The 54,949-nt window shown below is 69.7% G+C and carries 56 protein-coding genes and 2 pseudogenes (1 of these 58 cut by a window edge); 29 read left to right on the plus strand and 29 right to left on the minus strand.

The genetic code is table 11. The features are described from left to right. Positions 1-598: pseudogene (locus ABZ297_RS11250) on the plus strand (5,10-methylene tetrahydromethanopterin reductase); the annotation flags it as partial. 272 nt (positions 599-870) lie between these two features. Next, positions 871-1,407, plus strand: coding sequence for a hypothetical protein (locus ABZ297_RS11255; RefSeq protein ID WP_355343031.1), 537 nt, complete (start codon positions 871-873; stop codon positions 1,405-1,407). A gap of 223 nt (positions 1,408-1,630) precedes the next feature. Here the strand turns inward: ABZ297_RS11255 and ABZ297_RS11260 are convergent, their stop codons facing one another. Beyond that, complete coding sequence (locus ABZ297_RS11260) at positions 1,631-2,539, minus strand: helix-turn-helix transcriptional regulator (RefSeq protein WP_355343034.1); 909 nt, start codon at positions 2,537-2,539, stop codon at positions 1,631-1,633. Positions 2,540-2,691: 152 nt separating this feature from the next. On the opposite strand from ABZ297_RS11260, the gene ABZ297_RS11265 reads away from it, so the two are divergent. The 3 genes from ABZ297_RS11265 to ABZ297_RS11275 all read left to right on the plus strand — a co-directional run bounded on the left by ABZ297_RS11265 (position 2,692) and on the right by ABZ297_RS11275 (position 4,694). Further along, entirely contained in the window at positions 2,692-3,123 is a 432-nt protein-coding gene (locus ABZ297_RS11265) for a hypothetical protein (protein WP_355343037.1), read from the plus strand. Between the two features lie 10 nt (positions 3,124-3,133). Beyond that, on the plus strand, positions 3,134-4,342 hold the full coding sequence (locus ABZ297_RS11270; protein ID WP_355343040.1) for a serine hydrolase domain-containing protein: 1,209 nt from the start codon (positions 3,134-3,136) through the stop codon (positions 4,340-4,342). Between the two features lie 214 nt (positions 4,343-4,556). Continuing rightward, on the plus strand, positions 4,557-4,694 hold the full coding sequence (locus ABZ297_RS11275) for a hypothetical protein (protein ID WP_355343043.1): 138 nt from the start codon (positions 4,557-4,559) through the stop codon (positions 4,692-4,694). A 50-nt stretch (positions 4,695-4,744) separates the two neighbouring features. On the opposite strand, the gene ABZ297_RS11280 is transcribed toward ABZ297_RS11275, so the two are convergent. Continuing rightward, positions 4,745-6,388: a helix-turn-helix domain-containing protein gene (locus ABZ297_RS11280; protein WP_355343046.1), complete on the minus strand. Its 1,644-nt coding sequence runs from the start codon at positions 6,386-6,388 to the stop codon at positions 4,745-4,747. 84 nt (positions 6,389-6,472) lie between these two features. Between ABZ297_RS11280 and ABZ297_RS11285 the strand changes: the two genes are divergently transcribed. Genes ABZ297_RS11285 through ABZ297_RS11295 form a run of 3 tightly spaced genes read left to right on the plus strand, consistent with a single transcriptional unit; the run spans position 6,473 to position 10,363 of the window. Then, positions 6,473-8,320, plus strand: a complete 1,848-nt coding sequence (locus ABZ297_RS11285; RefSeq protein ID WP_355343049.1) for a penicillin acylase family protein — start codon at positions 6,473-6,475, stop codon at positions 8,318-8,320. Then, entirely contained in the window at positions 8,317-9,519 is a 1,203-nt protein-coding gene (locus ABZ297_RS11290) for an MFS transporter (RefSeq protein WP_355343052.1), read from the plus strand. Before ABZ297_RS11285 ends, ABZ297_RS11290 begins: the two co-directional genes overlap by 4 nt. Next, positions 9,512-10,363: an alpha/beta hydrolase gene (locus ABZ297_RS11295; RefSeq protein ID WP_355343055.1), complete on the plus strand. Its 852-nt coding sequence runs from the start codon at positions 9,512-9,514 to the stop codon at positions 10,361-10,363. Before ABZ297_RS11290 ends, ABZ297_RS11295 begins: the two co-directional genes overlap by 8 nt. A 280-nt stretch (positions 10,364-10,643) precedes the next feature. On the opposite strand, the gene ABZ297_RS11300 is transcribed toward ABZ297_RS11295, so the two are convergent. Then, a complete protein-coding gene (locus ABZ297_RS11300) occupies positions 10,644-12,116 on the minus strand; it encodes an amidohydrolase family protein (protein ID WP_355343058.1) in 1,473 nt (490 codons plus the stop codon). After that, entirely contained in the window at positions 12,113-13,366 is a 1,254-nt protein-coding gene (locus tag ABZ297_RS11305; RefSeq protein ID WP_355343061.1) for an MFS transporter, read from the minus strand. Before ABZ297_RS11305 ends, ABZ297_RS11300 begins: the two co-directional genes overlap by 4 nt. Before the next feature lie 891 nt (positions 13,367-14,257). Between ABZ297_RS11305 and ABZ297_RS11310 the strand changes: the two genes are divergently transcribed. Next, positions 14,258-15,115 (plus strand): NAD(P)H-binding protein, encoded by an 858-nt coding sequence (locus ABZ297_RS11310; protein ID WP_355343064.1) that lies wholly within the window; start codon positions 14,258-14,260, stop codon positions 15,113-15,115. 139 nt (positions 15,116-15,254) lie between these two features. Here the strand turns inward: ABZ297_RS11310 and ABZ297_RS11315 are convergent. From ABZ297_RS11315 to ABZ297_RS11325, 3 genes and pseudogenes are all read right to left on the minus strand, one after another. Then, positions 15,255-15,599: pseudogene (locus ABZ297_RS11315) on the minus strand (ATP-binding protein); the annotation flags it as partial. Beyond that, complete coding sequence (locus ABZ297_RS11320) at positions 15,596-16,660, minus strand: hypothetical protein (protein WP_355343067.1); 1,065 nt, start codon at positions 16,658-16,660, stop codon at positions 15,596-15,598. The gene ABZ297_RS11320 and the pseudogene ABZ297_RS11315, both read right to left, overlap by 4 nt. Positions 16,661-16,736: 76 nt before the next feature. Next, positions 16,737-17,132, minus strand: a complete 396-nt coding sequence (locus tag ABZ297_RS11325) for a RidA family protein (RefSeq protein ID WP_355343310.1) — start codon at positions 17,130-17,132, stop codon at positions 16,737-16,739. Between the two features lie 133 nt (positions 17,133-17,265). Here ABZ297_RS11325 and ABZ297_RS11330 point away from each other — a divergent pair, with 133 nt between their 5' ends. Then, entirely contained in the window at positions 17,266-18,240 is a 975-nt protein-coding gene (locus tag ABZ297_RS11330; protein WP_355343070.1) for a WYL domain-containing protein, read from the plus strand. On the opposite strand, the gene ABZ297_RS11335 is transcribed toward ABZ297_RS11330, so the two are convergent. Genes ABZ297_RS11335 through ABZ297_RS11350 form a run of 4 tightly spaced genes read right to left on the minus strand, consistent with a single transcriptional unit; the run spans position 18,222 to position 19,923 of the window. After that, positions 18,222-18,617, minus strand: a complete 396-nt coding sequence (locus ABZ297_RS11335; RefSeq protein ID WP_355343313.1) for a recombinase family protein — start codon at positions 18,615-18,617, stop codon at positions 18,222-18,224. The two genes, ABZ297_RS11330 and ABZ297_RS11335, sit on opposite strands and share 19 nt — an antisense overlap. Before the next feature lie 52 nt (positions 18,618-18,669). Continuing rightward, complete coding sequence (locus ABZ297_RS11340; protein WP_355343073.1) at positions 18,670-19,230, minus strand: hypothetical protein; 561 nt, start codon at positions 19,228-19,230, stop codon at positions 18,670-18,672. Then, positions 19,187-19,681 (minus strand): hypothetical protein, encoded by a 495-nt coding sequence (locus ABZ297_RS11345; protein WP_355343076.1) that lies wholly within the window; start codon positions 19,679-19,681, stop codon positions 19,187-19,189. Before ABZ297_RS11345 ends, ABZ297_RS11340 begins: the two co-directional genes overlap by 44 nt. Continuing rightward, positions 19,678-19,923 carry a hypothetical protein gene (locus ABZ297_RS11350; protein WP_355343079.1) on the minus strand — a complete coding sequence of 82 codons (246 nt, stop codon included), beginning with the start codon at positions 19,921-19,923 and terminating at the stop codon, positions 19,678-19,680. Before ABZ297_RS11350 ends, ABZ297_RS11345 begins: the two co-directional genes overlap by 4 nt. 393 nt (positions 19,924-20,316) lie before the next feature. Here ABZ297_RS11350 and ABZ297_RS11355 point away from each other — a divergent pair, with 393 nt between their 5' ends. The 3 genes from ABZ297_RS11355 to ABZ297_RS11365 all read left to right on the plus strand — a co-directional run bounded on the left by ABZ297_RS11355 (position 20,317) and on the right by ABZ297_RS11365 (position 22,149). Continuing rightward, positions 20,317-21,177, plus strand: a complete 861-nt coding sequence (locus ABZ297_RS11355; protein WP_355343082.1) for an alpha/beta hydrolase — start codon at positions 20,317-20,319, stop codon at positions 21,175-21,177. A 200-nt stretch (positions 21,178-21,377) separates the two neighbouring features. Continuing rightward, entirely contained in the window at positions 21,378-21,665 is a 288-nt protein-coding gene (locus ABZ297_RS11360; RefSeq protein WP_355343085.1) for a methyltransferase domain-containing protein, read from the plus strand. A gap of 301 nt (positions 21,666-21,966) precedes the next feature. Next, entirely contained in the window at positions 21,967-22,149 is a 183-nt protein-coding gene (locus ABZ297_RS11365; RefSeq protein ID WP_355343088.1) for a hypothetical protein, read from the plus strand. On the opposite strand, the gene ABZ297_RS11370 is transcribed toward ABZ297_RS11365, so the two are convergent. From ABZ297_RS11370 to ABZ297_RS11380, 3 genes are all read right to left on the minus strand, one after another. Then, complete coding sequence (locus tag ABZ297_RS11370; protein WP_355343090.1) at positions 22,146-23,372, minus strand: lipase; 1,227 nt, start codon at positions 23,370-23,372, stop codon at positions 22,146-22,148. The two genes, ABZ297_RS11365 and ABZ297_RS11370, sit on opposite strands and share 4 nt — an antisense overlap. 124 nt (positions 23,373-23,496) lie before the next feature. Then, positions 23,497-24,135: a response regulator transcription factor gene (locus ABZ297_RS11375; RefSeq protein WP_355343093.1), complete on the minus strand. Its 639-nt coding sequence runs from the start codon at positions 24,133-24,135 to the stop codon at positions 23,497-23,499. A 43-nt stretch (positions 24,136-24,178) separates the two neighbouring features. After that, positions 24,179-25,324: a sensor histidine kinase gene (locus ABZ297_RS11380; protein WP_355343096.1), complete on the minus strand. Its 1,146-nt coding sequence runs from the start codon at positions 25,322-25,324 to the stop codon at positions 24,179-24,181. Between the two features lie 306 nt (positions 25,325-25,630). Between ABZ297_RS11380 and ABZ297_RS11385 the strand changes: the two genes are divergently transcribed. From ABZ297_RS11385 to ABZ297_RS11395, 3 genes are all read left to right on the plus strand, one after another. Next, a complete protein-coding gene (locus tag ABZ297_RS11385; RefSeq protein ID WP_355343099.1) occupies positions 25,631-26,191 on the plus strand; it encodes a cysteine hydrolase in 561 nt (186 codons plus the stop codon). A gap of 338 nt (positions 26,192-26,529) precedes the next feature. Further along, a complete protein-coding gene (locus ABZ297_RS11390; RefSeq protein ID WP_355343102.1) occupies positions 26,530-26,859 on the plus strand; it encodes a helix-turn-helix domain-containing protein in 330 nt (109 codons plus the stop codon). A 113-nt stretch (positions 26,860-26,972) separates the two neighbouring features. Beyond that, complete coding sequence (locus ABZ297_RS11395) at positions 26,973-27,131, plus strand: hypothetical protein (protein ID WP_355343105.1); 159 nt, start codon at positions 26,973-26,975, stop codon at positions 27,129-27,131. 117 nt (positions 27,132-27,248) lie between these two features. Here ABZ297_RS11395 and ABZ297_RS11400 read toward each other — a convergent pair whose 3' ends face one another. The 5 genes from ABZ297_RS11400 to ABZ297_RS11420 all read right to left on the minus strand — a co-directional run bounded on the left by ABZ297_RS11400 (position 27,249) and on the right by ABZ297_RS11420 (position 30,725). Then, positions 27,249-27,506, minus strand: a complete 258-nt coding sequence (locus tag ABZ297_RS11400) for a hypothetical protein (RefSeq protein WP_355343108.1) — start codon at positions 27,504-27,506, stop codon at positions 27,249-27,251. A 126-nt stretch (positions 27,507-27,632) separates the two neighbouring features. Next, positions 27,633-28,550: a hypothetical protein gene (locus ABZ297_RS11405; protein WP_355343111.1), complete on the minus strand. Its 918-nt coding sequence runs from the start codon at positions 28,548-28,550 to the stop codon at positions 27,633-27,635. Then, positions 28,547-29,482, minus strand: coding sequence for a protein-ADP-ribose hydrolase (locus ABZ297_RS11410; protein ID WP_355343114.1), 936 nt, complete (start codon positions 29,480-29,482; stop codon positions 28,547-28,549). Before ABZ297_RS11410 ends, ABZ297_RS11405 begins: the two co-directional genes overlap by 4 nt. Before the next feature lie 88 nt (positions 29,483-29,570). Beyond that, a complete protein-coding gene (locus ABZ297_RS11415) occupies positions 29,571-30,338 on the minus strand; it encodes a nuclear transport factor 2 family protein (RefSeq protein ID WP_355343117.1) in 768 nt (255 codons plus the stop codon). A gap of 165 nt (positions 30,339-30,503) precedes the next feature. Continuing rightward, positions 30,504-30,725: a hypothetical protein gene (locus ABZ297_RS11420; RefSeq protein ID WP_355343120.1), complete on the minus strand. Its 222-nt coding sequence runs from the start codon at positions 30,723-30,725 to the stop codon at positions 30,504-30,506. A 123-nt stretch (positions 30,726-30,848) separates the two neighbouring features. Between ABZ297_RS11420 and ABZ297_RS11425 the strand changes: the two genes are divergently transcribed. Further along, a complete protein-coding gene (locus ABZ297_RS11425; RefSeq protein WP_355343123.1) occupies positions 30,849-31,751 on the plus strand; it encodes a helix-turn-helix transcriptional regulator in 903 nt (300 codons plus the stop codon). Between the two features lie 81 nt (positions 31,752-31,832). Here the strand turns inward: ABZ297_RS11425 and ABZ297_RS11430 are convergent, their stop codons facing one another. After that, the gene (locus ABZ297_RS11430) at positions 31,833-32,954 is read right to left on the minus strand and encodes a Gfo/Idh/MocA family oxidoreductase (RefSeq protein WP_355343126.1); all 1,122 of its coding nucleotides are present in this window, start codon (positions 32,952-32,954) and stop codon (positions 31,833-31,835) included. Positions 32,955-33,046: 92 nt separating this feature from the next. On the opposite strand from ABZ297_RS11430, the gene ABZ297_RS11435 reads away from it, so the two are divergent. The 3 genes from ABZ297_RS11435 to ABZ297_RS11445 all read left to right on the plus strand — a co-directional run bounded on the left by ABZ297_RS11435 (position 33,047) and on the right by ABZ297_RS11445 (position 35,680). Beyond that, positions 33,047-33,682: a TetR/AcrR family transcriptional regulator gene (locus tag ABZ297_RS11435; RefSeq protein ID WP_355343129.1), complete on the plus strand. Its 636-nt coding sequence runs from the start codon at positions 33,047-33,049 to the stop codon at positions 33,680-33,682. 344 nt (positions 33,683-34,026) lie between these two features. Next, positions 34,027-34,911: a DUF2268 domain-containing putative Zn-dependent protease gene (locus ABZ297_RS11440; protein ID WP_355343132.1), complete on the plus strand. Its 885-nt coding sequence runs from the start codon at positions 34,027-34,029 to the stop codon at positions 34,909-34,911. Positions 34,912-34,921: 10 nt separating this feature from the next. Continuing rightward, a complete protein-coding gene (locus tag ABZ297_RS11445; protein ID WP_355343135.1) occupies positions 34,922-35,680 on the plus strand; it encodes a MerR family transcriptional regulator in 759 nt (252 codons plus the stop codon). 107 nt (positions 35,681-35,787) lie between these two features. On the opposite strand, the gene ABZ297_RS11450 is transcribed toward ABZ297_RS11445, so the two are convergent. Further along, positions 35,788-36,300, minus strand: coding sequence for a helix-turn-helix domain-containing protein (locus ABZ297_RS11450; protein WP_355343138.1), 513 nt, complete (start codon positions 36,298-36,300; stop codon positions 35,788-35,790). A 91-nt stretch (positions 36,301-36,391) separates the two neighbouring features. On the opposite strand from ABZ297_RS11450, the gene ABZ297_RS11455 reads away from it, so the two are divergent. Continuing rightward, on the plus strand, positions 36,392-36,889 hold the full coding sequence (locus ABZ297_RS11455) for a hypothetical protein (protein WP_355343141.1): 498 nt from the start codon (positions 36,392-36,394) through the stop codon (positions 36,887-36,889). A 9-nt stretch (positions 36,890-36,898) separates the two neighbouring features. On the opposite strand, the gene ABZ297_RS11460 is transcribed toward ABZ297_RS11455, so the two are convergent. Continuing rightward, positions 36,899-37,654, minus strand: a complete 756-nt coding sequence (locus ABZ297_RS11460; RefSeq protein ID WP_355343144.1) for a LysR family transcriptional regulator — start codon at positions 37,652-37,654, stop codon at positions 36,899-36,901. A gap of 133 nt (positions 37,655-37,787) precedes the next feature. Between ABZ297_RS11460 and ABZ297_RS11465 the strand changes: the two genes are divergently transcribed. After that, positions 37,788-38,009: a DUF1737 domain-containing protein gene (locus ABZ297_RS11465; RefSeq protein WP_355343147.1), complete on the plus strand. Its 222-nt coding sequence runs from the start codon at positions 37,788-37,790 to the stop codon at positions 38,007-38,009. Between the two features lie 24 nt (positions 38,010-38,033). Further along, complete coding sequence (locus ABZ297_RS11470) at positions 38,034-38,306, plus strand: DUF3303 family protein (RefSeq protein WP_355343150.1); 273 nt, start codon at positions 38,034-38,036, stop codon at positions 38,304-38,306. A gap of 564 nt (positions 38,307-38,870) precedes the next feature. Here ABZ297_RS11470 and ABZ297_RS11475 read toward each other — a convergent pair. Continuing rightward, positions 38,871-42,419 carry an alpha-N-acetylglucosaminidase TIM-barrel domain-containing protein gene (locus ABZ297_RS11475; protein WP_355343153.1) on the minus strand — a complete coding sequence of 1,183 codons (3,549 nt, stop codon included), beginning with the start codon at positions 42,417-42,419 and terminating at the stop codon, positions 38,871-38,873. 189 nt (positions 42,420-42,608) lie between these two features. Between ABZ297_RS11475 and ABZ297_RS11480 the strand changes: the two genes are divergently transcribed. From ABZ297_RS11480 to asnB, 5 genes are all read left to right on the plus strand, one after another. Further along, entirely contained in the window at positions 42,609-43,754 is a 1,146-nt protein-coding gene (locus tag ABZ297_RS11480; RefSeq protein WP_355343156.1) for an ROK family protein, read from the plus strand. A 239-nt stretch (positions 43,755-43,993) separates the two neighbouring features. Further along, positions 43,994-44,626: a TetR/AcrR family transcriptional regulator gene (locus tag ABZ297_RS11485; RefSeq protein WP_355343316.1), complete on the plus strand. Its 633-nt coding sequence runs from the start codon at positions 43,994-43,996 to the stop codon at positions 44,624-44,626. Positions 44,627-44,707: 81 nt separating this feature from the next. Then, on the plus strand, positions 44,708-45,919 hold the full coding sequence (locus ABZ297_RS11490) for a cytochrome P450 (RefSeq protein WP_355343159.1): 1,212 nt from the start codon (positions 44,708-44,710) through the stop codon (positions 45,917-45,919). A 7-nt stretch (positions 45,920-45,926) separates the two neighbouring features. After that, positions 45,927-46,061, plus strand: coding sequence for a hypothetical protein (locus ABZ297_RS11495; protein WP_355343162.1), 135 nt, complete (start codon positions 45,927-45,929; stop codon positions 46,059-46,061). 169 nt (positions 46,062-46,230) lie between these two features. Then, complete coding sequence (gene asnB, locus ABZ297_RS11500) at positions 46,231-48,072, plus strand: asparagine synthase (glutamine-hydrolyzing) (protein WP_355343165.1); 1,842 nt, start codon at positions 46,231-46,233, stop codon at positions 48,070-48,072. 90 nt (positions 48,073-48,162) lie between these two features. Here asnB and ABZ297_RS11505 read toward each other — a convergent pair whose 3' ends face one another. The 3 genes from ABZ297_RS11505 to ABZ297_RS11515 all read right to left on the minus strand — a co-directional run bounded on the left by ABZ297_RS11505 (position 48,163) and on the right by ABZ297_RS11515 (position 51,709). Next, complete coding sequence (locus tag ABZ297_RS11505) at positions 48,163-49,485, minus strand: hypothetical protein (RefSeq protein ID WP_355343168.1); 1,323 nt, start codon at positions 49,483-49,485, stop codon at positions 48,163-48,165. A gap of 40 nt (positions 49,486-49,525) precedes the next feature. Next, positions 49,526-50,773 (minus strand): MFS transporter, encoded by a 1,248-nt coding sequence (locus tag ABZ297_RS11510; protein WP_355343170.1) that lies wholly within the window; start codon positions 50,771-50,773, stop codon positions 49,526-49,528. Positions 50,774-50,854: 81 nt separating this feature from the next. After that, positions 50,855-51,709: an LLM class flavin-dependent oxidoreductase gene (locus ABZ297_RS11515; RefSeq protein WP_355343172.1), complete on the minus strand. Its 855-nt coding sequence runs from the start codon at positions 51,707-51,709 to the stop codon at positions 50,855-50,857. 140 nt (positions 51,710-51,849) lie between these two features. Here ABZ297_RS11515 and ABZ297_RS11520 point away from each other — a divergent pair, with 140 nt between their 5' ends. Beyond that, entirely contained in the window at positions 51,850-52,311 is a 462-nt protein-coding gene (locus tag ABZ297_RS11520) for a MarR family transcriptional regulator (protein ID WP_355343175.1), read from the plus strand. Positions 52,312-52,313: 2 nt separating this feature from the next. On the opposite strand, the gene ABZ297_RS11525 is transcribed toward ABZ297_RS11520, so the two are convergent. The 3 genes from ABZ297_RS11525 to ABZ297_RS11535 all read right to left on the minus strand — a co-directional run. After that, a complete protein-coding gene (locus tag ABZ297_RS11525) occupies positions 52,314-53,087 on the minus strand; it encodes a cyclase family protein (protein WP_355343178.1) in 774 nt (257 codons plus the stop codon). Further along, positions 53,084-54,019, minus strand: a complete 936-nt coding sequence (locus ABZ297_RS11530) for an aminotransferase class IV (protein ID WP_355343181.1) — start codon at positions 54,017-54,019, stop codon at positions 53,084-53,086. Before ABZ297_RS11530 ends, ABZ297_RS11525 begins: the two co-directional genes overlap by 4 nt. Positions 54,020-54,092: 73 nt before the next feature. Next, on the minus strand, positions 54,093-54,949 hold the 3' portion of the coding sequence (locus ABZ297_RS11535) for an FAD-dependent monooxygenase (RefSeq protein ID WP_355343184.1). Its footprint extends 778 nt past the window's final position; 857 of the gene's 1,635 nt are visible here — the last part of the coding sequence; the start codon falls outside the window, past its right edge; it ends in the stop codon at positions 54,093-54,095.

Below are 54,949 nucleotides of genomic sequence, written 5' to 3' on the forward strand. Positions count from 1 at the left end.
CGCGCTGCTCGGGCCGAAGGCCGCCGCCGTCGCCGGCCGCCGTGGCACCGGCCTGATCTCCTTCGGCCTGCTGGACCCCACCGCCTGGCACGCACTGCACGACGCCCGCCGCCAAGCCGCCCACGGCACACCCCGCGACCCCGGCTCCCGCACGGACTCCTACCTGGTCACCGCGCTGCACATACTCGACGAGGACGAGGACCCCCACGGCGACGCGGCCCGTGACGCGACCGGCCATATCGTCCTGTCGCTACTGGCCTTCGCCGCCGACACCGCAGGCTACGCGCGCGCCTTCGCCGAGCAACTCGGCCCCGAGGAACGCGAGGCGGTGCGGCGGCTTCTCGACCGGCGCGGCACCACCGCCACCGCATCCGACCGGCACACCAAGCTCTACCCCGACTACCTTGGACGCATCGCGCCGGAGGATCGGGACCTGATCCTGCCCTCGCTGATGAACACCCTGGCCCTGGTCGGCACCCGCGACGACCTCCGCGCCCGCATCGCCACCCTGGAACAGGCCGGTATCGACGAACTGCTCATCCAGCCGGTGATCGACCCACCCACCGAGATGGCCCAGTTCGCGAAACTCCTCACCTGAGCGGACCCGTCGGCCGCGCGCACGCGGTTCACCGACAACGAGACCTGAATCACTTCAGCCGAAACCGTTCGGATCAATATGACGGGCCGCAGGCCAGCACGTGTTCCTCCCGCCAACCTCATCCGGAAGGGACACAGGTCGTGAGGAGCTCCTCTTTGCGCGCGGCGAGGTAGTCGTCCGGCCGGCCCGCAACGCGGCCCTTTGCACGGGGAGGTCCCGGCACGGATGGTGGGGCCGATGCGCTTGGTCCTGACATCGGGCAAGATCACCCCATGCGCCTGACTCGCAACCCCCTCGCCCTGCTCTTCACCGGGGCCATCGGACTCGCCTCGCTCCTGACGTTCCTCGAGGCGAGCACTCCAGGCCTGTCGTACTGGGCATTGGCGCTGGCGCTGTACTGGCTGGTGCTCGCCATCGCCATGGCCTGGTTCGTACGGGTGTTGGACACTGGCGAGCGCCGGCGGGTGTGGAAGCCCTGGATGTTCGTCCCAGTCGCACTGGTGCTGGGCACCGTGCTGCTGGTCAAACTCGACGTGCCCCTTCACGCGCGCTTCGCCCTGTCGGAGCCGAGCTTGGAGCGCTACGCCCGGTCGGTGCGCGACGACTATGGCAGCCGTCGGTGGTGGGGCCTGTATTGGGTGGACGACGTGGAGAAGATCCCCGGGGGAGCGAGGTTCATGGTCACCTCGCTCACGCTGAATTGGAAGAGCTACGGCTTCGCCTACATCCCGGATCGGGCGCCGGACCCAGAAGAGGGAGTGTATGAACACTTCAAGGGCCCTTGGTACATCTGGACCGACGGACCCTGAACCCCCGATGGACGACCTCCCGGTTCCACGCCGCCGCGTGCCGCGCGCAGAGGGCTATCAGTACCTGAAGGCGCCGAACAGCCGGGAAACGATCAGTCAGGTTTCGGGAAGCGATCATCACCATGACCGACTCTGTGCAGGCCGCCCCCGTTCGTGAACGCCCCGACCAGTGGGGCGTCTGCTCGGAGCATGGGGCAACGCTCGCGGTCAGTCTCTCGAAGGATCAACTGCCCACTGAGGGAGCGCCCTGCCGCGAAGCCTGCCACTGTACGGCGGGGCTCTGCGTGCCGGTGAATGACGAGGAGCTCCAGCCCGGTGGGGCCCCCGCGTGATCCTCATCTGCCGTTCCCGAGGCCGCGTACAACGTGCCCTGGTCGGCGGGGCGGACGAGGAACGGGCCGCAGGTCTTGATCTCATCAGTGCCGTCGAAGTCGAGCAGGCAGTGGCGCAGCGTGAACCTGTTCCTGGTCAAGTGGTATTCGCGGGACCTGAGCAGATTCTCCTTGAGGTTCATCGGCCAGATCCACACGGTGACGCCGCCCTCGACCACGCCCAGCCCGACCGGCTTCGCCAGCGCCGAGATGACCAGCCCCTCGGGCTTCCGCTCGATACAGGGCAGGAAGAAGATCTCGGCCTGCTCGATATACGCCCAAGTGGGCCGGCACGACGCGGTCGCGGGTGTGGCGGGCGGCGCCGGCGGGTGGGGCGCGGGCGGCCGTGGCCACACGCCGCGCGGCCACACGCCCGACAACAGGAGTCCGGCCACCACCGACACGGCGATCAGGCCACCGATCGGCAGCAGCAGACGGACGCGCCACCTGGAATTGGTCTGCCCACGATTTCGTCCGCTCTGATCAATCGGGTCGACCGGCTTGACCGGATCGGCCGGCTCAGGACGATCGAGCGCGGCCTGAGCCACCTGGGCTCGCGCCAGGCGTGCCTTCCACTCCTCGACCTCGCCGTCGCAGGCGCGGACGTAGGCCACCAGTGCCTCCGCCGTGGGCAGGCGATGCCCGGAGTCGGCCTGCGACAGGACGTTCGCCGCGACGTGCACCTTTTCGGCCATCGCCCGATAGGGCGGATTGCCCGCTCGAGTACGTAACTCACGCAGCCCCAGCGCGAAGGCCGTCACCGGGGTGCCATCGTGAACGAGTGGCTTCTTGCGCCTGCCGCGCCGCGGGCCATCCGGCACCAGTCAACCTCCTGCTCGGCGTTTGATCGCAATGATCGTAAGGCCTGGTGGAGGTGCGTGATCAAACGCGTCGTCCCACATGATTCTGCCGCATGAACGTCTTCAAGATCGGCGGTATCGCCGTCGTCGCAGCGCTCGCCGTCGTCCCGGTGGTGCCCGCGTCGGCTCAGGCCTTGCCGGAGTGTTACGGCCAGCGGATCGTACGGGAGCAGATCCGAACCAACGGTGTGATCGGCACCTATCTGGATGTGTTCTACACGCCCTCCAACGCCACCATCTGCGCGTATGTCACCACCACCGAGCAGTCGCAGCACACCCAGAAGCGGATGCTTGTCGCTGTTCGCCAGTGCGCGGAGCGGGGATCCGGATGCTCCACCTGGTCGACCCTCAGGACCGACAACGAGCTGACGCGCTCGGCGAGGCTCGCCGTCAAGCGGACGAAGCCCTGCTTCCAGGGATTCGGCGCGACCCAGTGGGGCGACCACCAGTGGGGCCACATCACCACCTCGGCCATCTGCCCCTAAGGGACACACCATGATCACACGCCGCAACCTGCTCACGATCGGCGCGACCGCACTCGCCCTGGGAGCCCTGCCGGGCCGCGCCGAGGCGGTCACCGGGGTCGTGACCGACGAACTCGCCCCGCTCGACGCGATGATGCGGGCCTTTCTCGCCGAGCGCGACATCACCTGTGCGCAGCTCGCCGTCGCCAAGGCGGGCCGGCTGGTGCTGGCCCGCGGCTACGGCTCCTACGGCCCGGCGAACACGGCGGTCCAGCCGACGAGCCTGTTCCGGGTCGCGAGCCTGAGCAAGCACATCACCGCCGCCGCGATCATGCGGCTGGTCCAGGAGGGCAGGCTCCGGCTCTCCGACTCCGTGGCCGACCTGCTCGGCCTCTCGCTCGCCGCCGACCCCCGGCTGGTCACGGTCAGCGTGCGCCGCCTCCTGCAGCACCTCGGCGGCTGGGACAAGGCGGCCGCCGGACGCGACTACCTCTTCTCCGACCACGACATCGCCGCGGAACTCGGCGTGCCGCTCCCGATCGGGTTCGGGCACATTCTCCGCTACGCCACCAGCCGCCCGCTCGACCACGACCCCGGCACCCGCTACTCCTACAACAACTACAACTTCCTGCTGCTGGGCCGGATCATCGAGAAGATATCGGGCTTGGACTACGCGACGTACGTCAAGAGCAAGGTGATGGGCCCGCTGGGCGTGACCCGGCCGAGACTGACCTCCAACCCGGGCACCGGCGAGGTGCCCTACCTGTCCAAGTACACAGCCACGACCGTGCTCGACGACTCCGGAAGGGTCGTGCCGTACCCCTACGGCGGCACCAACTACGCCAACAGCGACGCCGCGGCAGGCTGGGCGGCCTCCGCCGTCGATCTCGTCCGGCTCACGCGGATCTTCGACGGCACCACCTCGGTGCTCACTCCGGGCTCGGTCTCCGCGTTGCTGGCCAAACCGGAGATCGGCGCAGTCGAAAGCGGCTCCTGGTACAGCGGCGGCTGGTCCGTGCGATCCGTGGGCAGCGCTCTCAACCTGTGGCATCGGGGCTCGATGCCCGGAGCCTTCGCCGTGCTAAGCAGGACCCACAACGGGATCGCGCTGTGCGCAACGTTCAACAGGCGTGAAGAATCCGGCTCGCCCGACTTCGATGCCTTCCACGACGAGCTCTACGACGCCGCTCAGGCGATCAAGACCTGGCCCACCAACGACCTATCCTCGCAGTACTTCTAACCAGGAGAGAGATCATCACGCATTCAATGACCTGCGACGGGCGAAGAAGGCGCGGCTGACCGACGTCCGCGGCAAAGGCCGTACGACACACCGTCTTTGTCGGCCGCGACGCCCGTCAGGCCCTCGCCGACTACCTCGAACGCAGCCGCTGGGGCTACTGCGATGGAGGGAGTGGACCGCCGAGCCGCCGCAGTCTTGGGGCCTCGTACCAGCGTTGCAGCGCCTCAAGCTCACCAGATCTGGGACGGAACCCCACGAGGTCTGGGAGAACGCGACCCACCTGCGCGACCTCACCGCCGAACTGGACACGATCGGAGTGGAGCGCCACTGGCCCGTCCCCACCGGCTACTGAGGAGGGCCGACCATAGCCCTCGAGGGGGACATCACGTGGTCACGTGAGGCTCACTCGCCGTCTTGCCGCAGTCGCGACCGCAGCCAGACGGTGAGTCGTGTGTCGGGGTCGTTGAGGTCGAGACCGCGGGCAGCCAGGCGGCGGATGCGGTAGCGGATCGTGTTGGGATGGACGCCGAGCCGCTCCGCGGCGGCCCGCACGTCGCCGTTGCACTCGATCCAGGCCGGCACCGAGTCGGGCAGCGGATCGCCCTCGTGCAGGAGGAGTCCCGGGTGGTCCTCCAGGACGGCCCGCAGTTCGGCGAGCGTGGCGGCGGCGCGCACGTCGTCGATGCCGGCGACGACGCCGCCCCGGGTGACGGTGATTCCCGGGAGCGGTGCCGTACCCGATGACCTGAGGACCGACAGCACCAGGTTGGCGTGGTGCAGGGAGCGGGGCAGTTCGTCCGGGGTGGCGCGGCCGCCGACGGCGGCGGCGAGCCGGCGGCGGGGGCCGAGCTGGCGGGTGAGGTCGGCGGCGAACTCCCGAGCGCCCGCGGCGGGCATCAGGCAGTAGACGACGCCGTCGCGCAGCAGGCAGGCGGCCGAACGGCGGAAAGCGTCGAGGTAGGTGGCGACCCGGTCGAGCAGTTGTTCGCCGCGATGAGGCTCGGCTGTCGTGGCGGACGGCTGGCCGGAGGCGTGGGTTCCGGCGGCGGGGGGCGGGGCGTCGGTGGGGTGGAGTGTGGCGGCGTCGAGGTCGGCCACGGCCACGACGGCCAGGCCCGAGTCCACGGCGAGGCCGAGCCGATGGCAGGCGGCGCGGGGGTCGCGCCCCTCCAGCGCCTGGGAGACGAGCGCGCCGTGCCGCTCCCGGTCGGCGCGGCGGGTGGTACGCAGGTGCAGCACGTGCGCCCCGGCCAGCCGGGCGAACTCCTCGATGAGGACGATCCGGTCGGCGGGCAACTGTTCGCGCCCCTCCAGCACCCAGAGCATGCCGAGCGGCTCGGGCCCGGCCCTGATGCCCGCGCCGATGCGCCAGATCTCGTGCCCCACCTCGTCGTACGGCGGGCCGGTCATGAACCGCAGCGCCCGCTCACCGGTCAGCAGCAGGTAGCGAGTCTCGTGGGGGGCGTTGGTGACCGGCACCGCCCGGCTGAGGATGACGTCGCGCTGCAGCGCGTCGTTGGTCTGCCCCGGCACCGCGGAATAGGCGAGCAGCCGCCACTGCGTGTCGACGATGCCGACCGGCCGGTCGAGGGTCTCGGCGACGGCGTTGACGAAGGCGTTCAGGTCGCCCGCCGGAGTACCGCCGAGCTCGGGACCTGACTCGGCGAACGTGAGGCCACCCAGCAGCGCCTCCTCCACCAGGGTGTGCACGTGACTCCAGGTCATCGCGCCCGGCAGGGCCAGAAGCGCCACCCCGGCCGCGGCGGCCGCCGGCGCCAGCGGTTGGAGCGACCCCGGCTCGTCACGCAGGATGGCCGCCGCGGCGCCCTTGAGCCCGCGCAGCGCCTCCTCGACGCCGGGCGAGCCGGCGGTCAGGCCGACCAGCAGCACCACCGAACCGGGCGGCGGCGTGCCGTCGCGCAGCGGATCGTGGATCGACGGCCCGGCGACGGGCACACCCAGGCCACGCGGCGCGATCACCACGGAGACCAGCCGCTCGCCGATGTGCTCGATGACCTCCGCCAGGGTGGGCTCCAAGTACTCCATCCTTGCAGTATCGGATAAGAACGCCTGCGCACCCTTATCCGATCGGCCAACGAATCCGCCTGGTGTTTGCTCCAGGGTTACGCCATGAACACCACCTGGGGCACCGCCCGGCTCCTGCGCGATGAGCACGGCACGCCGCTGATCGAGGGCGACACCGAGCCGGCCGCCTATTTCGCGCTCGGCTACGCGCAGGCGCAGGATGACCTGCCCGGCCTGCTCAGGCAGTATCTGCTGGTCCGTGGCGAGCTGGGTGACCCGGTCAGGGACGCCAACCAGCGACGCTGGCAGGTCCTGGAGGAGGCCAGGCGCGGCTTCAGAGAGCTGCCACCGCAAGCGCGCAGCCGCTACGAGGCCTTCGTCGCGGGCATCGCCGCCTACCAGGAGGAACACCCCGAACAGGTGCCCAGCTGGGCGCCTGAGCTGGAGCCGGCGCTGCCGATCGGCGTCAACCGCACGATCATGCTCTTCTGGATCATCAGTGACGGGGTGGAGGCGCTGAAGGCCGAGGGGATCGACCCCGACGGCCTGGCCTCCGAGAAGGACCTGGCGCTCGCGCCGATGGGCTCCAACGCCTGGGTGCTGCGGCCGTGGCGGACCGCGACCGGCGAGACAGTTGTGGTCAGCGACCCGCATCTGCCGTTCGGCGGCGCGTTCGCCATGCACGAGGCGGTACTCAAGGCGGGCGAGCTGCACTACAGCGGCTTCACCTTCCTGGGCGCGCTGACGCCGCCCCTGGCCCACAACCGGAGCCTGGCGTGGGGGCTGACCACGGGCGGTCCCCGGGTGTCGGACGCCTACCGGATCGCCGTGGACGGTGACGCCTATCTGGTCGACGGCGAGCGCAGGGCGGTGCTGCGACACGACGGGCACGAGTACGTCGTGCACAACGGGGTCGTGGCACCGGTCCTGGCCAGGGACGAGGAGGCGATCTATGTGGTCTGCACGCCGTACATGGGGCTGGCCGCGCAGTGCGAGCTGCAGATGATGGCCATGGTGCGGGCCCGCTCGGTCGGCGAGTTGCGCGAGGCGCTGGCGGCCTGTGCCTTCCCTCCGCAGAACGTGCTGGCCGGTGACGCGGCGGGCGACTGCCTCTACATCCGGAGCGGGCGGGTGCCGGTGCGGCCGTTCGCCGAGCGGGGGGTGCTGGACGGCAACACCTCGGCCACGGCCTGGCAGGGGATCATGGACGTCGACGAGCTGGTCCAGGCGGGCAACCCCGAGTGCGGCTATCTCCAGAACTGCAACACCGCCCCCGACACCGTGGCGCCCGACCCGCGGCTGGCAGCCGGCAACTGGCATCCTGACGCCTTCAACGACGTGCCGGGCCGTACCACGAGCCGGGGCAGGCGCGCCGACGAACTGCTGCCCGCCGCCTTCGCGGCCGAGGCCGAGCAGGTGATCGGGTGGGCGCTGGACGACCGCTGGCCGGACACCGGCCGATGGCAGGCCAGGCTGCTTCAGGCCGCCCAGCGGCAGCCGTCCAGGGTGCGCGCGTGGCCGCCGGAGCACCGGGCGCTGCTCCACCTTCTGCTGCACTTCGACGGCCACACCGGGCCCGGCTCCACCGACGCGACGGCGTGGCTGGCCTGGCGCACGGCGGTCGGCGTGGACGCCACCGACGTGGCCGCCTGGACGCGACCCGGTGACGACCGGCTGCTGGAGGCGGTGGAGCGCAGCGGCCTCACGGCCGAGCCGTACGGGGCGGCGCATCGGCTGGCCGCCGAGGTACCGGGCAGGGCCGGAGGTCTGGGCCTGGACGTACCGCTTCGGGCGACCTACTACGCGGGCGGCCTCGCCTTCGCGGGCGGCCCGTGCCTGCGCGTGGTGGCCCTGGGCGAGGCGGGCATGCGCTCGTGGAGTGTCGCGATGCCCGCCCAGGCCGGGCTCTACAGCCGTGGCGAGGTCAAACCGATCACCTTCGAGCTGCCGTGAGGCTCTATCCGGTCTACGCGATCGGCATGCTGGCGATCACCGACGCCTTCGTCAACCAGGCGCTCAGCGTGCTCGCCCCCGACATCACCGGCTCGCTGGGCGTCTCCACCGCGGCGCTCAGCTCCCTGCTGGCGATCCAGTTGCTGGCCGTGGGAGCCGGTCCCTTCCTGATGGCCGCGCTGGTCAAGGGCCGGCCCATCCGGGCGGGCGTCTCGATCGCCACCGGCCTGCTGTGGAGCGCGGCGACTTTCGCGATGGCCTTCGCCCAGGACCTATGGACGCTCGGCGCCCTGCTGTTACTCAGCGGCTTGGCCAACGGCAGCCAGATCGCGTTGCACTCGCCGCTGCTGGCCGACCTGTACGCGCCGGCCGTACGTGGCAGAGTCCTGGCCTTGTACGGCGCCGCCATGCCGGCCGGGGCGATCCTCAGCCCGCTGACGGTCTCGCTGCTGTCGGGCGGGTTCGGCCTGGACTGGCGGGCCGTCTACACGGTGCTCGGGCTATTGTCGCTGGCCGGCGTGCTGTCGGCGCTGCGGCTTCGCGACCCGGGCATCGGCCGGTTCGATCCGCCCGCCGCCACCGGCGGCGGCCTGCTGCGCTCGCGCACGCTGCGGCGCGTCTTCGCCACCTTCGTGGCCTACGGCATGCTGCTGGTGCCCACGGCGACGTTCCTGTCCACGCACCTCAAGGAACGCTGGGGCCTGGCGGCGGACGTGCGCGGACTGTTCACCGCCCTTTGCTCGGCCCTGGCGATCGTGGTGCTGGCCACGCTCGGCCGCAGGCTGGACGGGCTCCTGCGCTCGGGCGCGCTGCCGAGCACGGTCGCGTGGACACTGGCCGGCTCCGCGCTGGCCTTCGCCGCCGGAGCGGTGGCGCCGGCTATGCCGCTGACGCTGGCCGCGTTCCTGGTGGGGCTGGTGCTGACCCCGCTGATCGTGCCCATGATCACCCTGATCATGGTCGCCGTGACCCACGCCGCCCGGCGCAGCCTCACCGCCAGCCTGTTCGGCATCGGCCTGGCCGTCGGCGGCCTGGCCGGGGCCGCGCTGCTCGACACCGTCGACCGGTTGTACGGCACGGCCGGCGCGGTGGCCTCGATCGCACTGCCCGGACTGGTCGCCGGGCTCATCGTGGCCAGTACACGCCACACCATCCAGAACGATCTCGTTCCCGTCCGGCAGGAGAGCCTCGATGTCTAGCGTATTCGGTGAGTCCGCCTTCACCCGCCTGCCGGACGGCCGGCGCCTGCACCACGTCACCCGCGGCTCCGGTGGGCCCGTCGTGGTCCTGGAGGCCGGGCTGGGGGCCACACGCACCGAATGGGCCCTGGTGCTGCCGGGACTGGCCGAGCGCACCCGGGTCGTGGCCTATGACCGAGCGGGGATGGGCCGCAGCGACCGTGACCCCGGCCGCCGGCACCTGCAGCGCATGGTCGAGGACTTGGGCCACCTGCTCGACCACCTGGGCGAGGAGCGGTACGTGCTGGCCGGGCACAGCCTGGGCGGCCCGATCATCCGGGCCTACGCCGCCGAGCGTCCGGAGAGGGTGGCCGCGCTGGTCCTCATCGACCAGGCCGCCGAGGAGATGGCGCACTACTACAAACCGGGTACCCGGATCCTGGGCGCTGGGCTATACCGGGGACTCGCGGCGTTGTCGAGCGTCGGCGTCAAGTACGTCCCGGCCGAGATCCGGCGGCTCATGGCGTTGTTCCCGCCGCAGATGGCGGCCGAGGCCCTGGCCGAAATGACCAGGCCGGCGGAGATGCGCGCGGCCGCCGCGGAGATGAGCGCGCTCGCCGAGGGCTTCGCCCGGCTGCGGGACTCGGGCAGGCCACTGCCGCCGGTGCCGGTGACCGCCATCAGCGGAGCGCTGGCCTCTTCCAAGGTGGAGCGGCGCCTGCGGCGAGAGCTCGTCGACTGCCATCGGCGGTTGGCGGAGGCACTGCCGTACGGCAGGCATGTGACGGCGAAGCGCTCCGGCCACATGATCCCCCAGGACGAGCCGGAGCTGGTGGTGGAGGAGATCCTCCGGCTCGTGGGCTGAGGGACGGCCATGGGCGGTGGCTGCTGATTCGAGCGGCTGGCCCGCGCGGGTCGTCGCTCGCACGCGCCCCTGAAACAACAAGATCCCGCCTGATCGTGATGATCAGACGGGATCCCGTCAACTTCAGTCCAGCCGTTTCAAGAACGGCCCAGACAACGGAAGCTGATGACTCACAGCTACCTTTCCCCTGGTGGCGCCGACCCGAGTGGAGGGCCCTGCAGGGCCGCGACGACGGCATGATGGCAGTCGGTTCCGTCAACCAGGCGGCCCTGAGCAGGCATCAGGCTCTGACGGCGCGCCCAGGCAGGGCGGTCGGCAGCAGATGCTCGTCGCGGACCACGAACTGGCCATCAACGAGGACGTGAACGAAACCGGAGGAATGCCTGACCGTCTCGGTGTAGGTGGCACGGTCGCTGACGGTCTCGGGGTCGAAAACGGTCAGGTCGGCGTCGCAGCCCGCCTGAACGCGACCCTTGCGCCGCATCGCCGGGACGCCTGAGCCCACGACGTCGGCGGGGATGAGCGTGCACCGGCGCACAGCCTCAGGCAACGACAGGACGCCGTTCTCCCGGACGAGCCTGCGTAGCGTCCGGCCGTAGGTGCCGGCAGTACGAGGGTGGGTGACGGCGTCGGGACCGAGCGGCCAGGAGAGCGGGTCAGGCGCTCCCGAGCGCCAAAGGAGGGGTACGGCGTCGGTGGCGACGGCGGCGTCGGTGAAGGTGAGGGCTCGCTGGATGTAGTCGAACTGGGCGGGGTCATCCTCGTTGAGCAGGTGGACGAAGGCGGCCGCGCTGGGTTCGCTCTCGCGGACCCAGCGCAGGGTGTCGGCGTCGGGGATACGCCCATGGGCGCCGAGCAGGCCGATGGAGTGCGGGGTCAGCCCGCGCCGGTGGAGGAGTTCCGGGGCGAGGAAGGCCGCACCGATGCCGGTCATGCCCGCGCCGTAGGGGTAGGCCTCGGTGGTGACGCGCGAGCCTTCGGCGCGGACCTTCTCCACCAGTCCGAGCACGCGATCGACATGGCGAATGGAGGTGCTGTTGACGTGGCAGTAGTGCATGTGCGCGCCGGTCTCGGCGGCGGCGCGGACGATCTCTTCAGCGCCGTCGACCGGAGTGGTGGGGTCCATCTCGACAAGTTCGCGGGCATGGGTATAGGTGGGCAGCCCGGTACGCGCGGCGAGGGCTGCCACGGCGAGGTACTCAGAGGGGTCGATGCGAGGCGCGTAGCCGACGAGGATGCCGATGCCGAGCGCGCCATCGCCGAGGTCACGCTCCAGCATGCCGACGATACGGTCGACGGTATGCCGCGGGGCGGCACGCTGCCATTCCTCGCGACCAATGTTGGCGAGGAAGTCGCTCTTCAGGTCGCCGTCGGTGTCAAGGCCGAGGAGGACGGCCATACGGGCCACGGCCCAGGAGGTGGCGAAGCCGTAGTTGAGCGGCCTGCCCTCGGTCTCGGCTCTGCGATAGGCGGCGGCGACCGGGTAGGCACCGGCTTCGAGTTCCAGGACGGTGGTGACGCCGTCGAGCGCCTGCAGGCGGTGGCCGGCGACGTCCATGCTGTGGCTGTGCAGGTCGATGAAGCCCGGGCTGACGACCAGGCCGGTCGCGTCGACAGTGGTGACGCCGTCGAGCGACTGGTCGGAGACGGCCTGGATGACCCCGCCGTTGACGCCGACGTCGCGCACGGCATCCAGACCGGTCTCGGGGTCGATGACCCGGCCGCGGGCGAGGACCAGATCGTATGTCGTCACGCGAACTCCTTCGTTCCGAGGCTGAACTGCTCAGGGCGCTGGGGCACGATCAACGCGATCAGCGCGCCGAGGACCGTGGTGGCGATGAGTAGGCCGAAAGCGGCGTTGTAGGAGAACTTGTCGACCAGGAAACCCATGAGGACGGGGGCGAGGACGCCGGCGATCTGCCCGCCGACGTTGACGACGCTCATGCCGGATCCGATGACGGTGGGCGGCAGGGCGCGCACGGGCATGCCGAGGATGCCCATCGAGGAAAGGCCCGCCACACCCATGGCGAGGGTCTGGTAGATGGTGAACCCGACAGCGGAGTCGGCTAGCAGCATGAGCACCAGGAGCACGGCGGTGACCAGGAGCAGAGGGATGACGTAGAGCCGGGCCCTGTCGTGGAAGAAGCGGTCGAACAGCCAGCCGCCGAGGAAGACGGTCGCGCAGGTGACCAGGCCGGGGATGGCGGACATGACGCCGGTGTTGATGAGGGAGATGCCGCGCTCCTCCAGCAGGTAGCTGGGCACCCAAGTGATCAAGCCGTAGCCGAGCATGTTGGTGGCGCAGAAGAGGGCGGCGAACTTCCAGACTGCCAGCGAGCGCATAACGGCGCCGAGGCCGACCCCCTTGTCCTGAACGATGTCGGAGCCGTTGAGGTGGGCGGGTAGCGCCTTGGGTAGCAGCTTCCAGAGTAGAACGCCGATGGCGACGCCGGCGGCGGCGGTGACCCAGAAGGTGTGGCGCCAGCCGAGGGCGAGGATGAGCGGCGCGACGATGAGCGGGGCGACGCCGGCACCGAGCTGGTTGGAGGCGAGCATGGCACCGGCGGCGGTGGCGCGGACGGCGGGGGTGGTGCGTTCCGCGATGGCCTTGAAGGACGCGCCGGGGAAGAGTCCCTGGCCGACGCCGAAGAGGGCACGGATGACGAGGAGGGATGCCAGGCCCCAGGCGATACCGGTGAGGGCGGTGAAGACCGACCAGAGCAGCAGGGAGACCATGAGTTGGCGTCGGGCGCCGAACCTGTCGGCGAGGATGCCGCCCGGTATCTGGCACAGCAGATAGACCAGGGAAAAGGCGGTGATCAGCCAGCCTTGCTCGGTCTTGGTGAGCGCGAAGTCCTCGCCGATGAACGGCAACGCGACGGCCATCATCACCCGATCGACGTAGTCGATCACCCAGACACCCATGAGTAGACCGACGGTGACGGTCGCCGTCCTGCGTATCTGCGCGGGCGCCAGGGCGGGGGTGTCTTCGGCGAGTCCCATTCACAGACCTCCGGAGCTTTCAAAGCAATGTTCCAGCAACCCTCCATCACCTCACCCGGGAGTGCTTCGTGCAGGGACATGAAGTCGGGGCCGCCGGCGGTGCTTTTGCACCAAGCTCTGTCCGCCGACGTTGAAACGCCTCGATCGCGAAGGTTCACCGGCGCCGCCAAATCCTCTTCTGCTAGCGGTGCCTCGGAGCCCGCCAGCGAGAAGTAGAGCTCGCGCGCCGGTCGGCGATGAGATCGATGACGGCAGCGTCACGGGTGGCGGGGCACTTGCTGGCGCCTTTGACGCCGCCGCCAAGGTGCCAGGCCGGTGAGCCGCTGCGGTGGCGGGCTTCCCAGCCGGGGCGGCCGCCGGTGCCGGTGCGCGGTGCGGTGCGGCTGCACGGTGCCCAGGAGGTCGCCGGCGGATGGGGTGGGCCTCGCTCGTCCACGGCAGCGCGTCCTCGCCGGTGGCGGCGGGCTTCTTCTCGCGCTTGGGACGCGCGCTACGGCGCGGTTTGGCGGGCGCGAGTGGCGCGGCGGGTGTGAGGTCGCGTCCGGGGGAGGGGACGGCGAGTTCGGGCACCACGCGCAGGCGCCGGCCTTCTTGCCCGGCGGAGGCCTGCGTGGAGACCTCGTTGGGGCTCAGAGCCCCCGAGCTGTCGGCGTACACCCGAATGCGCATCGGCCGGTACGGCCGGACGTGCACCATTCCTTGGGCTGGTTGGGGGTGTGCCGTGCAGAGCTACGACGACGAGGTGGTGTCTCTCATCGGTTGAGCCTCTGATCGAATGGCCGCAAACGCCCAGGTGGGAACGTTCCATGTGCGAGGCCGGCCGGACCTGTCCTACTGTCCTCGGCAGCGGGCCCGCACCCATCGTTCGTTTCCACAGAGAGAGGTTTCTCCATGACCATCCTCGTGACCGGAGCGACCGGCACCGTGGGCAGGCACGTGGTCGATCGGCTCGTCGCAGCCGGACGGCCCGTGCGGGCGCTCACCCGCAACCCGGAGGCCGCCGGGCTGCCCGACGGCGTCGACGTCGTCAAGGGCGACCTGAACCGTCCGGGCGAGCTGTCGTTCGACGGGGTACAGGGCGTGTTCCTCATCGCGGGCCTCTTCGATCCAGAGCACGCGACCGACCTGGCGCAAGCATTCGTCAGCCGCGCCGTGGCGGCCGGGGCCGCCCGGATCGTGTCCCTGACCAGCTCTGGCGTCACGGGCCGGCGGGCCGGCTTCTACGAGATGCTGCACGCGGTGGAACTGGTCGTCGAGAAGTCCGGGGCGGCCTGGACCCACGTACGGCCCGGCGAGTTCGCCGTCAACAAGCTCGATGTCTGGGGCGAGTCCATCCGGACCGAGAACATGGTCCGCAACGCCTACCCCGACGGCATCGGCGTGCCGATCCACGAGGCCGACATCGCCGACGTCGCGGCGATCGCCCTGCTCGAGCACGGTCACGCGGGCCGGGCGTACGACCTGACCGGGCCGCAGGCGCTCACCCACCGGCAGCAGGCGGAGGCGATCGGCGCCGGGCTCGGCCGTGCGATCGCGTTCGAGGGGCTGACGTACGGGCAGGCTCGCCGGGCCTACATCGAGGGCGGACTTCCGATGGAGGTCGCCGAGTTCATCTTGGGCTACCAGGCCGAGTACGCGGAGGAGCCCCCGGCGGTCTCGCCCACGTTCGAGCAGGTGACCGGATGGAAGGGCCGGACGCTCGCGCAGTGGGCGGCCGACCACGCCGCTGAGCTGGCCCCGGCCGCCTGACGGCCGACGGCACGAGGCGGGGCGGGGCGGCGGGGGTCTCGGCCCGCCGCACCGCCCCTTCCGTTGGCGACGCCCGCCAGCGCCGCCCGTGATCCGGCGCCTTAGTCACGGCGCGCTGTCGCTCCCCGTAACGGGCGATCGTCTTGGACAGTTGCTTGTCGTCGGAAGCCTCGACCAGCTCGTTGACCAGCTTGGTCGCCAGGATGTATTTGACCCGGAATCCCGCCATCGCAGCCTCGGTTCCCAGCGCGATCAGCAGGTGTGACTTGCCGGTTCCCGAGTCGCCGATCAGGCAGAGCGGCTGCCCCTTCTTCACCCACTCACACGAGGCCAGGGTGTGGATCACCGCCGGATCAATGCTGGGGGTGGCGTCGAAGTCGAACTCGCGCAGCGACTTGTCGCGGGGAAACGACGCCGCCTTGATGCGCCGCTCGGCGCGGCGCCGCGCCCGGTCGGTCAGTCCGCGGTTGCGGTTGAACGTCATTGCGTCTCTCCCTTGTTGGAGGAGCCCTGACCGCTGGATCGGCGGCGCAGTAGCTGGTCATAGACGGCCACCGAAGGCAGCGGCCGAGTGTCGGGCGGAAGCTGAGCCAGCCGCCGCGCTGTCAGCGACGTCACCGTGGCGTGCTTGATGGGTTCCGGCAGCTGCGATGAGGCCGTCGGCTTCGCCTGGTCGGCTTCGGCCGCCTTGCGGGCTTCCAGCGCCACCGCATCGGCGGTCAGCGCGCCGGCGCGAAGCGCTGCGGCGATGCCCGCGACGAGGTGTTCGTGGGTCATGTGGCGGCTCAGCAACAGCACCGCGACCAGGGCCTTGGTGCCCTCGGAATCGCCGTGGGCCTTGCAGGCGGCAGCCCACCATTCGTCATGGACGGGGGTGAAGCGCCCCGCCGCCCGGGCCTGTTCCAAGGCTGTGGCACCCGGCAACGCGCCGGGCTTGCGCACCAGTGCTTCCAGGTAGTCATCCAGCACCAGGCGAGCTTGGCCCTTGGCCTTCAGTCGCTCGTGACGGGCGACCTCCTCGCGCCCGTCATAGACGACCAGTTCAGAGGCGTGCAGCACCACCCGGACGTTGCGGCCGATCAGGCGCACCGGCACCGAGTAGCGATTCGTGCGCACGCTGATCTGGCTGTGGCGGTCCACCCGCAGCGCGAAGTACCGTCCCGTCTCGAACGGCTCGTCCGGCAGCGGCTTGAGCAACTCCCGCTCGATGGCGAAGTGCTCACCGATGGTGCGCGGGCGGGAGCGGATCCGCCGGGCCTCGTCTTCCTCGTCCCAGCGCGCGACCATCGCGTTCAGCTCATCCAGGGAGGCGACCTCGGGCACCGGGACGAAGTGGTTGCGGCGAAACCATCCGATCTGGCCCTCCACCCCGCCCTTCTCATGCGCGCCCTCGATGCCCGGACGGCAGTAGAAGCTCTCGATGCCGTAGTGGGAGCGAAACGCCGTCCAGCGTTCGGTCTCCACCCGCTGGCGGGCGAACCCCAAGATCCGGGCGGTGACACGCCTCGGGGTCGCGCTCGACACAGAGCAGCGCTGCGGTTCCATCCTGAGCACCGGAGATCACCCACCTGCCAACTACTCGTGCCGCCTCCGGCAGCCCTGCCGGAGGCGGCGAGTCGCATCACGCGACGGCGGTCCCCTCAAGCTCGACCATCAGGTCGGGGATCGCCAGCCGTGTCACCCCGAGCATCGTGGTGGACGGTGCCACCCCGGCGGCGCCCAACCGCGACGCCAGCACGCCGTAGTGCTCGAAGAGCTGATCGACGTCGGTGGTGTAGACGTTGAGCCGGACGAGGTTCGCGAGGGACATGCCGGCCTCGCCGAGCACGGCCTCCAGGTTGTCGAGGCTCAGCGCCAACTGCGCCGCCATGTCACCGGCATGCTGGGGCTTGCCGTCGCCGCTCATCGCGGTCTGCCCGGCGCAGTACAGGGTCCGGGCGTGCCCGGAGACGAGCTCACCCTGGTTGTACCCCAACTCCACCGACCACGCCCACGGGTTGACCGCGGTTCGCTCTATTGCCACATCAGTTCCATTCGGTTCGTCGACACTACGTACGTCCATCGGCTCGGTAGCCACCATCTCTTTCGTGTTGATAAGCATCCCGGCAAATCACGACATCCTGTGTCGTGTATTCCTGTACGGTTTTCGTATGCGCGCCGACCGGTTGGTCTCGCTGGTGCTGCTGCTGCGCCAGCACGGTCGGCTGTCCGCGACCGCGCTGGCCCGCGAGCTGGAGGTATCCACCCGCACCGTGCTCCGCGACATCGAGGCGCTGTCCGCAGCCGGCGTCCCGGTCTACGCCGAACGCGGCCGGCACGGCGGTTTCGCGTTGTTGCCCGGTTTCCGGACCGAGCTCACCGGACTGAACCACGACGAGGCCCTTGCCCTGCTGATCGCCGGATCGCGGCGCGGCGCTCAGGCATTCGGTCTCGGCTCGGCGCTCGCTTCGGCGATGCTCAAGGTGGTTGACGCGCTGCCCGAAAGCTATCGGGACACCGCGGCCAGCGCGGCCGAGCGATTGCTCATCGATCCGGAGACCGACCTCCTCTCGCGCCGGCTGATCGCTGAGGAGGTGCCTGACGCCGTAGTGGCCGAGGTCCTGCGCGCGGTGTTCGCCGGACACAAGCTGCGCATCCACTACGCGGCTGTGGACCAGACCCCGAAGTGGCGCACGGTGGACCCGATCGGCCTGGTCACCGTACGGGAGCGGGGTTACTTGTTGGCCACGAGGTCTGGCGCGGACCGCACCTACCGGCTGTCCAGGGTCTTGGCCGCCAAGGAACTCGCCGAACCCGCACAGCGACCAGACCGGGTCGATCTGGACCGGGCCTGGCAGGAACGCAGTACGCAGTTTCGGACCGGCGGCGACCAAGTCACCGTGCTGGTACGGATGGACCCGGCGCGGCGGGAGGACCTGGTGGGCACCGCGCTGGCCGTCCGCGCCGAAGAAGCCGACTCAGACGGCTGGCTGCGGCTGGAGGTGACCTTCCAAGATCCGAGACACGCCGAATGGGCGCTGTGGCAGCTCACCACGAACGCGGAAGCCCTGGCCCCGCAGTGGTTGCGCAACTCCCTGCGCAACCGTGCCGCCGCGATCGCCACCCGCTACGGAGTGTCATCCTGAGAGTTGTCGCCTTCTGCGGGCCGAAGGGGGCGATCTCGGTGACGAGACCAGTGATGGTCTCGCCCCGCTGCAGGTCCCGCAGGAAGGCCATGTCGCGGTGCCTCGCGGGTACGCATCTTCAGGTCGGCTTCGAACTCGGCGAACACCGCCAGCATGTTGAAGAACATCTTCGACATCGGATCGGCGGGGTCGTAGATGCCGCCGCCGAGCGACAGGCGGATGCCGCGGGCGACCAGGGTGTCGCCGATGTCGCGGGCGTCGGAGACCGAGCGGGCGAGGCGGCCGAGTTTGGGGACGACCAACGTGTCGCCGGCGCGTACGGCCGCGAGGGCTTGGCCAAGACCGGGGCGGGTGCGGTTGGTTCCGGTGAGGGCCAGACCTGCCTATCAATGGGGGAGCATGGACAACAGCGCGCGCTCGGGTCGCCCTCTATCGGTAGACCACCGGTTTCTTCTGCTCGCCGGGGAACACCATGATCAACAGCTCCACGGCGCCGTCAGGCGGGTCCGGCACCTGGTAGACGAGCTTGCGCCCGCGCAGGTGCACCCGCACCCGGTACGCCCCAGGCCCCGCGGTCGTCAGGCCGGTCAGGCTGTCTCCGTTGCCATCGGACAGGGTCAGGGTGCCGCTGGGGCTGGCGTAGCCGACCTCCACCACCTCGTCCCATCCCTTGATCTCCAGCGGCGGTCGCCGGCGGTACGACTCGACGGTGACACACGCGTGGCCGATCTCGTCGGCCGCCCAGATCGCCAGCCCGCCGCGCTCGCTGCCGACCAGCTCCTCGACCAGGTCCGGGACGGTGCCCTCGTATTCCTCCTCCCATCCGAGGATGGTCCAGAACTCGGTCCACATGGTGGCGCGGCGCTGCCGTACCGGCTTGATCTTCGGACGGTGCAGACGATGCCGGGCGCAGGCCTTGTCCCTCGCCGCGTGGTATGCCGCCTCCTCAGCCTGCTTCCGCGCGCCCTCCTGCTCCTGCCACCGGGCCACCGCGGGGCACAGCGGGCCGAGCGCGTGCGCCAGGGTCCCGCACGGCCGGCGCGCCGGTATCGCCGCCGTGCCTGGTGGCCACACGGCACAGGTGGTGCCCTTGCGTCACAACCACCCAGTCAGGAGCGTCCTGCCAGCCTTCGATGCCACCGTCGCCGTAGAAGCTGTTGTAGCCGCGGACCTCGCACAGGAACTTCTTCTCCGCCTCACTCAGCCCCTTGACCGTGCCGTCGCCGAAGCCGGCGCAGTCGAGCTCGCCCTCGGTGCTCACCTTGCCGGCCGGGGCCGCCTGCGCCGTGACGAGCAGGGTCGCCGTCACGGTCAGGATCGTGGCGACCGTGCGCGCGAGGCGGCCGCGCCGAACGAACGCCCGCCGCGGGACCTGCACCGCGAGCAGGACCAGGACCGGGGGCGCCAGGTGGTAGAGGTCCCAGCCTGCTTGCGAGCTCACCAGCTCCGGCGGCCCCAGGCGCCCAGGCATTCCGGGCCAAACGCCCCGTCGAGCGAGAGCAGCAGCAGATCGGGCAGGCGCCGGAGGAGCAGCACCACGGCCGCGCAACGGGCGACGACCCTGCCGAGCCGGTCCCGCCCGGTCCGTGCTCCCACGTACCAGCTAGCCAGGGCCAGGACAAGCAGCGGTGCGCCGCCGTAGCCGAAGAGCGGGAGTTGCGAGATCAGATACTCCAGGATCAAGTCCCAAGGCGTCGACGACGCCCTCATCCAGCCTTACTCCGGCCACGCCGGCCGCACCTCGCTGGAGATCTACTCCAAGATCGCACTCGGACCAGCCCAGGAAACCTACGACGGCGTCATTAACCAGTTCCCTGTGTAGACGACGCCTCACAGCCGCGCTGGCTACCTGCGGGAATGTCACAGATGGCGGCTAGTGGGACCGTCCTTACCGGCACCCGTCTCGGACCAGCCCTGACGCATGGCACGTCTGATGCCGAGGGCGGCGGCGATCAGCCAGATGATGAACCCCATAGCGCCCCTCGCCCAGCTCTGACCTGCGGCGACGCCGCTTTCGGAACACCCGCGGCCGGTAATGCGTGGCGGGTGGTGGATGGCCGGTGTCAGGATGGTCGGATGCCGACATTTCCTGCTCCGGACGGAACCCGCCTCGCCTACCGCACCTTGGGGGAGGGCGAGCCGCTGATCTGTCTCCCCGGAGGCCCGATGCAGGCCTCCGCCTACCTCGGTGACCTGGGCGGCCTGCCAACCGCCGCAGGGCGTTCGCTCGTGCTGCTCGACCTGCGTGGCACAGGGGAGTCCGAGACTCCGGCCGACCCGTCGAGCTACCGCGTCGACCGGCAGGTGGACGACGTCGAAGCGCTCCGGGTGCACCTCGGGCTGGAGCGGATCGACGTGCTGGCCCACTCCGCCTCCGGCGACCTTGCGCTGCTTTACGCCGGCCGTTATCCCGAGCGGATCCGGTCGCTGGTGCTGGTGACCGCCCGGGCCCGGGCGGTCGGGATCGAGTTCCCGATCGAGGGACGGCGCGAAGCGCTCGCGCTGCGCAGCGGCGAGCCCTGGTACGACGAGGCGGTGCCCGCCTTCGAGCGGGCGATGGCCGGGGAGGCGACCGAGGACGACTGGCGGTTCCTGGACCGCCTCAGCTACGGCCGCTGGGACGCGGCCGCGGAGGCCCACGCCGCCTCCGGCGAGGACGGCTACAACGAGGAGGCCGCCCACGCCTATCCCGGTCCCGGCGCGTTCGACGATGCGGCCGCGGTGCGCGAGGTGCTGACCAAGCTCGACGCGCCGGTCCTGGTGCTCGCGGGCGAGTTGGACCCGTCCCCTCGCCCGGACAAGGCTGCGGAGGTTGCCGCGCTCCTCCTGCGCGGGGAACTTGTCGTCCAGACGGGCGCCGCGCACATTCCATGGCTGGACGACCCGGAGTTCTTTGTCCGGACTGTCGGCGACTTCCTGCGCCGAAGCGGCGCTTAGTGGTCGGCTCAGGAGTCAACCCCCGAAGGACTTCGGGAGCCGACCACTTGGCGACACCGCCTACGCAGCACTCGCGCAACGCTGACACTCCGGACTTCGCAATCTACGAGCGACCTCGAACGGATTGTCACGCGAAGCCACCTGAGCCCGGCTTGCTAACGCGACTTTTCGTTCGCAACCCCGACACTAGCGTGGCTGTCATGAACGACACTTCGGTGGCACGGTTCTACGATCAGCTGGCAGCTGACTACCACCTCATTTACGCCGATTGGGACAGCGCAGTGGAACGCCAGGGCAAGGCCCTGGATGCAGTGATCCGCTCAGCCCTTGGCGCGGAGTCCGCTGCGGTGCTGGACTGCGCGTGTGGGATCGGCACCCAGGCCGTTGGCGTTGCACTGCTGGGGCACCGGGTCACGGGTACCGACATCAGCCCGGCCGCCGCTGAGCGTGCGGGGCGGGAAGCAACATCGAAGGCGGCGTCTTCGTAGGGGAGCGCTGGGCGAAATGCGCCGCATGCTACGCAGGGAATATGACTGGCGTGTCGCGGTACGGCGTACCACTTACTGGGCCCTCACCAAGGAGCAACTGACCGGTTTTGTGACTGAGGCCGGATTCGACGCACCCGCGTGGATGCTGCCCGAAGACAGCTTGTTCGTCCAGCCTCTCCTCACGGCACGGGTTCCCTGACGGGGCGGCCCCTTGGCGCGCCCCCGTATCCCTCGAGACCCAGGTAGCCACCCCTTCGCGCCACACCAGACTCAGGCGTTGGCCGTGTCGTCGCGCTGGTCAATGACGGCATCGGTCCTCGCCGAACTCCTTAGTCAGCCCGTCGGTGATGCGGAAGACCCCGCCCACAGCCCCACCACCGACCCCACCGTGGTACGGCTGCGCGAAGCTCTGGCCCTCAACGCCGCCCACGACGACGGAGACGACGAAGACGACGAAGACGACGAACTGGAGCTACTCGACTAGGGAATGAAGGTGACCTCGGGGAATCTCGGCGACGGGCCGTCCAGCAGGTGGCCCCTGCCGCGCAGGTGCTGGTCGAAGAAGGCCAGCGGGTAGGCCCGCTGGACGGCCTCGCCACGCGCGGGGGCGAGTGTGCCGATCTGCTCGGCGAGTTGGGCGGGCGTCCACTTCAGCAGTGAGGCCACCTGCGGGGCGATCATCTCCATGTCGCCGTAGGAGACGTGCTCGACCCCTTCGGTCGTGATGTTGAGCTTCCAGCCCTTGAGATTCGACCAGAACGTGGCCAGGTCAGGGATGCGGGTGCGGACGGCCTTGGTGGCGGTCATCAGCATGTACGGACGGTCCAGCCCTGCGGTGACGACCGGGCCCGCCACCGGGCCGTCCATGGCGAGCCCCGCCTTGATCCGCCGGTCCTCGAACATGGCCGACGCGACCGTGGGCCCGCCGGCCGAGTAGCCGAACATGCCGACCCGGTTCAGGTCGAGCAGGCCGCACAGTCCCATGGGGAGCTTGCGGTGCTCGGCGTCAGGGTTGCCGCCGCGGTTCAGCACCGCCAGCTGGTCCAGGACGAAGCGGGTGTCGGCGATGCGCTGCTCGTAGATCACCTTGCCGGTCTCGCCGCCGTCCTGAGCCGGAGGCACCACCCGGCCGTCGGGGAACTCCACCAGGCCGTCATAGGTGTGGTCGATCGTGGCCACCACGTATCCCCGGCTGGCCAGCTCCTCGACCACCACGGTGTTGGCCGAGCGGAAGGAGTCGTTGCCCGGGGAGTACAGCACCACAGGCACCCGCCCCCCACGCCGGTCGGCGGGCGCGCCCTCGTGCCCGTGGGTCCGCGGCAGCAGCACGGCCCCCGGAGGCAGACCCTCCTCGCGCAGGTACTCGGCCGCCGCCTTGGGCGGCAGCCACGGCGCGACCGGGTGCCCGGCGACCTTACTGGCCGGGTAGGTCAGGCTGATCATCAGTTCGCGGTCGCGGCCGGCGCCCGCGAAAGGGTCCTTCCTTGAACGGTCGACCAGATGCAGGGACACCGTGCCGAGCGGGGAGGGCCCCGCGGGCGCCGGCAGGGTCAGCTGGGGCGGAGCCGCGGCCTGGCGCGGCGACTGTGCCTGGCCCGCTGCTTGAGCCTGTGTCCTGGTCTCTGTCTTGGCCTGGACGGCAGTCGGTACGGCCAGCGACGCGACGGCCAGCAGGGCGGCGGCGCACACCACTCGAGGGGAGGTCAAAACGCACTCCTTCAGATCTTTTGAAGTGGGAGTGCTCCGAAGCTAGTGACGTGCTCCGGCCGAGGTCGTCTACCCCAGGGCTCATCTCGCACCGGTGGACTACGCCCTCCGGCTGATATCAGGTTCAGCGGACGGAGACCAGCCCGCTGCGGTAGGCGATGATCACCAGGTGCACGCGGTCGCGGGCGTCCAGCTTGGTCAGCAGGTGCCTGACATGGGTCTTGGCCGTGCCCGGCCCGATGTGCAGCCGCTCGGCGATCTCGCCGTTGGACAGTCCCTCGGCGACCAGCGTGAGCACCTCCCGCTCGCGCCTGGTGATGCCCTCCAGTTGCTCAGGCCGGTCCCGTCCGGCGAACTCACTGATCAACCGCCGCGTCACGCTGGGGGAGAGCAGCGCGTCGCCCGCCGAGACGACCCTGACCGCCGTGAGCAGGTCCCTGGCGGGGGTGTCCTTGAGCAGGAACCCGCTGGCCCCGCCGCGCAAGGCCGCGTACACGTAATCGCCCAGGTCGAAGGTGGTGAGGATCAGCACCTTCGTGTCGCCGGACGAGGTGATCAGGCGGGTGGCCTCCAGACCGTCCATGCCGGGCATCCGGATGTCCATGAGCACCACGTCCGGCGCCTGCGCGCGGACCACCTTGACGGCCTCCAGCCCGGTGCCGGCCTCGCCGACGACGGTCAGGTCCTGGGCCGTGTTCACGATGCCGCACAACCCCGCCCGTACGAGGGCCTGGTCGTCGGCGACCACCACGCGGACGGTCACGTCGCGCGCCCGGGTACGGCGAGAGCGGCGGTCAGGGCGAGGTTCATGCCGGGTGCTCCGTGGAGGGGAGGGGGAGGGTGGCGGTGACGCGGAAACCGCCTTCGGGCAGGCCCGCCGCGTGGAACGCGCCGCCGTACAGGTGCGCGCGCTCACGCATGCCGACCAGGCCGTGGCCCGGGGACGGCCCGCCGGCTTTCCGGCAGCCGAGGCCGTCGTCGGCGACCTCGATGGACAGCTCGTCCGGGCCGTAGCGCAGGGTCACCCTGGCGGAGCCGGTGGCCGCGTGCTTCACCACGTTGGTCAGCGCCTCCTGCACGATCCGATACGCCGACAGGTCGATCCCTGAGGGCAGCGCGCGCGGCTGCCCGGTGATGGTGAGCTCCACCCGCACCCCCGCCCCGGCGGTCCGCTCCACGAGCGGGTCGAGGTCGGCTAGCCCGGGGACGGGCGCCAGCTCGGGTCCTTTGTCGCGCTCCTCCTCGCGGAGCACGCCCAGCAGCCGCCGCATCTCGGCCAGGCTTTGGCGGCCCGTAGTCTCGATGGCCGCGAGCGCGGCCCGCGCCTCCTGCGGGTCGTCGTCGATCACCAGGGCGCCGAATCCTGCCTGTACGGTGACCACGCTCATGCCGTGCGCGACGACGTCGTGCAGCTCGCGGGCGATGCGCATCCGCTCGTCGGTCACACTCTGCCTGGCCAGCCTTGCCTGGTTGCGCAGCAACTCCCCGAGGTGGCGGCGATGCATGCCCACGGCGTACCCGACGGTCCAGACGGTGGTGAACAGCAGCACGGAGATCACCAGGGCACCGCCCACGCGCGGGAAGTCGGGAGCCCCGGTCGCCGCGGCGGCGGCCAGTGCCGTCCCAAGCGCGACGAAGGCGGTGCGCGGACGGCAGAGGGCCGCCACCGCGTACAGGACGTAGGCCACGGACAGCATCCCCAAGATGATCGTCCTGCGCTCGACCAGCTCCGCCGCGACCAGCCCGGCCAGAGCGATCGCGAGCGCGACGACCGGCCGCTGACGGCGCAGCGCGATCGGCAGCGCCGTCACGACGACACCCGCGGGGACGGCCGCTAACCTCTCGGCCCCACGGACCTCGTTGGCCAGCAGCAGGAAGGCCGGGAACGCGTAGCCGATCGCGGCGAGCCGATCCAGCGCCAGCCAGTGCCCCGGCCGGATTCGCCTGATCATCGGCGGATGCGGTTCGACATGCGGCGTGACGTGCACGGCCCAAGGATCGCATGCTCAACTTCGGCCGTCATATCCGTCATCTGGCCGCTCAGGAAGGCCAGCCGAGCGAAAGAGCTAAGCAGGCCGCGCCCGGGGGGCGGTGGACATAGAGCCCGCAGTGCGGCCTACGCCCCAAGCCGCCTGCGCTGCGGCCAATGGCCTATAGGCGAATCTGTCCCACTATCGTCGTACTAGATCGACGACAACAACGCCAAGGATACGTCCGTGAGGATGGCCGATGGCGCGCCGTACAGACAAGGAAATCGTATGACCACCACCGCGCTCATCGTCGGCGACCTGCAGGCGGGCATCGTGGACAACTACCCCTTCGCCGCCGACGTGCTTCCCGTCATGGAGAAGGTTCTCCCCGCGGCCAGAGCCTCCGGAATCCCGGTGATCTTCGTACGTTTCGGGCTCCGGGCCTCAGGCCTTGATGTGGCAGCGGGAAACCAGTTGATCAGCGCCCTGCACGGGGCGGGGACGCTGTTCCACGAAGAATCCCCCGAGACGCTCGTGCACCCGCGCATCGAGCCGTTGCCGGGCGAGGCCGTCGTCCTCAAGCACCGCGCCAGCGCGTTCGCGGCGACCGACCTCGATCTGCTCCTGCGCGCCCAGCGCATCGACTCGCTCGTGCTGACCGGTGTTGCGACCGGGGCGATGGTCGCCGCCACGTTCTACGACGCCGCCGACCGCGACTACCGCCTGACCGTGCTCAGCGACGCCTGCGCCGACGGGGAACCGGACGTGCACGACTTCCTGATCAACCGCGTCTTCCCGGCCAGGGGTGCTGACGTCCTCACGGGCGACGAGTGGATCGCCCGCCTGTGATGAGCCGTCAGTATTGAAGATCTGGGCCATGTCCGCGATGAGACGGCGCACTTGACCGCTCAGCCGTCGATGACAAGAGCTCAAGGTCCGATGTCACGGGACAGGCGACGAGTGGCAGCGATCGTTTCCGCTCGAAGGTGATGTCGCTGAGAAGTAACAGCGCCCGGGGCACGCACGGTTCTGAGAGGGCCCTGATGCGGCAATGCATCAGGGCTACCCGGCGAGAAGACCGCGGCGAAGGAGGGTTCGGGTCAGCGGAGGTCGCGGATGAGATTGCCGATGACGGATTCAACCTGCGTGCACGCACCGACCGGCCTGGTGACCCGGAACCGTGCCAGGTGGCCACGATCGACGAGGTGTGGGCCAGCGCGACGCTGTCCGCGCTGGCCCAGATACTGGCCGCGCACGAAGCGCTGCCCCGCAGGCTTGGGCCGGCGGTCCGCGCCCACGATGTCGAGCACGGCACCGCCTATGCGTCCACCCTCCTCGCCTACCTGGACGCCAACAGGGATATCGCGGCCGCCTCCAAGCAGCTGGCCGTGCACCCGAACACGATCAGGTACCGGCTTTCCCGCGCCGAGACGATCTTCGGGTTCGATCTCGCCAACCCGGACGAGCGTCTGGTGCTGTGGCTGCGGTTGCGGCTCGGCGACCAGCTCGGCTGGTGAGCCTTATCGGCGACGGCGAAGGTGCTCCTGACGAAAAAACATCAGGGTGGAAATAGCTGGGCGGGTCGGCGTGTTACAGGCGACTAGTTCAACCTTCAACTAGAGGAGGGCTCATGGAGATCGAGAGCCTGTTCATGCTGATCATGGGAGTGCTGGTCGCCGCCGCGGTGGCGATCTGGCCGGCCGCGATGGCACTGAAGGGGATCAAGCAGGGCGAATGGCCGGTGCTTCGGCGGCGTCTGGTGGTCTATCGCGGCTTTATCGTCCGCTGAGCTCTGCATTCGGGGCATGGAAGCAGAACTTCCGTACGTCTTGGCACACCCGGCCGTCCCACTCGACGGCTCGAGCACGGGCTTCGAACCGGACAAGGCTCGCTTCTACGCGCCGGCTCAGACCGGGGCGGGCAGATGGATCGAGGCGAGTTTGGCCGGGTCGACGACGATGTGGATACCGGTGATCCGGCCTTCGGTGACCGTGAAGGCGATGACGGAGAGAGGGGTTCCGTCGGGGCGCCAGGACATGTGGCCGGGAAGGCCGTTGACCAGAACGGGTCGGTGGCGGGCGACCTCGCCGGAGAACATGCGGGCGCCGGCGGCGACCTCGGTGGCGCCGAGGCTGACGACCACACACGTCCAGGCCCAGCACATGATTGAGCTGATCGAAACGGAACACACCCCCCGCCAGGGAGTATGGCCACCAGCCACCAGAAGTCGGTGGCCGCCCATCACCAGATCTCGGCCGTGTACCACCAGGTCCGGTTGGTGGTCAGCGGGTCAGGCGGTCAGCAGGTCGCCGATGTCGGCGGCGATGCCCAGGGCCCGGCCAGTCAGCTGGGCGGGCACTTCGGGGTGGCCGGGGTTGACGCGCACCAGGCGGCCGCCGGGGTGGGCGCGGGCGATGCGCTCCATCGGCCCGCGGATGACGCTGGGGGTGTTGTAGCCGCTGCCGATGTCGAGCACGAGCAGTCGTGTATCGGCTGGGCTCTCCTCCAGCCAGGCCTGCAGCCGCCGGCCCGCGAGCAGGTAGGGGTCGGGCAGGTATTCGGGGCCTTTGTGTACGTTGAGGAAGACCTCGCCGCCGCAGCCGGGGCAGGACGGGATGGCCGCGGGATCGGTGATGCGGCCGGTGGCCGGGTCGTAGGCGGCCAGGGCCGCGGTGATGATCGGCTGGCTGGGCCAGGTGGTGCGGGTGCAGGGCCGCTCGCACTGGTAGCGGCCGTAGTCGCCTTGCGGGGTGAAGATCCGGTCGGCGTCGAAACCGTTGCGGGCGAACAGGGCATCGACGTTGGAGGTCATGACGAAGTGGTCGCGCTCGCCGATCAGGGCGCGCAGCTGCTGGTAGACGGGGTGCGGGCCGGGAGAGAAGCGGATGTCGGCCACATGCACGGCCCAGTAGCCCCACAGCAGGTCGGGTGGGAGCGGCAGGCCGATGAGCTGGTAGCGGGCCCGCAGTCCTCGGCGGTACAGGGCGGGGAACAGTTCGGCGAAGCGCCGGGAGTCGCCGTAGTCGTAGCCGGCGGCGACCGACAGTCCGGCACCGGCGCCGATGAGGATCCGGTCGGCTTCCTGGAGCCAGGAGCGCAGCGCATCGGCGCCGGCGTGCACGTCGGTCACCACGGCGCCGGTCTTGGCACCGGCAGTGGCGGTGGGAGTGGCGGTGGGAGTGGCGGTGGCGTGAGGGCGGTAGGTCATGACGGCTGCTCCCATGCGGTGAGTGCCTGCTGGTAGACGGCGTCGTCGCCGGCGCCGTAGACGGTGAAGACCACCTTCTGCGGGTGGCCGGGGTGCGAGCTCAGCCAGTCGGCGACGGTGCGCAGTGCCACGCGGGCGGCGGATGCTTTGGGGTAGCCGAACACGCCGGTGCTGATCGCGCAGAATGCCACGGTGCGGATGCCGCCGACGGCGGCGGCCAGGTCCAGGCAAGTGCGGTAGCAGGCGGCCAGGTCGGCCGCGTGGCCGGGGCGCAGGGGGCCGTCGACGACAGGCCCGACGGTGTGCAGCACGTAGCGGGCGGGCAGGTGGTAGCCGCGGGTGATCTTCGCGGTGCCGGTCGGTTCCGGCCTCACCTGCCGGGCCATGATCAGGGCGCAGTCGTCGCGCAGCCGGGGGCCGGCGGCGCTGTGGATGGCGTTGTCGACGCACGGGTGCAGGGGGCGGAAACAGCCGAGCAGGGCGCTGTTTGCGGCGTTGACGATGGCGTCGGCGGCCAGGGTGGTGATGTCGCCCCGCCACAGCGCGGTGTGCGCGGCGGCCGGGTAGGCGGTGTGCGGGATCTGCTCGGCGATGGACGGCAGTGCCGAGGCCGCCACCGCGGCGCGGGTGATGCGCTCACCGCCCAGCAGCGCATCCAGCGCGGCCGCGGCCTGTCGCGCGAGCGGGCCGGGCTCGCGGACGGCCATGAGCGCCCGCAGCAGCCGACGGGCGTCGGCGTCGGCGAGCTGGGCGGCGTGGCCGTGCGGGCTCAGCTGCTTGGCCGCCGGATCGGCCTGCAGCAGATCCAGCGCGCTGCGGGCCAGCGCGCCGAGCCGAGGGGCCGGGGCGGGATCGGCGATCGGGTGAAACGGCTGGTCAAGGTCGATCAGGTGCCGGTAGTCGGCCAGGTCGAGCAGGTGGCCGGTGGCCATGGACAGCTCCTGCGCAGAAGGGACACGCGTCAGCCCGCGGCCGGCCTGCCGCCTGCGCGAAGGGCAGGGGCAGGCCGGCGGGGGCGGGTCAGAACAGGCCGTTGCCGTGCGGCAGGTCGGCCGGGATGGGGGCGATGACATCCCAGTGTTCGACGATCTTGCCGTCGGCCACGCGGAACAGGTCGTAGTAGGCGACCGGGACGCCGAACTCGCCCTCGGCGACCACCAGCACGAACTCGCCCTCGGCGATGACCTTGTGGATCTGCTTGTAGACGAGGTTCCTGCCCTGGCCGGCCCAGCGGGCTGCGGCCGCGCCGAACCCGTCCAGGCCGTCGCCGGCCTCCGGGTTGTGCTGGTGGTAGGTCACGGTGGAGATGTAGTCGCTCAGCACCGCGTAGTCGGCACCGACCAGGACCTTCTCGGCGAATGCGGTCACCAGCTCCCGGCTGGCCTCGGTCGTCTCCGACGGGGTGATCTGGGCGGGGCCGTCGGTCTGGGACCGGCCCGAGACCGTGGTGGCCACCACCGGGGTCAGCGCGTCCCAGTGCTCGGCGAGCCTGCCGTCCTCGACGCGGAAGATGTCGAAAGCGACCAGCGGCTCGCGCCCGAAACCGTGGTAGACGCCGTGCAGGGCGACCAGGTCGCCGTCGGCGATGACGCGGACGCCCTCGTAGCGGAAGTCGTCCGGCAGACCGGCCACCAGCTGCCGCAGCGCCTCGGGGCCGTCGGCGGCCAGGGCGCTGTGCTGGATGTAGCCGGGGGCGGCCCAGCGGTCTACGGCGGAGGGGTCCTTGTCGCCGAACAGCTGCCCGGCGGCGTGCAGCACGGTGATCTTGGCGTCGTTGGTGGTGGTCATGGCGTGTGCTCCTTGTCGATGGAAGATGCGATGGGAGATCGGTGATCGCCGGTAGCGGTGGCGGGACAGGACCAGATCAGGAAGGGGGAGCGTCCCGGTAGGCCGGCAGCGCGGCCGTCAGGTCCGCAGCCGTCGACAGCGCGCCCCCGAGGCGGTGGGCGCCGCCTACGGCGTGCAGCAGCAGCGAGTGAGTGCGCCGATGCGCGCCTCGGCCGCGGCCGGCTGCGGGTAGGCGGCCACCGGCCCGGCCCGAGCCCCGGAAAACAACCCGGCCGGCAGCACCCGAAGGTCGATGCACTCGGCATTGGCCGCGGCGAACGCCTCCAGTGCCGCACCGAAGCCGTAACACCAGGGACAGTAAGCGTCGATGGCATACCTCACTCGCACCCGTTCCACCGTCCGCCCCTTTCTCAGGCTTGCCTGCAGGCGCCACCGCTGCGTCCCCGACGTACGGTGGCACTCCCAAAGGTAGGGTTCGAACTGGTAGGGCACCGGATACGCTGATGACTGATGATGGTGAAAAACCGACACGATGCCGAGCGGGCCATCCCGGAGGTCGCCTTCGCCGCTCCGGTCGGCACCCCGGCCGGCATTGAGGTGATGCCCCTGGCCGACCTTCGCACCCGCATCCGTCGGCAGCACCTGGCACGGCCGCAACGGCCCGCCTTCCACCACCTGCTGACCCTGCACGCGGGCGAGCTGTGGCACACGGTCGACTTCACTGGATACGCCCTCACTCCCGGGACGTGGTTGTGGGTACGCCCCGGCCAGGTCCAGCAGTGGAGCGACCTGACCCGGGCCGAAGGCACCTTGATTTTGTTCGAGCCCGACTTCCCTGACCCCGCCACCGCCGCGGCGGCCCGCCTGGACGACCCCCACGCCCCGGTGGTGCGGACCGCGGCGGGCGACGACCGGCAGGCGCTGACCATCGCCGTCGACCATCTGCACCACGAGTTCCGCGCCCTGGGACAGCTGCCGCTGGAAGCGCACGTCACCGCTCTGCGCCATCTGCTGGCCGTGCTGCTGCTGCGCCTGACGTACCTGGCCACGCCCACCGGCAGCCCTGCCCCGGAACCCGGGCAGACCTACCTGCGTTTCCGCGACGCCGTCGAGACCGGCTTCACCCGCACCCACCGGGTCGAGGACTACGCTCGCGCCCTGGGCTACTCACCGCGCACTCTGTCACGCGCCACGCTGGCCGCTGCCGGCATCGGGGCCAAGGAGTTCATCGACCGCCGCATCGTCCTGGAGGCCAAACGACTGCTGGCCCACGGTGACCAGCCGGCCGCCCACATCGCAGCCCGGCTCGGGTTCTCCAGCGCCACCAACTTCAGCAAGTACTTCCACCAGCGCACCGGCACGACCCCGATCGCTTTTCGCGCGACTGTGCGCGGCCCGGGCCGGCAGGACTGACCCGCCGCACGCCTAAAGGCGATGCCCGGCAGGTCCTGGCGCTCGTCCATGGCCAGGTGGAAGCGGTCGTAGGGACACTATTCAACCCACGGATTGGCGGGTTCCCGTTTCCGCGGAGAGCCTGATGGCGTCAAGAAGGCGGTGCAGCCGCAGACCGGCGTCGAAGTCCGGGACGACGCGTGAGCCGGTGCGCAGATCGAGGGCCAGTCGGGCATACATCTGGGCCACGTTGAAGCCCTGTGCGGCCGGATCAATCCCGGAGGTCCAGCGGTATCGGCTGGGGATCGACAGTTCCCGCCAGGTGGCATCCGAGGCGTCTGTCCCGAGCAGGCGCAGTTCACCGATCTGGATGCCCGCCGGGCCGCCTGCTGCGGTGGAGACGATGGCGAGGTCTGCCTTGGTGCCGGAGATTTCCAAGCGGGTCCGGGCATCGGTCTTCTTGGCGTCGTGGATGTGAGCGGACACGACGGCGCCGCTGACGAGGGTCGCGTTGAGGAGGAGGTGGTCGGGGCTCGTCGCCTCGACCACCTCGCCGGTTTCGGCGACGGTGGAGACGGGGTGCTGTAGGGACAAGGTGGCCGAAACATCGCTGATGCTGCCCAGCAGGTGCTGCAGCGCATCGAGCGTGTGCCCGCCCGCGACCTCGAGCGTTCCGGCGCCCGTGTCGCGGTCGAGAGTGTAGGCGGCCCAGGCGGGGATACGGCCCTCGGCCCCCTTGCCCCGGGCGGCGTACACGGTGGCTGAGGTCACACGTCCTAGATGGCCGCCCGTGACCAGTTCGCGGGCGTAGGCGATCGCAGGGGCATAGCGTGCCTGCAACCCAATCGCGTGGTGGACACCTGCACTGCGGGCTGACTTCGTGAGGGTGTCGGCCTCGTCGGTGGTCCGGGCCAGCGGCCACTCGCAGTACACATGCTTTCCGGCTGCCAGCGCGGCCTCGACCAGTTCGGCATGCGCGGGAACCTTGACGGTGATGACGACCAGGTCCACCTCGGGGTGCTCGGCGAGTTGCCGGGCGTCGGTGAAGGCCTGCGCGGCGCCGAACTGGCGTGCCGCCGCACTGGCGCTCTCGGGACGGCTGGTGCCGACCGCGGTGATCTCATACTCCGGTAGTGCCGCCAAGGCCGGCACGTGGGCCCGAGCGGCCCAGCCCCGGCCGGGGCTCGCCCCGATGATGCCCACCCGGATCTTCTTCGGTTCCATTCCTGGCCTCCCACGACAACCGGACAAGTTCTGTCCGGTTAAGACCCTAGCCAACCGGACAGGAGCTGTCCACTTGTCGGTAGGATCAACGCATGAGCCAGCCGTCCAGCGCAGTAGACCGCCTGCTCGTCGACGAGTCGGGGCGTCGCCCGCGTGCCGACGCGCGGCGCAATCTCGAGCGCTTGGTGGAGGCCGCCCGAATCGCCGTTGCCGAGGTCGGCGTCGGAGTCTCCGCACACGCGATCGCGGACCGAGCGGGTGTCGGTGTCGGCACCTTCTATCGGCGGATCCCCTCCCTTCAGGTGCTTCTTGAGACGGTGCTCGACGAGATCCTCGACGAGATCGCGAACGTCGCCGATCGAGCTCTGGAGGATCCGGATCCCTGGCACGGACTCTGCGTATTCGCGGCGGCTTACGTACGCCTGCGGGCCGAGAGCTGCGGTGTCAGCGAGGCGCTCGGCGGCGCCTGCGGAGACGCCCTCGCCCAGCGTCTGACGGAACTGCGAGGACGCATTCGGCGTCTCGTGGAGCGCGCCCAAGCGGCCGGCGCCATGCGCACCGACATTATCTGGCAGGACGTCCCATTCCTGTTGGCCGCCGCTGCGACGGGTGAGCACACCCTAGGCATGCAAGCGAGCGATAAGCAGTGGGAGCGCAATCTTCACATCATCCTCGACGGACTCCGCCCGACACCCCCCAGCACCCTGCCCGGCGCTGCGCCGGCCTGAAGCCCGTCATGGGAGGGGCGACCACGCGCGAGGTGTCGGCGAACGGCGCGGGCCCGCGGCCGGGTCGGCGGACGCCGCCCCAGGTTCACCCCCGACCAGGCCACACTCGCTCAGGAGCTGTCCGCACACCGGTAGAACGCAAGTGCGCGTGGATGCTGTTCACCGCGGACTGCAAGACCGAGGAGCTGCGCACACTGGAACAGCGGCTGACCAAGTTGCGTGAGTCCATCGCAGCGGCGAACCGCCGGTCATGACGGGACTGGGTGACGCCATGCCGGCCGTACCTCGACGAAGAGCGCCGCTGGTTTGACCTTGACGCTGCGTCAACTTCTAGCATCGGGGCCATGTCGATCACTGTTCTTGACACCTACTCCGCCATGCGGCGGATCCTGCTGGCCCCGGTCGCGGAGCGCGCTGACCTGCTGCGTTCGATGCTGGAACCCAACAGCGGCATGTACCGCTACTACCCCGGCGAGGTCGACCTGGTGGCCATACACCTCGAAACGTCCGGGTTCCCCATCGACCGCGACGAGGAGCGTTGCCTCGACGCGCTCGAAACCCTGGCGGCGGCCGGAGCCTGGGAGCGGATGCAACGCGCGCTCGACGACGCTCTCGCCGTACTGCTGGAGGCGACGCCGGGGCTGGAGGCCCCGGACATCACCGTGCTGTTCGTCCTCGGCGATCCGGCTGACAAGCACTTCATGGGTCCCTGCCTAGGAGTGACCGGGTTCGGCGGCATCTCGGGCAACATCGCCATCACGTTCTGGCCCTTCCCCGAGAACGTGGAGCGGCTGGAGGGCACCGCCGTGCACGAACTCCACCACAACCTGAGATTCAGCCCGGGCGGGGTCGTGTGGGACCCGATGACCGTCACGGTCGGCGAGCACATCGTCTCCGAGGGCCTGGCCGACGCCTTCGCCCGCCAGCTCTACGGCGACGAGCTCGGCCCCGCCCGCATCGGCGTGCCGCACCTGCACGACGACGCGGTCTTCGACAAGGTGCTCACCGGGCTCGACGTGACAGGCATGCAGAACTTCACTGCCTGGGTGCACGGCGACCCCGGCGCCGAGCACCTCGGTGTCACCCCGGTGGGGCTGCCGATGGGCGCCGGGTACGCCGCAGGCAACCGGCTGGTCGACACCTACCTTTCGGTGACCGGGCAGACGGCGGCGCAGGCCCTGCACGCCGCCAGCTCGGAGATCATCGCAACCACGCTCCGCCGCGGGTAACACTGGAACGATGGAGTGGACGATCCAGGAGCTCGCGGCGAGGGCCGGCATCACCAGCCGTACCCTGCGTCACTACGACCGCGTCGGGCTCTTGGCCCCGTCCCGGGTCGGCGCGAACGGGTACCGCTACTACAACTCTGCCGCGGTCGCCCGGCTACAGCGGATCCTGCTCATGCGCCAGCTCGGCATGGGCTTGCCGGCCATCGCCGAGGTCCTGGCCGACGAGGTGGACACGTGCGCCGGGCTCCGTGCCCACATCGCCGCGCTGGAAGCGGAACGGGACCGCATCGAACAGCAGATCCGGTCTGTGCGTCACACGCTCGAGGCCCTGCAGGCGGGGGCGGAACCGCGGATGGACGTTATGTTGGCGGGGTTCAACGACCGCTACAAGGACGAGGTGATCTCACGCTGGGGCGAGCGCGCGTTCCAAGCGGGTAATGACTGGTGGCACGGCAAGAGCCTTGACCAGCAGCGGGCCTGGAAGCAGGACACCGAGGACCTCGTCGCCGCATGGGTCGCCGCAGCGAAGGCCGAGGTTTCCCCGACATCGGAGCACGCTCAGTCACTGGCTGCCCGGCACGTCCAGTGGCTGAGCCAGATCCCGGGTACTCCCACGGCCGAGGGCGACCGGGAGCGCTCGATCGAGATGGTGAAATGCCTGGGGGACATGTACGTCGACGACCCCCGCTTCGCCGGCATGTACGACGACGCCGCGGGGGCGACGTTCGTCCGCGACGCACTGCAAGCGTACGCACGGACCAGGATGTAGCTCGTGTGGTTCGCACCCTGCCGGGCGCAGGCCCATCGGTGAGCCGGTAGCGAGGCCCGCAGGCCCTCCCTCATTTCAACAACTCCGAAGATCGTGTCACTGCGTACTCAACCTCTGTGGTCAGTACACCTAGCGGGGTCCAGGAAGCGGGCGCCCGGTCCGGGGGCGCGGTAGACGGCTTCCGGTGGTAGACGGGTGTGCCCCGCAGCGCATTCGAGAACGACCCTCACCGGCTCCTCGCAGGCGGTGTCATCGTCGGCGGGGCGGTGCCGGACGATGACCGACGGCCCCTGCGGGTCGGCGAGATACTTGTCGCCCCACTCCAGTAGGGCAACCAGCGTGGGCCGCAGGTCCTGGCCCTGTTCAGTGAGGTGGTATTCGAAGCGCTGCCGGTCGCCGGGTTCCTGGTAGGGGACGCGTCGCATCACTCCGGCCGCCACGAGGGTGTCGAGCCGGGTGGCCAGAAGGTTGCTCGCTATGCCGAGGCGGGCCCGGAACTCCCCGAACCGGCGTGCTCCGTCCAGTGCCTCGCGCACGATCAGCAGCGACCAGCGTTCACCCACCATCGCGAGGGCGCGGGCCACCGAACAGTTCACGGGGTCGATCCGCTGAATCTCCACGGGCTGATCGTACCGATCTGGGTTGACAATTTCTACTCAGCCTCCTTAGGCTCCGGGCGCTGAGTTGAAGAAATAAACCGAGGAGGCGGCCATGCCCATGCTCGACGTGTACATCCCCGACGGTGCGCTCCAGCCCGATGCCGAGGCAGCACTGCTGAACCAAATCACCGAGATTCTGATCCGCTACGAGGGATTCGACCCCGCCGACCCGGTGACCCGGTCCGTCTCCTGGGTCTTCCTGCACCGGCCGGTCGCCGTCTACGTTGGCGGATCGCCCGCGAACGCGCCGCACTACAAGGTCGTCCCGTCTGTCCCTGAGGGGCAGCTCGACGAGAAGACGCGGGCGGGCGTCATCGCTGACGTCACCGAGGCGATCCTGGAGGCCGAGAACGGTGCCTGGCCGCGCGATGCCGGCCGGATCTGGGTGTTCCCCACCGAGATCCCTGAGGGCCACTGGGGTGGGTACGGGGAGGTCAGGCCGCTCGCGACGATCCTCGCCCGGCTCACCAAGCACGACACCGAGCGGGCCCGCGGGCTCGCCGCACAGCGCATCGCCGCCAGCCGAGCCGAACACACCCGCCTGCCGTAGCCAGTGTCTTCAGGGGCACTCAGAGATTGGCGCCGCGCTCGCCCCTGCCGGCCCACAGGCGGCGTCGGTGGCGACCGCGAGTGGGTCGGGGACGAATCCTGCTGCCCCGCACGCCTGGCGGATCAATTCGTGGCAGGTGGCCGGCGGACTGGGCAGCAGCCACTGGGCGTCGTGCAGGTCGCGCAGGTCGACAGGCCGGTCCTGAGCCAGGCCACGGCGGGCGGCCTCGTCGGGGTGCAGGGCCAGCACCACGGGGTCGTCGGCGAGGCGTGTGATCGCGCAACCGTCCGGGACCTCGGGCGGCGCCAGCGTATAGGAATAGACGACCGCGACATCGGCCCGGCCACTGCGGAGGACCTCCAGGGCTGCCTCCGGCTCGCCCTCCACGATGCGCAGCTGCTGCGGGAAGTCAGGGTCGGCTTGCAGCCGGGCCCAGAGTCTCGGTAGGAGCACCCGCCCCGCAGATGGGAACACGGCCACGGTGACGGTGCCGGTATGACCAGACCGCCAGGCCGCCACGTCGGCGTCGACGGCCGCGAGACTGCCCAGAATCACCTCGGCGTGCTCCACCAGCCGACGCCCGGCTGCAGTGAGCCGCAGGGTCCGGCCCTCCTTCTCCAGCAGCGGCACCCCCGCCTCCCGCGCCAGCGCCGCCAATTGCTGCGACACGGCCGGGCCGGTCAGGTGCAGAGCCTGCGCGGTCGCGGCGACGGTCTGGTGGACCGCCAGCTCGCGCAAGAGCCGGAGCCGTCGGACGTCCAACACCGAAGGAATCCTTTGCGTTCGGCCAAGAAACACTAACTGGATCTACACCACCGCATGCGCCACGCTTCAGACATACCCCTGGAACCTACTCAATCAAATGTTGTCAACTAGTCACCCTGAAAGGCGCCCGCACATGAGCCAGCCGCCGAACAGCCTGCCGATCTACCGCGTCCTGACCGGCCCCGACGACGCGAGCTACTGCCTGCGCGTCAGCGAGGCGCTGGCCCTGGGATACCGGCTGCACGAGGGACCAGCCCTGGCGTACGACAGCGAGAAGGTCATCGTCGCGCAAGCGCTGGTCTGGCCCGCAGCCGTGGACGCCGACACGGCCACCGACACCGGCTCCGAGCGGTAGCGAGGCGGTCCCGACATGCGCTACATGGTGATCGAGACTTTCACCCACGGCCCTGGGCCGGTCTACGAGCGAGTGGCTGTGTCAGGCCGCATGCTGCCGAACGGGCTCCGCTATGTCGACAGCTGGATCGCTGATGACGGCCACTTCGACACCTGCTACCAGCTCATGGAGGCCGAAGACCCTGCGCTGCTCGACACCTGGATCGAGCGTTGGCGCGACCTGATCGCCTTCCAGGTGGTCCCGGTCACGACCTCGGCCGAGGTCGCTCGCCGGATCTCCTCCGGCCCTACGAGGTGATCGTGTCCTCCAACCGGCCTCAGATTGGGAGTGACCGCCCGGGTTAGCGCGAAGAACCGGATCAGCTCATCCGGCCGATGTCCTGGAACGACCGTAACGGCTCGACCTGATCACCCGGGAAGAACCGCGTCGCCAACCCCGCCAAGTACCGGAACCGATACGAACCTTTCCAGCAAAGATCAACACCGGTCAGCCAAACCCCAGTAATCCCAGGTCAGAACCGACCTAGCGGTGACGTGTGTCGCCTCTGCCAAGACCGTGCTGGCCCTCGCCGACCGCGAGCAGGGCCCCCACGACCTGCCGGCCGCCGCCCAGGCGGCGGCCGGCAGAAGACCCGCTGCGCGGCATCGGCGAGCTGTGCGTAGGACGTGTCGATGGCGGCTCAGTTCTGGCGGGCCCGGTCCACTTCTCGCGGATCCGGGCGACCTTTACCGTGACATTGCCATCCCGGGCACAGTGCCGGAGAGCCGGGGTTCGCTCAACCGCGCGCTGCCTCTCATCCGTCCTTGGCCAGGGCTTGGCCGGCGGCTGGTCACCGCATGGCAGCGCCGATCTTGACTCCGGTCATTGCGCCGGCGTGCCGTACACGCTGACCTCAGTGAGGTGGAACGACAGGTTGGCGGTGTTGTGTGTGCCGATCACCCGGACGTACCGGGTCTTCGCCTCAGTGGTCATGGTGTCTCCGGCGTCGGTCGCGGCCCGGGGGCCACGGCGACCGCCGAGGGTGTACCAGGTGACGCCGTCGAGGCTGCCCTCCAGCCGGTACTCGTAGTAGCGCCCACCCCCGACATAGTTGCGCACATTGACGCGTGAGATGTCGTTGACCGTTCCCAGGTCGACCTGCCACCAGGTGGTGTCCCAGGTCATCTGGCCGGCGAAGTACGGCGAGTTGGCCCGGTTGCCGTCGTTCGCGTGCTCGGGGCCCCGGCTCGGCTCCCAGCTCAGCGCTGTGACCGGCTTGCGGAGGCTTTGCAGCGTGTCCCCCGCGCCGTCGCGTGCGGTCGACGGGGTCGATGCAGGATCGGTCAGTATGGCGATTGCCTGCTGGCCCGTGTACCGGTTGGACGCGCTGACGAACAGGCCGACGTCGAGCGTGACGCCGGCGCCCGGGACGCGGGCCGACCCGATCAGCGCCCAGTTCTTGCCGTCGCTGCTGCAAGAGCCGGTGAGCCGGTCGCCGGACCTGCCGATGCGCACCTGCACGGGTGGCGTGAACCCGCCCACTTCGGCGTATGAGTCGAGCTGCCCGTTGCCGTCGGAATCCCAGCTGAACACGCAGCCGTGGCCGGGAGTGATGGCGATGTTCGCGTAGCCGGTGGACCCGGGGGTGGCCAGGTCGTCGCTCACCACCAGCCCGGCCCGGGTGAACTCCGACGAGCCGTCCTGCCTCAGCACCGTGCTCGCGAGCCGCTGACCGTCGGCCAGGGCGTCCCTGCGGTAGGCAGTGGCCAACTCGTTGGTCTCTCGCCACAGGTCCGCACCACCCGCCGCGATCGCGATCCCGTCACCGGTGGTGGCGAACTCGGCCTGTGTGTTGCTCATCGTCTGGTACGACGCGGGCACGGCTCCGGCGATCAACAGGCGCGTCGAGGCGATGTCCTGCTGAGCGACGTCGTCAGATCGCCAGGAGGCGGTGACGTCAAGCGCCGGAGTACCGCCCGGGGCCTCGGCGGCGGGAACGGTCACGGTCCACGTCGTGGTGAGTTCGTCGCGCGGGGCGATGTGGTCGGAGCGGGTCGGGGAGGTCGCCTGCACCTGGTATCCGTCTGGGGCATCGAGCCGGAGCGTGACCTTGCCGGTGGGCCGCAGCGTGTTGTCGTTGGTGAACACGGCGGTGACCTGTACCGTCCCGCCTGGCTTGACGCCCTTGCGGTCGACCTCGATGGTCACCGCGCCGTCCGGCAGTGCGGCCACCCGGCTCGCTTCGAGGTAGGAGTCGCCGCGTGGCTCGGAGGCCAGCTCGGTGCCGGACCTGGCCCAGCCCTGGGCTACGGCCGGCCAGTCGATCGGCTCGGGGTACTCCTTGCCCGAGCGCAGCGCGGTCTTCAGGCTGTCGAAGAACATCTGCCACCGCTTGGCGTAGTACTGCCCCACAAGGCCGTTCATCTCCCTGCGGGCGTAGTCCTGCAGACGGGCGCCGGTGGCCCAGAGCGTGACCAGCGACCTGAGGTTGAAGTCCAGGGTCGCTGCTTCGGCCGGGGTAGCGGCCTGCCGGCGGGCTTCCTTCTGCCACACCCCGAGCAGGAAGTGCTCATCGGTGCCGAGCAGCCGATCCATCAGCCGCATATGGTCCAGCCACTGACCGGTGAGGCGCTCGAAGCGTGTGAAATCTTTGGCGCGGTAGGCGGCGCGGATCTTGGGCAGCTCCAGCCGGCTGTGGTTGGCCAGCACCTGCCGTGCGACGTCGACAAGGTCGTAGCGGTAGGCGCCCGAACGGCGCAGGCGCCGGTCGATCTGGAGCAGCTCGTCGAGCGCCTTGTCGAAGGTGGCGATGTCGTACTGCAGCGGGTAGCCGGTGTTCGCCAGGCCGGGCTCATCGTCGTACAGGCCGGTCACGTGCCGGGTGTCGGCGCCGGCGGGCCAGCTGTAGACGGTGTCGAGGAGGATCCGCCATGCGGCCTTGGCGTGTGGATCGTCGTCGCCGTACCGGGCGGTGGCGTAGTCGTCGAACCACTGCCGCATGTCGACCGGGCCGTCCTGCCACGGCATGTCGGTGAAGAACGCGACCGCGGCCGGGTTGTTGTCGATGGCCTCGGGCATCAGTGCGATGCCGTTCATCGCCGTGCCGGGCTTGCCGCGCCAGGCGTGGAACTTTTCGTTCCACAGCGTCAGCCTGGCGCCGAGGTTGACATGGCCGCCGAAGTTCCAGATGGTGCCGAACGCGTACCCGGTGCCGAAGAAGTCCTTGTCCCGGTCGGTGGTGCCGGATTCCTCGCTGACGCCGTCGACGATGAACATCTTGGTGCGGTCGATGGCCTGAAGCGTCGCTGGCAGAGGGTTGCTCTGCCAGCCCAGGATCGTCCACAGCGCCCCGGGATGGGCGGTGTTCAACGCCCGCTGCACCGCTTGTGACGCCTGCGCCACGTTGACCGTGCCGGCTGTGCCACCCTCGTGCAGCAGGTCCATCTTGTACATCGTGCTGGAGCCGAACAGTTCGGTCTGCACCTGGTAGAACGTGGCTGCTACGCGCTCGAAGACGGGATCTGTCGGGTCGAGCCAGTGTGGGCGTTCGAGCTGGTTCCAGGTGCCCTGCGGGACCGTGTTGGCGCCCGGATTGCGGGCCTTGAAGTCGGTCGGCACGGTGCCGAAGTAGCCGGGCAGCACGGGGACCATGCCCAACGAACGGAGGCGGTCAGCCATCTTGCGGCCGAGGTCGACCCGTTGATCGATGAGTTGCTGGGAGATCGGGCTGTCGGTGCAGCACATGTTCTGCAGCAGCCACCAGGACTGGTGGCCCGGCTGCGGGATCCACTCGCGCATCTGCTGGTCGGAGTAGCCGAACTCCATGAAGGTTCGCTGATAGACCGCCTCCTGGCCCTCGTAGACGAGCACCTCGTTGATGCCGTGCAGCGCGAGGACATCGATCCGCCGCTGCCACTCCGGCCAGCTCAGATACGCACCCGCGTAGCCCTGGTTGGTGTCGTTGAGGGCGAAGCGGTGATCCACTGAGGAGTCCTTGGCGATGGGTGCCGCGGGTTGTGGGAGGTGCTTGGGCAGGTCGACCTGGGAACCGTTGATCGAAATGTCAGCGTGCGCCACCTGGCGCAGGTAGTAACCGAAGCCGGTCAGCTGAACCGCGGGCGTCGTGCCGGCGACGACGAGACGGCCATTGTCGGCGTACACCTGGAACCGGTCTTTGCCCGCGCCCTTGTCGATCGCGCGCAGGGTGACCTGCTTGGCGCGCGATGTCCCGATCAACCGCTCCAGGGCCTGCGCGGCTGGGCTGTCGAGCCGGGGAGGTGCCGACGGTGGGGGCGTGTCGGCCGCCGCCCTGGGTTGGGAGACGAACGGGGCAGCGAGCATCGTGAGCAGGACGGCGAGCGCCGTCAGGCGCGGTCGCCATCGTCGTGGTAAGAGGGTGGCGGGGCTTTGCGGCTCGCGGGAACGGGTCATGGGGCGGCCACCTCCGAGGGGGCGAGTAAGGGGCCTATTATGTAAAGACCTTTCGTAAGATCTCTGCGAAACATACTCAGCGCAGGCGGCCAGGCGGTCAAGATCTCGCGATGGCTGTTGATGAATCGGACAGCACGAGGGGCTCGGATGAAGGAGGAACGGCCAGCGGGTACGCCGGTGCTGCGGAGGATGAACCGGGCCGCGGTGCTCGACGCAGTCCGACGGCGCGCGCCCGAGCAGGTGCGGTTGGCTGAACTCACCCAGCTGACCGAGCTCACCCGCCCGACGGTCGCCCAGGCTGTGGAGGATCTGCTGGCCGCCGGCTGGCTGCGGCAGCACGCACCGCGGTCGGCCGCGGTGGGCAGACCGGCGACGCGGTTCTCACTGAACGGCCGGGCGGCTCCCGTGCTCGGCCTGGACGTCGGCCCGCACACCGTGACGGCGGGGATCGCCGACCTGGCCGGTGAGCGCCTTGCTGTGATCCGTCGGCCGATCAGTCGTCGCGGCGCCCGGCACCTGCTCGAGGCGGTCGATGAGGTGACGGGTGAGGCTCTGGCGATGGCCGACCTGGCCGCCGAGCACATCACGGCGGTCACCGCGGCGACCCCGGGCATCGTCGAGGTGACCACCGGCCGGGTGCTGTTCGCCCCCAGTGTGCCGGGCTGGTCGGAGATCGACCTCGCCGGCCACCTGCGGGCTCATTTCAGGTGTGCGGTCACGGTGGAGAACGACGCGAACCTGGCTGCGCTGGCGGCCGCCCACCAACGCACCGGCGCGGGCACCCTGCTCGCGGTTCAGTGGGGCGAGCGGCTCGGAGCCGGTGTCGTCATCGATGGGCAGCTGCATCGGGGCGCTGGCCAGGCCGGTGAGATCGGCTTCATCCGTCCCATCGGTCACCTTCCCGACGCGGCCGGGGATGGTCGTGGGCCGTTGGAGCGCGCGATCGGCGCCGAGGCGATCGTCGATCTCGCCCGCCGCTGCGCCGCAGAGCATCCGGAGTCCAGGCTCGCCCGTGCGACGGACGCGGCTGCCGTCTTCGCGGCGGCCGCCGGTGGTGACCCGATCGCCGCCGAGGTCGTCGACCGGGTCGCCGCGGTCTTCGCCGAGGCGATCGCGCCCGTTGTCCTTGTGCTGTCCCCGCACGCGATAGTGATCGGGGGTGGCATCGCCCGAGCTGGCGCGGTCTTGCTGGATGCGATCGCACGGCGCCTCGAAGGCCTGACCCTCACCCCGCCAAGCGTGGAATTGTCGGAGTTGGCCGAAGGCGCTGTGCTCACCGGGGCGATCCAGATGGCCCTGGACGAGGTGTGGCGCAACACCCTGACTGCCTGCTGAACGGGGTTCCTTCGGCCGCCATGCGGGCCGTTCTTGAGACGGCCTGAAGGAAGTTGACGGGATCGGCTGGTGCCAGTTCCTCGTGTGGTCCCGCGACGCCGGCCGGGCGAGCTCGAGGCCGAGCACGCCCGCCTCTCTTTGAAACGGCAGTAGCTTGGCGGTATACGGCGGGTAGGCGAAGGGCTACGGTGCATGCAACGCGTCGGCGGCGCGGATCGCATGCAGGAGGGACGAGCGTGATGTCGAGCGGTGATGCGGCTTCCGCGCTGCGGGAAACGCGCGGGCCGCGCAAGGTTCCGCTGAGCAATCCCGATCGACGCCGGGAGGTACTGGATGCCGTCCTGGAGCTGCTCGCCGAGGTGGGCTATGAACGGTTGACCATGGACATGGTCGCGCAGCGCGCCCGGGCCAGCAAGGCCACGCTCTATCAGCGCTGGCCGTCCAAGGCCCGCCTGGCGGTGGCCGCCCTGGAACAGCACCGGCCACACATCACCGACCACGACACCGGTTGCCTCGTCGAAGACCTGCGACACCTGCTCATCTCGTGGCTGGCCGGCTGGACGCACCTCGACCGCGGACTGGCGATCGCGCTGCTGGAGGGCAGCAGAACCGACGCCGAGCTCGCCCGCCTACGCCGCGAGCGGCTGCGCCGTCCGCTCCGCCAGGCCGCCCAGGCGATGCTTGCCCGAGCACGTCAGCGCGGGCAGATCCCCGACGGCGTTGATGCGGACCTGCTGTTGGAGATGCCGTTGTCGCTGGTGCTGATGCAGGTGCTGATCGAAGGCGCAGAACCCGACCGCAGGCTCGTCGACCGGGTCGTGGACCGGGCGCTGGCTCCTCTGCTCGCCAGCCCACATGAACACGGAAGGTGATGACTCCGGCATTGTGCGTATAGTACGGAGGCGTACTATGGGGCTGTGAGCACCACCATCGGATGAAGGGGGAGCCGTCCCATGAACGCAGCCCAGTCCCTCACCGTGACCTTGCCCACGCAGCGCAGCTGCCCGTTCGATCCGCCCTCGCAGTACCAGAGCCTGCAACAACGGCGGCCGATCGCGCCTCTGGCCTTCCCCGACGGCACCGTGGGCTGGCTGCTGACCCGGCACAAGGACGTCCGTGCGGTGCTGGCCGACGACCGGTTCAGCTCCGACCGCGAAAGGGCATCCTCCCCGGTGCGCCGCAACCCGTTCCGCCCCGAGGACCGCCCCGGGATGCTGCTGAACATGGACCCCCCGCAACACACCCACTACCGGCGCATGCTCACCCGCTACTTCACCGTGCGCCAGATGCGCGCCCTGGCCCCGAGGATCGAGCAGATCGTCGCCGACCACCTCGACGCCATGCACAAGGCCGGCCCCACAGTGGACCTCGTGCCGGCCTTCGCCCGGCCGATCCCCTCGCTGGTGATCTGCGAGCTGCTCGGCGTGCCCTACGCCGACCGGGACGGCTTCCAGCAGCGCACCGCCACCCTCCTCAAGATCGACATCCCCGAGGACGAAGCGAGGCAAGCCCGCCAGGCGCTGCGGCAATACATGCGCGACCTGGTCGCCACCAAACGCGAGCACCCCGACGACGCCCTGCTCAGCACCCTGATCCAAGCAGCACAGGACCCACGCACGGCGCTGACCGACGAGGAACTGGCCGGCATCGGCCTGTTGCTGCTGGTCGCCGGACACGAGACGACCGCCAACATGCTGGCCTTGGGCACCTACGTCCTGCTGCGCCACCCCGACCAGCTACATGCTCTGCGCGAGCACCCCGAGGGCATCGAACACGCGGTCGAGGAACTCCTGCGCTACCTGAGCATCCTGCAATTCGGCCCCGTCAGGGTCGCCCGCCAGGACGTCGAGATCGGCGGCCAGCACATCCGGGCCGGACAGACCGTCGTGCTCGCCCTGGCCGCCGCCAACCGCGACCCCGACCACTTCGCCCACCCCGACGAGCTCGACCTGACCCGCGAACCCTCGCAGCACGTCTCCTTCGGACACGGCGTTCACCAGTGCCTAGGCCAGCAACTGGCCCGCGTCGAGATGCACATCGCCTTCCCCGCCCTGCTCCGGCGCTTCCCCACCCTTCGCCTGGCCGTACCGCCGGAGCAGGTCCCGATGCGCGACGACATGTTCATCTACGGCGTTCACGCCCTTCCCCTCACGTGGGACAGGTGATCACGTCATGAAGATCCACATCGACCACGACCGCGCCCGCCGCGCCGCAGGCCTGTGCCCCAACGCGGTCATCCGCATCCTCGACCAGCCAGCAAAACCCAGCCCAGCGCCCGCCGCACTGCACCCAAGGGGCCGAGGCTGAAACAATCCCAGCTCAGACGCGGTTCGGCGGTTCGTCGTACCGTTCTCAACGGCACCGCCGCAGAGCGGATCCAACGTACTTCCGAGCCGTTGCCCGTCGATTATCTCTGTCGGCGGCTCGGCAGTTGACCGTGCCGACGGCATACCAGCAACCGAAACGGAGGAAGACCGTGTGCGGTATTGCGGGATGGATCTCTTATCAGCGGGATCTGCGCGCCGAGCAGGCGACCGTGGACGCGATGACGCAGACAATGGCCTGCCGCGGCCCGGACGACAGCGGCACCTGGATCCAGGACCACGCCGCACTCGGCCATCGACGACTGGCCGTCATCGACCTGCCCGGCGGCCGGCAGCCCATGAGCGTCCACGACGCGGGCAAGACGGTGGTCATGGTCTACTCCGGCGAGGTCTACAACTTCACGCAGCTGCGTGAGCAACTCACCTCCCGAGGCCACCACTTCACCACCGACTCCGACACCGAGGTGGTGCTGCACGGCTACCTGGAGTGGGGCGAGGCCGTCGCCGAGCGGCTCAACGGCATGTACGCCTTCGCCATCTGGGACGCCCGCCAGCACAAGCTCGTCATGGTCCGTGACCGGATGGGCATCAAACCTCTCTACTACCACCCCACCCCCGACGGGGTGCTGTTCGGTTCCGAGCCCAAGGCGATCCTCGCCAACCCCCTCGCCTCGCGCACCGTGACGCTGGACGGCCTGCGGGAGACGTTCGCGTTCGTCAAGGCCCCCGGCCATGCCATCTGGCAGGGAATGCGTGAGGTCGAGCCGGGCACGGTGGTCACCATCAGCCCGCAGGGCATCCGCAGCCGCGTCTATTGGTCGCTGCAGACCCGGCCGCACCCCGATGACAGGGCCGGCTCCATCACCCGGGTGCGGGAGCTGCTGGAGGACATCATCCGCCGCCAGCTCGTCGCGGACGTACCGCGCTGCACCCTGCTCTCCGGCGGCTTGGACTCCTCGGCCATGACCGCCCTGGCCGCCCGCCAACTCGCCGCGGCCGGGGAGAAGATCCGCAGCTTCGCCGTCGACTTCGCCGGCCAGAGCGAGAACTTCATCCCCGACGACCTACGCGCGACCCCGGACGGTCCCTACGTCCACGACGTGGCCAGCAACTCCGCGACCGAGCATCAAGACATCGTGCTCAACTCCGACCAACTTGCCGACCCCGAGGTACGGGTCCGCGTGATCCAGGCCAGGGACCTCCCCATCGCCATGGGCGACATGGACGCCTCCCTGTATCTGCTGTTCAAGGCCATCAGGCAGCGCTCGACGGTAGCCCTGTCGGGAGAGTCGGCCGACGAGGTGTTCGGCGGCTACCAGCAGTTCTTCGACCCCGCAGCCCGGGCCGCCGACACCTTCCCCTGGCTGGTGCGCTTCCGACAGCACTTCGGCGACGACGACCACGTCCTCAACAAGGACTTCACCAAGGCCCTCGACCTCGGCAGCTACGTACAGGACAGCTACCGCCAGGCGGTGGCCGGGATCCAACGCCTCGACGGCGAAAACGACTTCGAGTACCGGATGCGGCAGATCAGCCACCTTCACCTCACCCGCTTCGTCCGCATCCTGCTGGATCGCAAAGACCGCATGAGCATGGCGGTCGGACTGGAAGTCCGCGTGCCGTTCTGCGACCACAGGCTGGTGGAGTACGTCTACAACGCACCCTGGGAGCTGAAGTCGTTCGACGGACGGGAAAAGAGCCTGCTGCGCGAGGCCACCGCCGACCTGCTACCTCGGTCGGTGTACGAGAGGGTCAAGAGCCCCTACCCCTCCACCCAAGACCCCGCATACGCCGTAGCACTGCAGAACCAGGTCAAGGACCTCCTGAGTACCCCCTCGCACCGGGTGTTCGACCTGGTCAGCCGCGAACGGCTCGCCCGCGCCGCCAGCACCGACGTACCCCAGATCAGCCAGGCGTCCCGACGTAGCCTGGAGATGGCCCTCAACCTCGCCCTGTGGATCGACCTGTACTCCCCGGACCTGACGCTCAGCTGAGCGGGAGCGATCGTTATCTGGGGTTGTCAACTGACCAGCAGATTCGCTTGACAACCCCAGATAAGAGCCGCGCCTCCTCCGGCACTCGAACTACGAATGACGCTGTAGCTCTGACTCGAATCCGTCCGTTATCCGATAGCAGTCGTCCCGCAATGTGATCGGGTCTGACGCGCGTAGGAACACTGTGCCGAGATAGTTCCGCGTTCCGCCGCTGGGTGAGAACGTCGGGATGGGCGAGCCGGACGGGCGGGTGAGACCGGACACGATCTCAACCTGAGTCCCGGGGGAGACCAGACGCGACCAGTCCACGAGCTCAGGCCGGAAGGTCGGCCGCGTCTGCCAGGGCCGGCCGCGCGAATCGGTGGGCAGCAGCATGAGCATGGCCACGGCGCCTGGTCGAGGGCTCTCGGTGAGAAGCCGGTCAGGCAGTTCGAGGTCGTCGTCGAGCAGCGAGCGCACGTGCAGCTCGATCATGTTCAGCCCGAAGGACTCCTCCACAAGCCGGGGAATCATGGCGCCTGGCAGGCGCGCGTTGTTCTCCAGCAGACACAGGCCCTGGTCGCGTTGCAGCTTGATCTCGGTGTGCGTGGCCGAGTACTCCAGACCGAGGCAGTCCACCCCGGCCCGTACGTGGTCCTCGATGTGCCGCTGCAGGTCGGGGGCCAGGACCGTGGGCTGGTGGAAGCTCAGCTCCACGAACGGCGGGATGGTGGGCAGCCGGGCCGTGATGCAGAGCGGGTGATAGCGGCCGGCGACGACGAGACCTTCGACGCTGACGTAGTCGCCGAAGCCGTCGGTCTCGTACCAGGACTGCGTGCTGGCCTCGATAAGATTCTCGGCGATGAACTGGGCGCCGCGACCCGCCGGGAGGAAGTCGTGCAGGCCGAGCCGGTCCGTGTTCGCGATGTCGGCGGTCGCCCGCCGCCAGACGTCGGCGATCTCGGTGTCGGCGTCGACGATCACCTGCCCCTGCGAGCCTGCCATCCAGGACGGCTTGAGCAGGAACGGGCGGCGCAGGACGCCGTCGGCGCGTTCGAGGTCGTCCAGCGTCCGTACTGGTACGAAGTCGGGGACGGGCAGGCCCTTCGTGCGCCACGCCTGTCGCATGGCCACCTTGTCGCGCGAGTAGGTGATGTTGGGTCCGGGGCCGTGCAGTCCCAGCTCCCGGCAGGCCTCCGCCACCGCTGCGATCGCGAACTCGCTGAACGCCACGACGGCGTGGGCTTGCACCGACCGGGCGGCGGCCACAATGTCGTCCGGCATCTTGGCGTCCTGGTCGAGCACCCGTACCGACTGGCACCATTGCCGTAGCTGTTGCTCGTGGGCCGCGGTGGGCGGGGCCCAGAGCAGCGCGTGCACGTCGCCGCACCGATGCAGGCGAGGCAGGGCGTACTCGGGCGCGGGGCCGCCCATAGCCGGGATCACATACAGAATCGAGGGTCTGGCCACAGTGTCACCGTCCTGGTGAGTAGGATTCCACGACGGCGGATCCGGCCGCTCCGATGGTCACGCACAACGCTCCCACCAGGAACAGCGCCGCGGCCGCCGCGAAGCTGACAGCGCCGAGAAAGGCGATCAGGAAGGTCAGCAGGGTTGGGCCGAGCAGGGTCACCACCGTCTGGCCGGTTCCGAAGAGCCCCAGATAAGTGGACTGCCGATGGTCGGTCGGCGAGCGGTTGAAGGACAGTGCCCAGCCCGCCGCGTTCTGCTGGATTTCGCCCATGGTCTGCAGTGCGACGGCGACCACGAACAGGCCGACCGCCACGGGGACGGAGGGTAAGGGGGAGAGCGCCAGTGCCACGCAGCACGCGATCAGAAAGCCCGCCGAGATCCAGGCTGCCCGAACCCCGTCGGTCACCGACCGTACCGGGCGGGCCAGCGGCATCTGGAACAGCACCACCAGTGCGGTGTTCACGATCAGCAGCGCGCCCATGGCCGCCAGCGGCACGTCGGTCGCCTGGGCCAGCCACAGCGGTGTCGCCACCGTGAGCAGCGGAACGTGCAGCGCCAGCAGTCCATTGCCGACGGTGAGAACCGTGAAGCGCCAGTCCCGCAGGACGGCGAGCAATGTCCTGACAGTCCCGGCACGCGCGGGTACGGGCGCGGCCTCCGCCTCGGGACTCCAGACCGTTCTGGCCATCACCCAGGCGGCGAGGAAGTAGGTAGCCGCGTTGATCAGGACCACGGCCACGAAGACGCTCCGGTCGGTCCGCAACAGCGCCAGCGTCCCGAGCAGCGCGCCGACCGAGATCCCCACGTTCTGCGCCACGTGGGCGGCCGCCATGGCGGCGCTGCGCTCCGCGTCGGGGACCACCCGCGCCACGACGATCTGGTTCACCGTGATTGTCGGCCGATCGGCGATCCCGACCAGCGCGGCCGCGACGAAGAACGTGCGCGCGTCGACGACGGCCAGGTAGGAGAGGAAGGCGAGACCCCGTGCGACCTGGAGCAGGACCGCGACCCGTCCCGCCGGCCATCGCCGCGTCAGGTCGGCGACCGGTATCACCGCCAGCATGCCGAGGACCCCGGCGATCCCCAGCCCGATGCCGATATCGGCCGAGCTCAGGCCGACGGTTTGGACCAAGAAGAGAACGGAGGTGGTGAGCCACACCCCGGTGCCCATCCAGTCCACCAGCGATGCCAGGGCTAGAGCGCGCGCCGCTGGATTTCGGGGCAACTGTTTCTGGATCGCATGAATCACGGTGACCCCCTGACAGGAACGGCTGCAGGGCCAGGTCGGGCCCTTGGATATTCCTTGATGTCTCGCTGTGCTGCCGTCCCGTCAGCGCAGGGCAGGGACGACCTCGCGGGCCAGGCGCTCGACCTGCTCGTCCAGTCCGTCGCCGACCGGCATGAGGTTGAAGACCGTGAAGCCGAGGTCCCGGAAGCCCCGCAGGGCGTCGCTGAGGAAGGCGGTCGAGCCGGCGAGTGTGCCGGCGTCCGGCTTGGCCTTCTCGTCGACGCGGATGGCGATGTTGTAGGCGCAGGTGATCTCCTCGGGCGCGCGGCCGGCGGCGTGCGCGGCGGCCAGCACGCGCTCGCGCATCGCCTTGACCTCTTCGGGGCCGGCGAAGCTGTACGAGGGGATCCAGCCGTCCGCCAGGCGGCCGGTGACGGCCAGCGCGCGGGGGCCGAAGGTGCCGAGCCAAATGGGGATGCGCCGACCGGGTTTGGGTTCGAGCGGGGCCTCCTCGGTGTGGTGGTGGCGGCCCTTGAACGTGAACGACCGCTCCGACCACAAACCGCGGGTGATCTGGATGGCCTCGGCCAGACCGTCCACCTTCTCGCGGGCGGTGGGCACGCGCATGCCGAAGGCGCGGAACTCCTCGTCGGAGTAGCCGCCGCCGAGGCCGAGGATGAGCCGACCGCCGGACAGGCGGTCGAAGGTCTCGGCCATTTTGGCGACCATGGCGACGTTGCGATACGGCACGCCGAGTACCCGGGTGGCGACCTTGATCCGGGTGGTGGCCGCGGCGATCCAGGAGAGCATCGTCCAGGTCTCGTAGCTGGCGTGTGTGGTGCACGGATGGTCGGAGGCCGAGACGAAATCAAAGCCGAGCTCTTCTGCCTTGCGGGCGTCGGCCACGGGGTCGGCGCCGGGCGCGGCGGAGGTCGAGATGTTAAGGCCGACTTCCATGCGCGTGTACCTCCGGTTTCGGGGGGAGTGGTGGGCGGGACGCCGATGTCACGATCCTCAAGTTCGGTGCCGCCGTACCAATGTTGATATGACAACAACCCTAGGAAAGAGAATGGTGACGTGTCAACTACACTGGTGACATGACGGACGACGTACGATGGCTCGACCCGGCCGAGGCTCGGGCATGGCTCGGCTACCGGCGCATGTTCCTGCTGCTCAACCGCCAGGTGGCCCGAGACCTGGCGCGTGAGTCCGGCCTGTCAGAGGCCGACTACGACGTGCTGTCCAACCTGTCGGAGGCACCCGGCGCCAGCATGAGGCTGACCGAGCTGGCCGCGCACATGAAGTGGTCCAAGAGCCGGCTGTCGCATCACCTGACACGCATGCAACAGCGGGGCCTGGTCACCCGCCGGGAACACCCCTCCGACGGGCGGGGCGCGGTCATCGTGCTGACCGACGAGGGGCTGCGCACGATCCAGGAGGCCGCCCCCGGCCATGTCGCCTCGGTGCGCAGACACTTCATCGACCTGCTGACGCCGGAGCAGCTCGAGGCCATCGGCGACATCTCCTGGACCGTGGTCGAGCAGCTGAACCGGGCCTGATCTCACACCTCCCGCTCCACCAGCGCCAGGACGCGGGTGGGGCTACCGGAACCACCCACGATCGGCAGCGGCCCGGCGATCAGCACGCTGCCGGTCGGCGGCAAGAGCGCCAGGTTGTGGAGCTGGGTCAGCCCGTACTTGCCGGCCCCGTGCATGTGCCAGTGGCACGGGTAGGGCTGCTCGAACTCGCCCGCCAGGCCCGCGTCGGTGCCCACGGTCTCCACGCCCACGCCGACCAGCGGGGTCTCCTCGGCCAGCCAGCGGGCGCAGTCGATGGAGATCCCCGGCGTGTGTTTGTCGTTGAGGAAGGCCACCGGGTCGTGCGCGCGCTCGGCCCAGCCGGTGCGATACAGCAGCCAGCCGTCCTCCGGCAGCGGCCCATGCTCGGCCTGCCAGGCTTCGACGTGCTCGCGTTCCAGCAGGAAGTCCGGATCGTTGGCCACCTGCGCGCGGGCGTCGAGCACCGCCGCCGGGCCGACCAGCCGGCCCGCGGGCACCTGGGAGACGTCGTGCAGGTCCTTGCCCGACAGCCAGTGCACGGGCGCGTCGAAGTGCGTCCCGGTGTGCTCCGACAGCTTGATGTTGTTCCAGTACACCGTGGGACCGGCCGCGTCGTAGTTGCTGATCGCCTCGCGGTCGAAGCGCCACGGCTGCCCGCGCTCGGGCGGCAGCTCGATGATGGGGGTCGTCTCCGACAGCGGCGCGGTCAGGTCGATCACCTTGACCGCGCCGGACGCCAGCGCCGCCACCAGTCCTGCCAGGACGCCGCTGCTCATGCCGCTACCTCCTTTGGCGCCGCGGTACGCCACTCCGGGTGTCCGGTCCGGCCCCTGACCACGTCGTCGTAGTGCGCCTGCAGGCTGCGGGTCAGCGGGCCCGGCTTGCCCGTGCCCACCGGCAGGCGGTCGACGCTGGTGACCGGCAGCAGCTCGGCCAGCGTGCCGCAGAGGAAGATCTCGTCGGCGATGTAGAGCTCGGTGCGGTCGATCTCCCGGCGGCGCAGCGTCAGCCCGAGGTGCTGCTCGGCCAGCTTGGCGACGGTGGCCACGGTGATGCCCTCCAGCACACCGCTGGTGCCGGGTGGGGTGACCAGCTCGCCGTCGCGCACCATCACCACGCACGAGCCCGGCGCCTCGGAGACGGTGCCGCGCTGGTTGAGCAGCAGCGTCGTGCCGAACCCGCCGCGCACCGCCTCGTGCTGGGCCAGCCGGCTGTTGTGGTAGTTGGCGCCGGTCTTGATACGCGGCGGCATGGAGTCGTCGCTGATGCGCCGCCAGGAGGAGATCGAGGCGGCCACGCCGCGCTCGAAGCCGGGCGATCGCGGCGCGCGGATCGCGGTGACGTGCACGCCGGTGCTGTCGGTGTAGGCGAGGGGGTCGAAGTTCGGGCCCTCGTCGAAGTAGGCGACGACGCAGATGTGCGTGTCGCAGTCGAACGCGTTGGCGGCGAGCACCGTCGAACAGGCGTGGGCCAGCTCGGCGTCGGTGTGGTCGATCCGCATGTGCAGGCTCTTCATCGAGCGCCGCAGCCGGGCCAGGTGGTCGTCCAGGCGGAAGGCGTGCAGGGCTCCGTCATCGCCCAGGTACGCGCGTACGCCCTCGAAGACGTTGGCGCCCCAGAAGGCGCCCTGACTGCGGGCGTGCACGACGCACTGCTCCCACGGGACGAGCTTGCCGTTCTGCCAGGCGTACGCGGGTGCGATGTTCATCCGGACTCCTTTCGGGCCTCAGCCCTGGGAGGGAAGGGGACTCTGCCGGTCGAGGCCGTCCGCCGGGAAAGAGTCAAAGGCGGACCCCTTGCTTGAGAGGCCGGTCCACCGAGGTGGGTGAGCCGATGGCGGCGCTGAGCGCGTGCGCCACGTCCTCGCCCCGGACGCCGCAGGCGCTGAGGTGGCCGTCGGGCCGGACGATCCACCAGGTGCCCCGGTCGGCGCCGTAGGCCTGCGACACCTCGCCGTCCTCGGCGCGGGCGACTTCAAGGTCGTCGGGGAGGGCTCGCGCCGACTCGTCGGTTGACAGCACCGCCACGATGCGGGCGGGCACCTCCCAGGGCCGCGACCTGGCCGCCTCGACCAGCACCCGGGCGCGCTCGACGGTCGCGGCGAAAACCAACACGACGAACTCGGCGCCGAACAGCTTGCGCAGCCGGGTGCGCTCGCCGTTCATGTGGAGGTGGCCGTCGCGGGCGAAGCTGCCCAGCATCGGGTGCCCCGTCTGCACGATGGGGGAGTCGTCATAGGTGTACGGCCGGGCCATCTGGCCGCTGTTGACGTGCCGTCTGGCCAGGCCGAGCCAGTGTGACAGGCGCAGCAGCGTGCTGCGTGTCCAGCGGCGCAGCCGGTTGGGCGGCACCATGAAGCGGATGGTGGCCTCGGTGACTCTCAGGTTCTCCTTGGCCGCGGCGTACCGCTCCAGGTGGTAGGTCTCCAGCAGTTCCTCGTCGGCCCGTCCGGCCAGGACTAACGCCAGCTTCCATGCCAGGTTATCGGTGTCCTGGATGCCGCTGTTCATGCCGCGTGAGCCGTACGGGGGAAGCGCGTGGGCGGCGTCGCCGGCGAGCAGCACGCGCCCAACCCGCATCCGCGCCACCACGCGCTGGTGGAAGTGGTAGGTGCTGACCCAGTCCACCTCGTAGGGGA

This window comes from Nonomuraea sp. NPDC005983 (genome assembly GCF_040614375.1).
Lineage (GTDB): Bacteria > Actinomycetota > Actinomycetes > Streptosporangiales > Streptosporangiaceae > Nonomuraea.

Bases quoted from the DNA above. Each gene is read 5' to 3' on its own strand.
- ABZ297_RS11455 (WP_355343141.1), top strand. From the start codon at position 36,392: ATGCCCATGCTCGACGTGTACATCCCCGACGGTGCGCTCCAGCCCGAT.
- ABZ297_RS11495 (WP_355343162.1), top strand. From the start codon at position 45,927: ATGAAGATCCACATCGACCACGACCGCGCCCGCCGCGCCGCAGGCCTG.
- ABZ297_RS11310 (WP_355343064.1), top strand. From the start codon at position 14,258: ATGACCATCCTCGTGACCGGAGCGACCGGCACCGTGGGCAGGCACGTG.
- ABZ297_RS11430 (WP_355343126.1), bottom strand. From the start codon at position 32,954: ATGGAACCGAAGAAGATCCGGGTGGGCATCATCGGGGCGAGCCCCGGC.
- ABZ297_RS11520 (WP_355343175.1), top strand. From the start codon at position 51,850: ATGACGGACGACGTACGATGGCTCGACCCGGCCGAGGCTCGGGCATGG.
- ABZ297_RS11505 (WP_355343168.1), bottom strand. From the start codon at position 49,485: ATGGGCGGCCCCGCGCCCGAGTACGCCCTGCCTCGCCTGCATCGGTGC.
- ABZ297_RS11435 (WP_355343129.1), top strand. From the start codon at position 33,047: ATGAGCCAGCCGTCCAGCGCAGTAGACCGCCTGCTCGTCGACGAGTCG.
- ABZ297_RS11485 (WP_355343316.1), top strand. From the start codon at position 43,994: ATGTCGAGCGGTGATGCGGCTTCCGCGCTGCGGGAAACGCGCGGGCCG.
- ABZ297_RS11360 (WP_355343085.1), top strand. From the start codon at position 21,378: ATGAACGACACTTCGGTGGCACGGTTCTACGATCAGCTGGCAGCTGAC.
- ABZ297_RS11415 (WP_355343117.1), bottom strand. From the start codon at position 30,338: ATGACCACCACCAACGACGCCAAGATCACCGTGCTGCACGCCGCCGGG.
- ABZ297_RS11425 (WP_355343123.1), top strand. From the start codon at position 30,849: ATGATGGTGAAAAACCGACACGATGCCGAGCGGGCCATCCCGGAGGTC.
- ABZ297_RS11355 (WP_355343082.1), top strand. From the start codon at position 20,317: ATGCCGACATTTCCTGCTCCGGACGGAACCCGCCTCGCCTACCGCACC.
- ABZ297_RS11470 (WP_355343150.1), top strand. From the start codon at position 38,034: ATGGTGATCGAGACTTTCACCCACGGCCCTGGGCCGGTCTACGAGCGA.
- ABZ297_RS11400 (WP_355343108.1), bottom strand. From the start codon at position 27,506: ATGTGCTGGGCCTGGACGTGTGTGGTCGTCAGCCTCGGCGCCACCGAG.
- ABZ297_RS11490 (WP_355343159.1), top strand. From the start codon at position 44,708: ATGAACGCAGCCCAGTCCCTCACCGTGACCTTGCCCACGCAGCGCAGC.
- ABZ297_RS11410 (WP_355343114.1), bottom strand. From the start codon at position 29,482: ATGGCCACCGGCCACCTGCTCGACCTGGCCGACTACCGGCACCTGATC.
- ABZ297_RS11330 (WP_355343070.1), top strand. From the start codon at position 17,266: ATGCGCGCCGACCGGTTGGTCTCGCTGGTGCTGCTGCTGCGCCAGCAC.
- ABZ297_RS11475 (WP_355343153.1), bottom strand. From the start codon at position 42,419: ATGACCCGTTCCCGCGAGCCGCAAAGCCCCGCCACCCTCTTACCACGA.
- ABZ297_RS11265 (WP_355343037.1), top strand. From the start codon at position 2,692: ATGAACGTCTTCAAGATCGGCGGTATCGCCGTCGTCGCAGCGCTCGCC.
- ABZ297_RS11445 (WP_355343135.1), top strand. From the start codon at position 34,922: ATGGAGTGGACGATCCAGGAGCTCGCGGCGAGGGCCGGCATCACCAGC.
- ABZ297_RS11480 (WP_355343156.1), top strand. From the start codon at position 42,609: ATGAACCGGGCCGCGGTGCTCGACGCAGTCCGACGGCGCGCGCCCGAG.
- ABZ297_RS11465 (WP_355343147.1), top strand. From the start codon at position 37,788: ATGAGCCAGCCGCCGAACAGCCTGCCGATCTACCGCGTCCTGACCGGC.
- ABZ297_RS11530 (WP_355343181.1), bottom strand. From the start codon at position 54,019: ATGAACATCGCACCCGCGTACGCCTGGCAGAACGGCAAGCTCGTCCCG.
- ABZ297_RS11305 (WP_355343061.1), bottom strand. From the start codon at position 13,366: ATGGGACTCGCCGAAGACACCCCCGCCCTGGCGCCCGCGCAGATACGC.
- ABZ297_RS11280 (WP_355343046.1), bottom strand. From the start codon at position 6,388: ATGGAGTACTTGGAGCCCACCCTGGCGGAGGTCATCGAGCACATCGGC.
- ABZ297_RS11255 (WP_355343031.1), top strand. From the start codon at position 871: ATGCGCCTGACTCGCAACCCCCTCGCCCTGCTCTTCACCGGGGCCATC.
- ABZ297_RS11385 (WP_355343099.1), top strand. From the start codon at position 25,631: ATGACCACCACCGCGCTCATCGTCGGCGACCTGCAGGCGGGCATCGTG.
- ABZ297_RS11285 (WP_355343049.1), top strand. From the start codon at position 6,473: ATGAACACCACCTGGGGCACCGCCCGGCTCCTGCGCGATGAGCACGGC.
- ABZ297_RS11365 (WP_355343088.1), top strand. From the start codon at position 21,967: ATGACGGCATCGGTCCTCGCCGAACTCCTTAGTCAGCCCGTCGGTGAT.
- ABZ297_RS11405 (WP_355343111.1), bottom strand. From the start codon at position 28,550: ATGACCTACCGCCCTCACGCCACCGCCACTCCCACCGCCACTCCCACC.
- ABZ297_RS11395 (WP_355343105.1), top strand. From the start codon at position 26,973: ATGGAGATCGAGAGCCTGTTCATGCTGATCATGGGAGTGCTGGTCGCC.
- ABZ297_RS11515 (WP_355343172.1), bottom strand. From the start codon at position 51,709: ATGGAAGTCGGCCTTAACATCTCGACCTCCGCCGCGCCCGGCGCCGAC.
- ABZ297_RS11270 (WP_355343040.1), top strand. From the start codon at position 3,134: ATGATCACACGCCGCAACCTGCTCACGATCGGCGCGACCGCACTCGCC.
- ABZ297_RS11320 (WP_355343067.1), bottom strand. From the start codon at position 16,660: ATGGAACCGCAGCGCTGCTCTGTGTCGAGCGCGACCCCGAGGCGTGTC.
- ABZ297_RS11380 (WP_355343096.1), bottom strand. From the start codon at position 25,324: ATGATCAGGCGAATCCGGCCGGGGCACTGGCTGGCGCTGGATCGGCTC.
- ABZ297_RS11525 (WP_355343178.1), bottom strand. From the start codon at position 53,087: ATGAGCAGCGGCGTCCTGGCAGGACTGGTGGCGGCGCTGGCGTCCGGC.
- ABZ297_RS11295 (WP_355343055.1), top strand. From the start codon at position 9,512: ATGTCTAGCGTATTCGGTGAGTCCGCCTTCACCCGCCTGCCGGACGGC.
- ABZ297_RS11440 (WP_355343132.1), top strand. From the start codon at position 34,027: ATGTCGATCACTGTTCTTGACACCTACTCCGCCATGCGGCGGATCCTG.